We start from the raw sequence: 57,298 nt of genomic DNA, 5'->3' as shown, positions 1-57,298 counted from the left end.
AAATCGCGGGATCTGGTGGACGACGGGGTCGCCTTCACCCAGACCGCCCGCGAATTCCACGACCTGGTGGTGTCGTTCACCCCGAATGCCACGGTCCGCTATGTGGTGAGCAGCCTGGTCGCCTTGTGGTCGGCACAGGAGGAGGCCTGGGCCGAGGCGTTGACCGGCCGTGGCGAATACCCGTCGCGGGAACAGGCCCGGGCCGCGGTGCGGACCCACCAGAAAATCGTCGACGATATCGCCTCCGGCCAGGCCTCGGCCGCCGAACACATGGCGTGCGCGCATCTGGCGGCCACCCAGGCGCTGCTGCTGGACCGCTTCGACGACGGCATCGTGAACGCCTCGTCCACCATGGCCCAGCAGGCGATCCGCAGCGCCCAGGGGATCCGCCGCTGACCTACAGCCGGGCCTCGCTCGGCATATCGGTGACCGGGCCGCGTTCGAAGGACCGGATCATCGCGTCCTGGGTGAACGACGCGATCAGCCGGCCGCTCTCGGTGCTGATCTGGCCGCGGATATGCGCGGTGCCCGCGCCGACGAAGGTCGCCTCGTGGTGATAGCGCAACCAGCCGTCCCATTTCACCGGGTCGTGGAAGCTGACGGCGATACCCATCGGCGCCGTCGACAGGGTGTGGTGGGCTTGGGCGGTGCCGAGCCCGGGATGCGGGCGCAGCGCCGTCGAAATCGCGAGATGCCCGGTGAAATGAGCGAGAACGGCACGGTGCAGGTCGTCGCGACCGGGGATCTCGTCGTAGCGCAGCCAGGCGTCGACCACGGGCGGGCCCACTTCGTCGGGATCGTTGATATCGGCGCTGCCGACGATACGGACCTCGCGGCCCGGCAGCGGCAGATTATCGGCCGGCACCGCCTCGTCCGGACCGGCGACCGGCAGTCCGGCCGGTTCGTCGCGGCGGATCAGGTCGGGTTGCGGATTGTCCAGTAGCACAGTGCAACTCGTGCGAACCTTCAGCTCCTGGCGGACGGTCACGGCGGCGCCGGCGAAACTGCGTCCGGTTTTGATCGGGGTGACGGTGAAGTCCAGCGGGATATCGGGATCGGCCGCGGAGACGAACAGGGCGTGCGCGGTGCGCACGGTGCGGCCGGGCAGCGCCTTGGTGGCGGCGACAATGCTCTGCCCGAGGATCTGGCTGCCGTCGACCACCCGCCGGCTGCCGCCGTCGCTGTCACCGAGGTAGCGCGCCGGAACCACCGGGTCGGGCCGGACATCGAAGATATCGAGCATCCGATCCATCGAGGATTCCGGTTCCCCCGCGAGACCCGGTGTGTATCCCGCATTCACGCTGTGTCCATGGGGCATGAGCGGGGGCCCTGCGTGGTGACGCTGCGCTACCTCCTCCGGGCCTGACCCGCTCATGCCCGGACCCCCGTGTACCGGCCGCTGCCGATCGTCACCTGGACTACGTTCTGGTCGAATGCGATGTACCCGGCCAGCCGTGCGACGGGCGGATGTGGACGCGGATAGGTCCAGGCGATCCACGGGTGGTCGCTACCGGGCAGGGTCCAATACGAGGCATGGCCTTTGAACGGACAGACCGTATGCAGGTCGACGGCCTCGAGCAGGTCGAGATCTACCGCGTCCGGCGGGAAGTAGACCACCAGGCCGTGATCCTGTTCGTCGACCACCAGGCATTCGTCGCTGGTGGCGAGCACCCGGCCGGCGAGTGCGGCGGTGATCGTATTGGTGCGGGCGAGCAGGTCCACCCGGTAATCGGGGCGGTTCTGATACCCGGAGGGTACGGCCTCGTCGTTCATTGCTGCTCCGAACGTTGCTGCGCCGAATCTCGGCTGTCGCTGATACCGAGCCGTCCGGCGTGATCGTGACGCGCCGGACGGTTCGCCGATCTCACTGTCGCACAGGCAGGTACGCCTCGAGATCGGGGTCCGGCCGGACCCCGAACGACCGCATTGCCATGGCCAGCATCGCGTACGTACCCACCGTGAACACGATATCCATCAGCTGGTGGTCATCGAAATCAGCCGCCAGCACCCGCCAGGTGTCCTCGCCGACCTCGCCCGCTTCCCGCAGTTCGTCGGCCGCCCGCAGCAAGGCCGCTTCCACCGGCTTCCACCCCGGGGCGTCGGGGCCCGCCGCGATCCCGCGGATCTCCTCGTCGGTCAGTCCCGCGTTACCGCCGAGCACCGCGTGCTGGGCCCATTCGTAGTCACTCTCCCAGAGGTGCGCGACCCGCAGGATCAGTATTTCGCGCTGCCGCTCGGACAATGTGGTGCCGTAGAGCAGATGCCCGTTGAACGGGAGGAATGCCATGGTGAAGGCGGGATATCGGGCCAGGGTTCCGAGCAGATTGGTACCCGAACGGGTATTGGCGGGTGCCGGACCGCCGCGGTGCAGCCGGGAGCGGTAGTCGGCGAAGAACGCGCGTAATTCGTCCGACCAGTCCGCGGGTTTCAGCGGGGAAATCCGTTCCATGTCCAGCTCCTTGTCCACCGGTGTATCAGGTTCGCTCACGTATTCCGTCCCCCGTTCACGCCGATCACCTGTCCGGTGATGTATCCCGCGTCCTCACCGACCAGAAACGCACAGGTGGCGGCGATGTCCTCGGGTCGCCCGATCCGGCCGACCGGAGTATTCGCCACCTGTTTGTCGAGATCGAACACCCCGTTGTCCAGTGCACCGCGCATCATGGGCGTTTCGATGAAACCGGGTGGGATGGTGTTCACGGTGATACCGCTGCGCCCGAATTCCAGGGCCAGCACCTTGGTGAGTCCGATCATCCCGGATTTCGAGGACACATAGGCGGCCATACCGGGGACCCCACTGTGTGTACTCGACGACGAGATATTGACGATCCGGCCCCACCCGGCGGCGACCATATCGGGCAACACGACCTGACAGCAGTGGAAGGCACTGGTGAGGTTGGTCGCCAGCACCCGGTTCCAGGTGTCGAGGTCGAGTTCCAGGAAGGGACCGGAAACGGTGACGCCCGCGCAGTTCACCAGGATCGCGGGCGTTCCGAGATCGGAACGCACTTGCGCAACACCGGCTTCCACTGCGGCACGGTCGGCGACATCCACACCGCAGCCGATGGCTGTGCCGCCCGCGGCGCGGATCTTGTCCGCCGCGGTGGTCGCGGCGGCGGCGTTGATATCGAAGACGGCGACGGCGGTGCCCTCCGCGGCGAGCCGACGGCTGATGGCACCGCCGATTCCCGAAGCCCCGCCGGTGACGATCGCGGTGCGGGTCATGACTATCTCCTCACTCCTGCGTTCAGCCCGGAATATTCCGCCGGCGAACATTGCGCAGCGGACGGGTATAGGACGGGTCCGCCGGACTGCGCGACGGCACACCGTTGGCATGGATATCGGGGATATCGGCGAACGGAATCGGCATCGTCGGGGCGAGCCCGGACCATTCGATAGCATTGGTACGCAGGGCGATCCGCCACTGGCCGGCACGCCGTTCGAGACGGTCGAGATAGCGACCACCCGCGAGCCAATTGGAATCGTCACGGTTACGTGCCGCGAAGAGATAGTACGTTTCGGTATGGGCGGTATCGCCGTCGATATCGCAGGTGTGATTGAGCAGGTTGTGATGGGTCGCGTACTGTCCCGCCTCGTGCATCGCCGAGGCCCAATCGTAGAGTTCCCCCGGCCCACCGACGAAATCACCGGCCGCGATCTCGGCGTCGGCATGGAATGCCGAAAGGAACAGGGCACGATCGAATCGGTCCATTCCCCGGCTGAATCGGGTCAGGCAATCGATGATGTCCTGTCGGTCCAGGAGTAGGGCGAGCCGGGCCTGCTGGTCGGTGACGATGCTCATGCTGTCCTCGGGATATCGGTGCTGCGTGGGGTTACGAGATCGGCGACCAGATCGGGGCGCCGCGGGTATCGCGCAGCGAGGGGATTTCCCGGCCGTCGATATCGGTGAGGCCGTAGTCGCGACCCAGTTCGGCGGTGATGAAGGTGCCGCCCGAGCGTTGCATGATCGCGGGATCCACCGCGAGAGCGGTAATGATCCGGCCGGGATATTCCGGGGAACACCCGTGCGCCGGAGTGGTGGCGGCCTGACCGGAAAGCCCCGGTATCGCCGCGAGGTTCCGTTCGGCACGTTCGGTCATGGTGAGCCCCTGCCATAGGGATACCGAGGCGACACCGAACGGTTCCAGTTCCACGGCCATATCGCGGGCCATCCGGTCCACCGCGGATTTCGCCGTACCGAAGACGACACCGTAGGTATAGGCGACACCGGTGTAACCGGAAATCGCCACGATGAGACCGGATTTCCGCGACACCATCAGTGGGGCGGCATACCGGGCGGCCACGAAATTCGACCGCACCCCGATATCGACCATTTCCCAGTTCGACAGCGGTTTCTCCCAGAACGGTTCCGGATCGGTCAGATCCTCGGGTAGCGAGAACGCGTTGTTGACCAGAATGTCGAGCCGGCCCTGCTCGGCGCCGACCCGGTCGAACAGGGTGGCCACCTCGGCATCGTTGCCGTGATCCACCGGCACCGGGATACCGGTTCCGCCGCGCCGGTCGCATTCGGCGGCGGTCGCGCCGATCGTGCCGGGCAGCGGATGTGCGCCGTCGGTGACCGTCCGGCCGGTCACATAAACGGTCGCGCCCTCCTCGGCCAGTGCGAGAGCGATCCCTTTGCCGATACCGCGACTCGCGCCGGTGACCACGGCGACCCGGCCGGACAATGCACCCATCATGCCTCGCCGAAGAATTCTTCGCTGTAATCGCCGCGCGCGCGACCGATGAACCGCTGCTCCCGCAACGGCGCACCCATCACCCCCTGCGACCAGTCCACCGAAACCCCCTGGTCCTGCACCCAGTCGTACAGCATGATCCGCTGCGCGATCCGCCATCGGCCGTCGCGGCATTCGAACCGGTCCAGATAGCGGCCACCGAGTACCGAATCGCGGTGCTCGTCACCGGTATCGAGCCGGTGATAGGCGATCACCTGTGTTTCGGTGAGGGCGATCTCGCCACGCACGTCGGTCGAGGTCTGGCCCAGGAGATGCTGGGTCGACACCACTGCCGGAGATCCGGGAATCACCCAGTTCAGGTACTGGTCGAACGTGCCGTCGAAGATTCCGAAATCCACGGTGGCATCGGACCAGAACGCATCCTTCACCAAAGTCGCATCGCGGCGGTCCTCGCCCCGCGCGAGCCGGACGATACAGTCACGGATTCGCGCATGGGCCAGGATCGTCCGGACTTCGTCGGAGACGGTGTCCACGTCGCGGTCCTACGCCTCGGCGGCTTCGGGGGCATAGCCGAGGATGCCCTTGACCTCGAGGTATTCCTCGAACCCGGCTTCACCCCATTCGCGTCCGTTACCGCTCTTCTTGTAACCACCGAAGGGTGCGCCGAAGTCGAAACCGCCGTTGATACCGACCGACCCGGCACGAAGACGCCGGGCAACGGCCCGAGCCCGGTCCAGATCGCGGCCAGCAACATAGCCGGACAGTCCGTACTCGGTGTCGTTGGCGATGGCGACGGCGTCGTCGACGGTGTCGTAGCCGATGATCACCAGAACGGGTCCGAAGATTTCTTCCCGTGCGATGGTCATATCGTTGGTGACATCCACGAACACCGTGGGTTTGACGAAGTACCCCTTCTCGAGTCCGTCGGGCCGACCGGGACCGCCGGCGACGAGAGTGGCGCCCTCGTCGATCCCCTTCTGGATGAGAGCCTGGATCCGCTCGAATTGCGACCCCGCGACCACCGGACCGACCGCCACCTCGCCGGTGGGGTCACCGACAGTGATGCCCTCGGTCGCGGCCTTCGCCGCGGCCGCGGCCTCCTGCATACGAGCCGAGGGAACGAGCATGCGCGCCGGCGCGCTGCAGGTCTGGCCCGAATTGCCCATCATATCGGCAACACCCTGGCCGACATTGGTGGCGAAATCCTCGTCGTCGAGAATGATGTTGGGGCCCTTACCGCCGAGTTCCTGGGTGACCCGCTTGACCGTGACGGCGGCATTCCGGGCAATATCGATACCCGCCCGCGTGGAGCCGGTGAACGACACCATATCGACCTCGGGGTGCGAGGACAGCGGAACACCGACGCTGGGACCGTCGCCCTGCACAAGGTTGAACACGCCGGCCGGGACACCCGCGGCGGCCAGTACCTCGGCGAAGATCTGACCGGTGAACGGCGATCGCTCCGACGGTTTGAGCACCATGGTGCAGCCGGTGGCCAGCGCGGGGAAAACCTTCACCGCGATCTGGTTCATCGGCCAGTTCCACGGGGTGATCAACCCGCAGACCCCGATAGGCTCTTTGACGAAAAGGGTGGCGCCGCGCTGCTCCTCGAACCGGTAGTTCTGCAACACCTCGATCGCGGTCTGCAGGTGTCCCGCCGCAAGATCGACCTGGAACCCGCCGGCCAGTCCGGCCGGCGCGCCCATCTCCTCGGTGAGCGCCGCGGCCAGATCACCGGTGCGCTTCTGGTACTCCGCACCGATGGCGCGGAACAGGTCCAGCCGTTCGGCGACCGTGCTCTCCGCCCAGGCGGGGAACGCGATACGCGCCGCGCCGACGGCGGCGTCCACATCGGCGGCCGACCCGAGGGCGACCTTCCCGCAGACCTCTTCGGTCGCCGGGTTGATCACCTCGAAGGTCCGATCGGATGCGGCGTCGACCCATCGGCCGTCGATATAGAACTTCAGGTATTCGCGCATTTACTGCATCCCTTCCGCGTACCAGGTGCGGAACTCGTCGTAGCTCGGCATTTCCTCGGAATTGGCCTTCGGATCCACCGCTACGTGGATGACGCCGGGCTTACCGCTGGCGAAGGCACGTTTGATGGCGGGCGCGATCTCCGCGTCGGTGTCGACGTATTCGCCGTAGCAGCCGAAGCCTTCGGCCACCTTGTCGAGGCGGGTCTCTTTACTCCAGTGCACCGCGGTTTCCCGGGAGCCCTGGCCGAACGTGCGTTTGTAGACGCCGACTTCGAGACCCCACGCGTAGTCGACGGCGACCACCGTGACGAGCGGCAGATTCAGCCGCGCGGCGGTTTCCAGTTCGGCGATCTGGAACTGGAACGAGGAGTCACCGGTGATCATCAGGACGGGGCGTTTCCGGCCGTCGGCGACGGAGGCGCCCACCGCGTACGGGAGACCGGTGCCCAGGTGCCCGAAGTTCTGGTTCCAGATCACATCGTGCGGTTTGCACTGGGTGTAGGTCCAGCCGAAGATCGTGGTGGCACCGCCGTCGCGGACCAGGATCCCGTCGGCGGGGAAATCCTTGGTGGCTTCCACGATCAGGCGGGCTGGATGTACGGGCGACATTCCGGACGGCGCGGATTCGGCGAGCTCGGCCAGCCGGGTGGCGTCCTGTTCGATCCACCGGGCCAGTTCCGGGGTGGCGGTGCGCGGGGTGTCCTTCAACGCGGCGGAGAGCTGGGGCACGACAGCGCGTAGATCACCGACCAGCGGTACGTCGATGGGACGGTTGACACCGATGGCGGTGGGGTCCTGTTCGATCAGCACCCACTTCCGGATCGCTTCGTTCTCCAGCCAGTGCCGGCCCCGGCCGTAGTGGACCGGCTCGCCGAGTTCGGTGCCGATGGCCAGGCACAGATCCGATTGCACGACGGCCTCCACCGCGGACGGCGAGAAACCGTACGGGAAGGTGCGGTCCTCCAGGCCTTCGATGAAGGAGGTACCGCCCGAAGTCTGCACGACCGGGCAGGCCATGAGATCGGCGAGTTCCTTCACCGAAGCACCGGCACGGGAGGTGTGCACGCCGTGCCCGACCAGCAGCACGGGCTGCTTCGCCTGCCGGATCAACTCGGCGGCCTCGTCGATCTTGTCCTGACCGGCCGTCTGGCCGACCAGCCGGTAGCGGTGCGGCGGCAGCGCCGGTGGAACGTCGAGCTCTTCCTGGATGACATGCGAGGGGTATTCGATGTACACCGGGCCGGGTACACCGGACAGCGCCTTGCGCAGGCCCTCCCGGATGATCTCGTCGGTCTGGTCGGCGTATTCGATACTCGCCGCGTATTTCACCGAGGGTTCCAGCAGGCCGGACTGTTTCACGAACTGGATCCGGCCGCGGCGCACCCGCTGTTCGGTGATCCGCGCGCGCTGCCCGCCCAGGAAGATCACCGGCGAATTCTCCACCTTGGCGCACATCATCGCGCCGGCCATATTCGCCATACCGGGCCCGAGGGTGCCGATGCAGACGGCGGCCTTACCGGTCATCCGGGAAACCGCTTCGGCCATGAACCCGGCCGATTCCTCGTGATGCGGGGAGATCACATTCCAGCCGCGCTCGTCGGCCAGATGGAACAGGTGCACGAAATTCGGATCGGGGATACCGAAAATGGTGTTGATACCCTCGGCCTCGAAGAGGTCCAGAATTCGTTCGTAAACCTTGACCGCCATATTCACTGTCCTCCCATGGCCATTGCGAAGCTCCGGCCGATATGGTCGCTGTGGGCCGACGGGACGACCGGCAGCAGCCACGAATCGTTGGTATCGCGTATTTCGTCGATCTGTTCGCCGACGTCCTCGATCGACCACTGCGGCCGGTAGACGCCGGGGGTTTCCGCGATATAGGCCCGTGCCACCCGGCCCGCCAGCGCGACCAGCATCTCGCCGCTGATCGTGCAGGATTCGTGGGCCAGCCAGCCGACGGCCGGAGCCACCAGCTCGGGTTCCATCGGCGGATATTTCGAGGTGTCCAGCCCGTCGGCCAGGCGGGTCACCGCGGCGGGCACGATCACATTGGATTTCACCCCGTGCTCGGCGCCCTCGAGCGCGATCACATTCGACAATCCGATCACGCCGGCTTTGGCGACGGCGTAATTGGCGACGTTCTCGTTGCCGTACAGCCCGCCGATCGAGGAGGTCAGGACCACCCGGCCGTAGCCGGCCTCGCGCATCACCGGGAACGCGGCGCGGACCACGTGGAAAGCGCCGCGGAGATGCACATCGAGAACGGAATCGAAATCCTCGTAAGTCATTTCCGTCAGCGAGGCGTAGCGCACATTGCCGGCGTTGTGGATGAGGATATCGACGCGACCGTAGGTATCGAGGGCCGTATCGATAATCGCGCGGCCGCCGTCCGGAGTCGCCACGGAATCGGCGCTGGCGACCGCTTCTCCTCCGGCAGCCTGTATTTCGGCAACCACGCCACCGGCGACCCCGGCATCGATGTCGCCGCCGGGGATTCCGCCTCCCACATCATTCACGACAACTTTGGCACCACGTGCACCGAGCAGCAGAGCGTAAGCACGACCGAGCCCACGACCGGCCCCGGTGACGACGGCAACCCGGCCGTCGAACCGCTTCTCCGCACTCATTTGCCGAGCGCCAGACCCTCGAGGCGGCCGGTACCGCGCCATTCCTGCAGCAGATCTTCCAGGGCGTAGAACCCCGGCCAGTAGGGCTCACCGAGATGGGAGCGGATGTTCTGCTCACCCTCGTTGTTGTAGTACCCCGGTGTGCATTCGCGTTGGAAATTGCTGTTGTCGACGGCGGTTTCCTTGATGGTGGCGCACCACCCTTCGACCGCCTCCGGGGTCGGTTCGACGACCGTCGCGTCCCGGTTCAGCGCCTCACCGATGATGTAGGCGGCGTGGGTGGCCTGCTGATCGAACATATCGGTGGTGCTCGCGGTCACCCCGCCCTGGACGAACCCGGTGAAGAAGATATTCGGGAAACCGTTGCTGGTCAGACCGTGTAGCGTCCGGTAACCGTCCGCCCAGTGCTCGTAGAGCGACAGACCGTCACGGCCGGTGAACGGATGGATACCGTAGCGGCGGTCCAGATCGGTGGTGATCTCGAATCCGCTGGCGAAGATGATGCAATCCACCTGGTGTTCCACCCCGTCGGCGACGATGCCGTCGGCGGTGATCCGCTCGACGCCCTTGGTCTTGGATACATCGACCAGGGTGACATTCGGGCGGTTGAACGTCGGAAGGTATTCGTCGTTGAAACACGGCCGCTTGCACAGGAATCGGTAATACGGTTTGAGGGCCGCCGCGGTGGCCGGATCCTCGACGATCTCGTCCACCCGCTGCCTGACCCGCTCCATCGCCCGGTAGTCCTGGATCTCCCGGATCTCCATGAACTTCTCCGGGGTCACCTCGGCCCAGCTGTTCGTTTCGTCCAGATAGGCCTGCACATTCCGGCTGACCTCCGTCCAGCCGTCGCACACCAGATCCGGCTGACCGGGGGCGAATGCCTCGAACGCGGCAGTGTGGAAATTGCGGCGCCGCTCCAGCTGCCAGCCCGGCTGCAGCGATTTCACCCATTCCGGATCGGTGGGGACGTTACCGCGTTCGTTGATATAGGACGGGGTCCGCTGGAAGACATACAGGTGTTCGGCCGACCGGGCGATATGCGGGATGATCTGGATCCCGCTGGCACCGGTGCCGATCACCGCGACCTTCTTGTCCTCCAGACCGGTCAGGCCGCCGCTCATATCACCGCCGGTGTAGGCGTAATCCCAGCGGGCCGAATGGAACGTGTGCCCGGTGAAATCGTTGATACCGGGGATACCGGGCAGCTTCGGCTTGTTGAACGGGCCCTGCGCCATCACGACGAACCGGGCCAGGATCCGGTCATCGCGATTGGTGCCGATCTGCCAGCGCCGCAGCGCCTCGTCCCATTCCAGTGATTTCGTCATCGTCGAGAAGATCGCCTTCTCGTACAACCCGAAATGCTTCCCGATCCGCTGTGCGTGCTCGAAACATTCGTCGCCGCGGGCGTATTTCTGCGTCGGGATGTAGCCGGTTTCCTCGAGCAGCGGCAGGTAGCAGTAGGCGTCGGAATCACATTGGATGCCCGGATACCGGTTCCAGTACCAGGCGCCACCGAAATCGCCCGCCAGTTCGATGATCCGGAAATCCTCGACACCGGCCTGAATGAGCCGCGCACCCGCGGTCAGTCCGGCCCAGCCGCCGCCGAGTACCACCACGTCGACTTCCTCGGTGATGGGTTCGCGCGGGGTCACCGGAGTGTAGGGGTCGCCCTCGAAGAAGTCGGCGAACCCGTCCTCGCTGGAAACGTACTGCTGTTGACCTTCCGAGCGCAGCCGCTTATCGCGTTCGGCCAGGTACTTGGCCCGCAACGCGGCATGGTCGACCTCGGGGGTCTGCGTGGGTGCGCAGTTGTTCATTCGGAGTCCTCGGTGGTGGATCGGGCCGGCGACGCCGGGTCAGGTGAGGTCACGCGGTTCACCGGTGCCCATGTACTTGGCGAGGTTGTGATGCAGGTTGACGACACTGCGCTCGCGATACGGATTCGGTTTCGGGCCGGAGAAGCCCAGGGTCTTCATCCCCTGCTGCACGGCGGCCATATTGTCGAAGTCCTGTGGCAGGACCGTGCGCCAGCCGGGATCGTCCTGCGGCGTGTGGATCCACTCGGTCTCCGGCGCTTCCCCCTCGGGGAACAGTTCGTAGACCGCGGCCTCGAAAATGCATTTGTCCGGGTCGTAGCCGTAGGGTCGCGCGCTGTAGCAGAGCATATTGTTCACCGCCGGCCCGATCTGGAAGTTCGGGAAGATCTGCCACGCGGTGCCGGCCGCCGCGACATCGGCCGGGGTGACGGTCGGCCAGATGACCCCGCGGGCCTCGTCGGCGGCGCGCGCCGAGGCCAGCCAGTGCTGCATGACCTCCGGGGCCGGGGTGCCCTCGGGCAGTTCCTCGGTGAGCCGCCGGGCCGCCTCCACCATGGTCCAGGTGGTGTTGGTGTTGGCGTTCTCCCAGGTGAAGTTCTGCAGTTCGATGGTGGATTTGCGGGCGTCCGGCCCGTGACCCAGGCGGATCTTGCCCTGGGTCTCCTCCTGGCCCTTCGGCGCGTCGTAGCCGATATTGCTGTGTTTGCCCTGCGCCCGCGCCCAGCCCAGGAACATGCCGAAGTTCATGAACTCCGGATGGGTGTAGGGCACGTGGTAGGTCTCCATGAAGGCTTCCAGCGCGACCTTCCAGTTGCAGTCGAACACCAGCCAGCGCCGCCACCGGTACCGCATGTTCTGCAGCTGGAACGGATCGAGCAGGCCCGCGGCCGGTTCGAGGTATTCCAGCAGGGTCTCCGCCGGGTTCGGATCCAGGTTGACGAAGACCCAGCCACCCCAAGTGTCGACGTGCACATCGACCAGCCCGTCGTTGCGTTCGGTGAGCCCACAGGGCCAGTCCTCGCGTTCGGGCACGAAGGTGTTGCGGCCCTCGAGGTCGTAGCGCCAGCCGTGGAAACCACAGACGAACTGCTTCTTCTGTCCCTTGGCGTTACGTTCGCCCGGCGGGGTGTCGACCAGTTTGCGGCCGCGGTGCGCGCACACATTGTGGTACGCGCGGATCGTGTCCGCGGCGGTGCGCACAATGATGATCGAATCGTCGAGGATCTCGTAGGTGAGGTAGTCACCCACGCGGGGGATCTCCTCGACCCGCCCGACCTGCTGCCACACCTTGCGCCACAGCTTGTCGCGTTCGGCTTTCACGTAGTCGGGGCTGAGGTATGCCTCCACGCCGATCGTCATCGGCTCGGACAGCGGTTCGGTGTTCGTGGCGATATCGTCGACGGTCTCGCTCATGGCGTTCTCCCACCCCGGGTCCGGGGACAGTCGGTGTCGGTGCAATACATGTCGGTGGTCAGCGGGTGATGGCGGCGCGGAACCCGTCGTCCTCGAGGAACAGCGAGGTGTTGTCGGCGCCCAGATGAGTCCATTTCAAATTGAGTCCGCCGTCGACCAGGATCGTCTGCCCGGTGATATACGACGACAGCTGCGAGAGCAGGAACAGCACCGCTCCGGCCTGTTCCTCGGGCCGGGCGCGACGTCCCATGGCGATGGCCGTCCGGTCACGTTCGGCGTCCTGGCCCACATAGGTTCGTGAGGAGGGCGTTTCGGTGACACCGGGCGCGATCGCGTTCACCCGGATATCGCTGAGCGCCAGTTCGACCGCCATCGTGCGGGTCGCGGCGACCAGGGCGGCTTTCGCGGTGCCGTACGCGATATGGAACGGCGCGGTGTTCATACCGCTGATCGACGACAACGACACGATCGATCCGGGACGGCCTTGCGATTTGATCTCCGCGGCCACGGCCTGGCTCATGAAGAACATCGATTCGAGGTTCTGCGCGAACAACGCCCGCCAGTCCTCGCGGGTCACCCGGGTCGAGGGCATCCAGGTGGCGGGTGCGGCACCGCCGGCGATATTCACCAGGCCGTAGAGGTCTCCGTCGGCCTGCCGGGCGGCCTCCAGCACGGTGGCGACACCTTCCTCGCTGGCGGCGTCGGCTTGCACCGGAACGACTTTCAGTCCCTCGCCGGCCAGGGGTTCCACATGCTTCGCCAGGTTCTCCGCGCCCCGGCTGACCCCGAGCACGGTCGCGCCGGCCTGCGCGACCAGCCTGGTCACCGCGGTGCCGATACCGCCGCCACCCGCACCGGACACGATCACCACGCGTCCGTCGAGCCCGAAGAATTCACCTGTCATGTTTCATCCGTCCTTCCGGAACGCGAGGACACTGCCCTCGGCATCGGCGGCGATATACAGAGTCCCGTCCGGTCCCGCGGTGATTCCCGCGAACGGCCCCTGCGGACCGGAGAACGGCGGCATACCCAGCAGCGGTTTCGGGGTCACCCCGGGCGGAGCGCCCACCGGCAGATTCCAGGCGAGGACCTCGCGCGCTGTGGTCTCCAGATCGACCGAGACCAGGTTCTTGGCCCCGGAATCGACGATCAGCAGCTGCGCACCGCGGATCAGGATGCCCTGGGGTTTGTCCAGGCCGTCCACCACCGTGTCCACACCCGCGGGGGTCACCGAGACAACCCGGCCCGCACCGGATTCGGCGACGAGACAGGTACCGTCCGCCGTGAACGCGACACCGATCGGCTTGTCCAGCCCGGAGGCCAGCACATCAACCCCGCCGTCGCCGCGCACGCCGAGCACCCGGCCGGTGCCGAATTCGGTGGTGACGATGGTCCCCCCGGGCCCGACCTCGACCCCGTACAGCTGATCCAGGGGCGCCTCGGCGCCGGCCAGGAATTCGCACTCCCCCGCCGCCGGCCGCCACCGCGCGACCTGGCCGCCGGCGGTCGCGACCACGAATTCACCCGGCCCGGTGGCGGTCACACCGCGGGCGAAACCGGGATAGCCGGGGCTGAACAGCATGCCCAGGGTTTCGAGACCGTCGGGACCGACGGCGTAGAAGTAGGTGCCGTCGGCGACGAACAGGGTGCCGTCGGGTCCCACGGTCAGATCCAGCGGCCAGTTCAGGCCACCGGGCAGCGTGGTCCGGGTGGTGCCGTCGGACAGGATCTCGGTGATCTCGCCGGTGAAATTGGAGACGAACAGCCGGCCGTTCACCAGGGTGCAGTTGTCCAGACCCGGGTTGAGCTGTGCCAGGACCGCCTTCTCACCGTTGCGCGGGTTGATCCGCAGCACCTGGCCCGAGGCCACCTGGGTGGAGACGATGAATCCGTCGGCGTCGAACTTCACCGAATCCGGAACGCCGAGGTCGCCGGTCACGCGTTCCGGTTCGCCACCGTCGGGGTGGATGCGCCAGATCTCGTTCAGACCCATCACCGGGTAATACAGCAACCCGTCGGGCCCGACCTCCATGGCGTTGGGCTGTTCGATGTTCTCCAGCAGGATGCGCGGTGTGCTGCCGTCGAGTGGCAGTTCCATGAGCCGCCCGCCGGGCCGGCATTCGTTGACGAACAACCGGCCCTGATACACGGTGATGCCGTTGGCGCTGGGCAGATCCGCGCGCAGCAGCCGGGTGGTGCCGTCGGCATTGCGGGCGCTGACCCGGCCGTCCATCACTTCGGTGGCGTACAGATTGCCGTCCGGATCGAAGGCGCAATCGTCGGGCGCGATGATATCGCCGCCTTTGGCGCTGATGGTTTCGATGGCGCCGGTGTCGATATCGAGGGCGCTGATCTGGCTACCGGTCACCTGGGCGATATAGATCCGCCCGTCCGGCCCGGTCCGCAGACCGTTGGCCCCGAACAGCCGGCTCGGCGGCGTGACCCGCCGCTGACTCCAGCCCGCCGCGACCCCGATCGCCTGACCGCCCTGATAGCGAGCCTCTTGCTGCAACATTCCGACTGACTCCCAACCGACCCGGCCGATAGCGCTGATCCGCCTCGATGTCGAGGACTTGTAAGGAATCTAACGCCCTATCCAGGCAAGCGCAATAAGTATTGCAATCTTTGTAAGGATAGATGTGAGCATACGGTATCCGCATGGGCACGAGCACCTTCGGCACCGCCGCGGTTCCACCCCGGGCCGCCCACCTCGCTGATTGGAGAATACCATTCTCCATTTGGGAAATGAGTAAGTCCGACGAGATCGCGTCATGTTCGGTTTCGCAGGTCAGAGGGCCTGCCGCAACCTTCCGGCACGCCCAGACGGGCAAGCTCGCGACCCACGCTGAATCATCGACGCCACAGACAGCGCCGGCAGGTCGAACATCCCAAATTGCAGTCCCGCGATATCCCTTTCGCGCGGAGCGACCGAGGACACCTCGCCACACCCGCGGAGTTGGCCGATGATGGAGAATGATCGAAACCGAATGAAATACGGCACAGACCTCCGTAACAGCGCAGGTCAGTAAGTGTCCGCCCCGCACACACGGGGAGGACCCGCCCGGCATCGGTACATCTGGTCGATCGGGCCAGCAATTCACGATCTACAGTGGAACCATCTCGGCATGATCGGACGATCGTCGGCGAAGGAGCGCAATGTCCCGGACACTGGCCGATCTGCCGTTCGCCCGCTGGCTGGAGCCGGCCGGTGCCCTGGACGCGGACCGTGAATACGACTGCGCGCTGTTCGACGAGACGGCCCTGACCGAACCCGATCTCCGCACTACCGTGTTCGGCCAGTGCGCCTTCCGGTCGGTGACGGTCGATCGCGGTGTGGCCGGTGGGGCGCGGTTCGCCGATGTCTGGTTGCAGGGTGTCCGGTTCACCGGCACGGAGATGCCGGACAGCGCGTGGATGGACGCGGAGCTGATCGAGGGCGCATGGTCCGGGGTGGAAGCCAGCGGGGCCGAACTGCGCCGAGTGGAGTTCCACAACTGCAAACTCGATTCGGTGAACTTCCGGAACGCGCGGTTCACCAAGGTCCGGTTCGTCGATTGCGTACTGCGCCATGTCGATTTCGGGAGTGCGAAGCTGTCCGAGGTGAGTTTCCCCGGTTCTGAGATAGCGGAACTGACGGTGCGGAACGCGCAACTGAAGAAGGTCGATTTCCGTGCTGCGCACAGTATCGGCATCGCCGACGGAGTGGAGTCGTTGCGCGGTGCGCTCGTGACACCGGCCCAGTTGATGGATCTCGCCCCCACACTCGCCGCCGCGGTCGGGCTGATCGTGCAGCCCTGAGTTCAGCGGGTTCTCGCGCGGGCCGCCGTCCGCGCAAGCTCCTCGTCGGTGAGACCGCTGTCCGGGATCAATACCTGCGACAGGACGGCTCGCACCACCACCTCCGCCGCTCGGCGCGGGGCAGAGGCAAGCACACCATCGACCTCCGCCGGCGATCGGTCCTGGATCTCCTCGTAGTGGCTGTCCGCTCCCGGCCGAGCAATTCGGCGAGCCTTCGAGGGTTCGACCGCTTGCCGCGACACGCTCAGCTCGTTACCGCCTCCAGGACGGCCGTTGTGGCTTCGGCGAGGGCTTGGTTGCTGGGCGCGGCCGTGGGGTAGCCGATCGTCGAGCGACTGAAGATGACCAGGACGACCGAGGTGCCGGTGGGGCTCCACACCACGCCCGCATCGTTCACGGTGCCGAAACCGCCGGCCCCGGTCTTGTCGGCCGCCACCCAGCCGACCGGCAGCCCGGCGCGCATGCGTTCGCGCGAGGTGACGCTCGACCGCATCCATCCGGTGAGCATCCGGCGGTGGCCGGGGGACAGCGCGTTGCCGAGGATCAGCTGGTGAAAGCCGGTGGCCATGGCGGCCGCGGTGCTGGTGTCCCGGGTGTCGCCGGGGAGTCCTTCGTTGAGTTCGGGTTCCCAGCGGTCCAGCCTCGTCTCGGTATCGCCGACCGACCGCGCCAGCGCGGTCACCGCGGGCGGCCCACCGATCCGGCGCAGGATCATATTGGCGGCCGTGTTGTCGCTGCGGACGATGGCGGCTTGAGACAGGTCGTACCAGGTCAGCGTCTCGCCGGCGCGGTAGCTGGTGGTCGGCGACGCCAGCACCAGCTCGTCCCGGAGGATCGGCACGCTCTCGTTCAGGTCCACTTCGCCGCGTTCGGCGAGGCGCAGCAAGGCCGCCACCGCGTAGACCTTGAACGTCGAGCACATCGCGAACGGGTCGTCGGCGTTCCACTCGAAGGGCCGCGCACCCGTCGGGCTGTAGGCGGCGATCCCGAACATGACGTTGTGCCGCTCCTCGAGCTCGATCAGCCTGGTGCTCAGGTCGGCAATGACCGGTGCGCTGTTCGGCGTCGGTGTGGCCGGGCCGGTGTCCGAACCGCAGGCGCCGGCGGCGAACGCGGTTACGGCCAGGACCGCCACGAGCGAACGGCGTCCCACCGGGGCAGGTCGTACGAATCGGTTCGGTTTCACATCGGCAGCACACACGGGCCCCGGACCCGCCGCCAATATCCGACACTCCCGTACATCATTCGCTTTGGATATCATTGCAGGTGAATAGCCATTTCATCGGTCGATTCGGCTGCTGAATCCGCAGCTGGACAGCGCCCGGACGCGCCGCTGGTTCAATATGGCTATGGACCTGATCCGCCACCTCGGCTATTTCGTCGCCATCGCGGACGAGGGCCATTTCGGACGGGCGGCCACCGTCCTGGATATGACGCAACCGCCGCTGTCGCAAGGATTGCGACGGCTGGAGAGCCGGCTCGGGGTCGAACTCGTCCACCGGACCCGGCAGGGCGCCGTGCTCACCGCGGCCGGCCGGCAGCTGCTGCCGCGGGCCAGACTGCTGGTCGACGACGCGGAACGGCTGCTGGCCGAGGCCCAGCGCATCGCCCGGACCCGCGGCACCGTGCACTGGGGCGCGACCACCGCGCTGCCCGACCGGATCCTCACCGCCTGCGTCACCGCCCTGCGCACCGGAAACACGTGCGGCGACGCCGTTTCCACCACCGTGGCCTCGACGGTCGACCTGGTATCGGCGGTGCGGTCGGGGCTGTGCGATGTGGCGGTGATCGAACATCCGGCGCTGGTCGACGGTGTCGAAGCCCGGCCGGTGGTGAAACTACCGCGCTGGATCGTCGTCCCGGCCGAGCATCGCAGCGCGGCCAGCGAACGTCCGGTGTTCCCGATGCTCGCCGACCTCACCTATGCGGCATATCCGCGTGCCGCCAATCCCCCGGCCTCCGATACGGTCCGGGATCTGCTGCGCGAACGCGGACTGGACGCGCCGACCGTCACCATCCACGATGATCGCGCGGTGCTCGCGGCAGTCGCCGCCGGTACGAGTTTCGGTCTCACCACCACCCCGCCGTCGGATATCCCGGGGGTCGCATGGCTGCGAATGGCGCCCCAGTCGGTCGCCCTGCGCTGCCGGGTGATCCACCGGGCGGGCGCCGAGGAACACGCGAATGCCCTGGACAGCGTGCTCTACCGGGAACGGCTGCGATGACCACCGCCGAACGTATTCGTGCGGTGTTCGCCGATGCGGGGTGTACCGGACGGCTGCATGCCCGGCGCTGCGACGGCAACGACGAGGAGGTTTCGCTCGGTGGCGCCGATCGTGTGGTGACCGCGTCGGTGTACAAACTCCCACTGCTGCTGGCGTATTGCCGGGCTGTGGACGCGGGCCGTCTCGATCCGCTCGAGCGGCTCACCCTCGTTCCGGCGGAATGCACTCCCGGGCCCACCGGGATCTCCGCCCTGCACGACCCGGTCACCATGAGCCGACGCGATCTGGCGACCTCGATGATGACCGTTTCCGATAATGCCGCGGCGGATCTGCTGCTGGGTGAGGTCGGGCTCGGCCCGATACACGAGCTTCTGGAATCGCTCGGGCTCACCCGGACCCGGTTGGTGGGTGGAACAGCCGATATTCAGCGCAGCCTGGTGCAGGACACCGATACCCACAGCACCATCGAGGCCTTTGCGGCGCTCGCCGACAACGACGAGGCGTGGACCGTATCGGCCTACGACCCCGCCTATACGAGTGCCACCGCACCGGAAGAGATGACGGCTCTGCTGTCCGCGCTGTGGCGCGGCGAGGTCGTCTCGGCGGAACAAACCGAGTTCGCGCGCTCGATCATGCGCCGCCAGGTGTGGCCGCATCGCATCGCGGCCGGGTTCCCGCACCGCGGGGTGGCGGTCGCCGGGAAAACCGGAACCATCGGCATCATCCGCAACGAGGCCGCCGTGGTCGAATTCCCCGGCGAGTATCCGGTCGCGGTGGCGGTGTTCACCCGCGCCGCCCGCGCCGACCCCGCACTTCCGGCCGTCGATGCCGCCATCGCGGAGGCGGCCCGGATAGCGGTCACCGCCTTGCGCCGTGCTCTGTCGGCCGATTGATGACCGGCGCAGAATTCGATCAGAAGGCGAGTTCGCGCCAGGGGATGTCGATCGAAAACGGAAAGCCGAGGGAGATCCGCTCGGAGTCCTGCGGCGTCCACTTTCCGGCCAGCAGATAGTTGGCCGGGTACAGCGGGTGCACACCGTCCGGCAACCGGCCGTGGGTGGACTCCAGCCCGAAGGCGCGGACCACGGCGATAGCACTCTCCTCGCGGGCCAGCGTTACCTCCCAATACCAGGGGATTCCGGCCTCCGCATACCGCGACTTCTTCTCGTCCATATCCGCCTGGGTGTTCGACGGCGAGAGCACCTCACCCACCAGCAGTACGTCAGCGGCGCGGATATCCTGATACGGCGCTTCCAGGCATCGATAGGCCAGGAAATCCGGGGTGACGAAATCGGATTTTCCGTGTGCACCGAAGAAGACATTCGTCTCCAAGTCGACTCGCAGACACCGCTCCGGATCGCCGGCCATGGCTTCGCGGGCACACCGCTTCAGCGCCGCCGTCAGCGAGAAGGTGAATGCCTGGTGCTCGGCGGGGCCGCGCCGCACCCACACGACCCGCCCTTCCCAGAGCTCGATCTGGCCGGCGGTCTCCGCCGGGAGCCGCTCCAGCTCCTCCCACGTCATGTACTCGGGGAGGTCGGGCCGGGCGGCGAATGAGCGCGACATGCCCACATGGTAACCGCGATGTCCACCGGGGTGCCCCGGACTATTCCCGTGTGACCAGGAGCCTCACCCGATACTCGGAGAGGGGGATCTCGGCGCGAGCCGGCGGCCGGACCGATCGCAGCGCGATTCGGTAGCCGCCGGTGCTCACCTCGGTCGGAAAGGTGGGGTTGGAGTGCAGTTCGTGGGCCGACGACGCACCCCCGGCCGAAACCTCGGTGATCACGGTCGCGTCGCCCGCCCAGGCGCACGCCACATCGGCGGGGCATCTGCTGTCCTCGGGCACATCGCGAAACAGCACCGCCACCCTGCCTTCGTCCAGCACCGCGGTATCACCGGCCGCCAGGGTGAATTCGGTCCCCAACTCGGGCAGCGGTGCCGGTGCCGGCTCGGCCGCGGCACATCCCGGCGCGGCCAGGACAATTCCCGCGGCGACCACCCACCGGACCGGACGCACGGCGTTCATAACCGCCGATTATCGCATGGCGCACGCCGCCGACCGGCTGGTTCGGTCGCATCAGCCGACAGCCCGTGCGGTCCGGACGAGACGCCGTCCGGACCGCACGGCCCGGGATCGGATCGGCTACTTGAGCATCGAACCGCAGTCCACCGGCAGCGTGACGCCGGTGAGGTAGCGGGCCTCGTCCGAGGACAGGTACAGCACCGCGTTGCTGATATCGATCGGGTCCACCCACGGCACGGGCAGAGTGTGGAACATCTGGCAGATCGGCGCCATATCGTCGGCGGTCGGGTTCTCCAGATCGGGGCGGAACATGGCGAACGTCTTCTCGTTCATGATCATGGCGGTGCTCACATGGGTCGGGTGCACCGAATTGACCCGGATCATGTGCTGGCCGAGTTCCACCGCGAACGCCCGCATCAGACCGACGACACCGTGTTTCGCGGACACATAGTGACCGGTCTGCGGGTAGGCCTTCAGACCGCCGACCGAGCTGGTGAGCACGACCGAACCGCCGCGTCCGCCCTCCAGGATGTGCGGGACACCGGCTTTCACCGATTTCCAGACACCGCTGAGGTTGACATCGATCATGTCCTGCCAGACCTGCTCGTCGGTCTCGGCCAGGGTGTCGCCGCCGCTGGCGATACCGGCGTTGGCGACGATGATGTCGAGCCGGCCCAGTTTTCCGACGGATTCGGCGAGCGACGCCTTCAGCGCGTCGGAATCCCGGACGTCGACCTCGGCGGTGACGATCCGGCGGCCGGTCTTCTTCACCAACTCCTCGGTTTCGGCGAGATCGTCCGGGGTCGCCAGCGGGATCTCGACCGTATCGATCGGCTTACAGATATCGATGGCGATGATGTCGGCGCCTTCTTCGGCCAGCCGCACCGCATGGCTGCGGCCCTGGCCGCGCGCGGCGCCGGTGATGAAGGCGACCTTCCCTTCGACCCGTCCGGTCATGATTTCCTCTTTTCCTCGTGGCGGCAGCGCGACTGCCGGCTTGCGTTGCGGTGGCTGTGTTTTCAGGAATTGGGGGTGTAGGTGATGTGCAGATCGGTCAGGCCGCGCAGGATGAAGGTCGGCTCGAAGTTGAACACCGGGTTGTCGAGGGAGCCGTGCTTTTCCGGATCCACCCGGATATCGAGCATCCGGTCCAGAATCCGCTCCAGCGACACCCGGCCCTCGACCCGGGCCAGTGGGCTACCGGGGCAGGTGTGCACACCGCGGCCGAAGGCCATGTGCTCGCGGAAGTTCGGCCGGTTCAGGTCGAATTCGTGCGGATTCTCGAAGCGGCGGGGGTCACGGTTGGCGGCGCCGGGGCAGACCATCACCAGATCACCGGCCGAAATCGGCACATCCCCGATCTCCACCGGTTTCTTCGCCAGCCGGAAACCGCTCTTCACCGGAGCCTGCATGCGCAGGGTTTCCTCGATGAACACCGGGATCTTGCTGCGGTCGGCCCGCAGCGCATCCTGCAGGTCCGGGTGCATCACCATGAACTGCATCGCGCTGCCGAGCAGTTTGGCGGTGGTTTCCTGACCCGCGCCGAAGAGGAAGGTCGCGGTGCGCACCACATCGATGACCTCGGGCGTCGAGCCGTCCGGGTACTTCGCCTCTGCCAGCGAGGTCAGGACATCGTCCTGGGGATTCTTGCGCCGATCGGAGATCAGCTCGCTGAACAGATTGTCCAGCCACTCCAGCGGATTGATGGGCACGATCTCCTTGTCGATCGACCCCACGGTGGGGCCGCCGGCGAGGTTGATGCGCAGTTCGTCGTGATACTCCTCGGGCACGCCGAGCAGGTCGGCGATCACCAGCAGGGTGAACACCTTGGCGTAGGCACCGAGGAACTCGCAGCGGCCGTCGTCGATGAATTCGTCGAGCTGTTTATCGGCCAGTTTCCACATGAACTCCTCGTTCTCCTTCAGTCGCGAAGGAACGAGAAGCCGGTTCAGCAGTGAGCGGGCGGCGGTGTGATCCGGCGGGTCCATGGTGACCATGTGCTCCCACAGCGGCAGCTCTTTGCGGTGTTCGGCGATCTGCGCGGTGATGTCGTCGCCCTCGGGAGTGAACGGCAGCGGCGGGAACGGGCCGCCCACCGCGATGCACGAGGAGAAGGTGTCCGAGTCGCGGAGCACATCGTTGGCTTCCTCGTAGCCGGTCACCGCGTAGACGCCGTAGTTGGGTTCTTGTGTCACCGGGCATTTGGCGCGCAGATGGTCGTAGTAGGGGTGCGGATCGGGCACCAGCGCCGGGTCGGTGAAGTAGTCGACCGTATCGAAATCGGTCACGGGAACCTCCTGATATCAGCAGAGTGTTGTTGCCAACCGCGGATCACCGGTTGATACGCCTTGCGCCGGAAGACATCTCATCCGAGTGCCCCGATCCGGAGACGATCCGGGAGACCCTTGCTGAGCGGGCGCTCAGATGTGATGCTGAGCACATGCTTAGCATGTGGGGCCGGCGGACGTCAACAGTCGCAGCTCGCGGGGATACCATCCCGGTGATCCCATGACCGCAACGGCCGCGCGGATTTCCAGGAGGAGGCACGACCATGTCAACACCCCGCCGGCTCGGCGCACCCGACGCCAAGAACCGCGGTGTCCTGATGGACGCCGCCGAACAGCTCATGCTGGAACAGGGGTGGTCGACGGTGACCTCCCGGCGGATCGCCGAACACGCCGGCCTCAAACCGCAATTGGTGCACTACTACTTCCGGTCGATGGAGGACCTGTTCCTCGAACTGTTCCGCCGCCGCGCCGACGAAGGGCTCGAAGCCCTGGCGCAGGTCCTGAAATCCGACCGCCCACTGCACGCACTGTGGGCCTTCAGCACCGATGCCACCGCGGCGCGTTTCACCATGGAATACGTCGGCTTGGCCAATCATCATCCGGCCATCCGGGCCGAATTGGCGCGCTACTCCGAGCAGTTCCGCGCCGCCCAGACCGAAGCCCTGGGCCGGATGCTCGCCGGCTACGGGGTCGATACGAGCCGGTTCCCGGCGGATGTCCTGTCGGTCCTGATGACCAGCGCGGCCCGGATGGTCGTCCTCGAACAGGCACTGGGCATAACCGCCGGGCACGCCGAGACCTTCGCATTCGCCGAACGCGAGATCGGCCTGCTCGAGGACGGACAACCGGAGTAGGCGTACCTCCGCATCCGCTCCGGCCATGCGCTCCCTGCGTACCTCCGCATCCGCTCCGGCCATGCGCTCCCTGCGTACCTCCGCGTCCGCTCCGGCCATGGACGGTCTACAGGTGAGCTTCACCCGGCCGCGGAGGTCTTGACTGAGCACCTCCGGCTCACTTGCCGCGGTTCATCACCCGGTCCGCCGCGGCCCAGTGCTCGTCGGATACCCAGAGCCTGGCGAACGCGTCCACCGCCTCCTGCGGACTCACGCCGTCCACCACCCGCTTGATCTCGCTCGCCGAGGGGTTGGCCAGCGCCCGCGCGACCGCTCGCCAGCCCGCGTCGAACTCGCCGCGGGGCAGCACCCGGTCCACCAGCCCCAGGCGTTCGGCGTCGGGCGCGGTGAGGATCTCCCCCGTCCCCGCCAGCAACAGGGCCCGGCTGCGCCCGACCAGGCGGGTGAGCCGCTCGGCCCCGCCCCAGGCCGGCATGATCGCCAGCGCGACCTGATTGAACCCGATCTTGACATCGGCCGCCGCGATCCGGATATCCGCGGCCACCGCCACCTCGGCGCCACCCCCTAGCGCGTGCCCGTTGAGGGCGGCGATCACCGGACCCGGGAAGCCCGCCAGTTTGTCGCATACCTGCCGCATCCGGTTCGCCATCGCGGCGGCCTGTTCGTGGGTGCGCAGGGCGGCGAGTTCCTTGAGGTCGCCACCGGAGACGAACGCCTTGTCGCCGGCGCCGGTGATCACCAGGGCCCGCGCACCGGCGGCTCCGTCGATCGCCTTGTCCAGCTCGTCCATCGTGTCGAGGGCGATGGCATTGCGCGCATGCGGGCGGTTGATGGTGACGACGGCCAGACCGTCCGTCAGTTCGAGCTCGATCACGACTTGTTCTCCTCGACGGAAATATGATTCTCTTACATAGAGAACCATATAGTTTCCCGCTGGTTTCCGGCGCGCGGATCGGGAGTTCGAAATATGCCGAATTCAGGGCGCATGGGCGAGGGCCCTGCGTGGTCACGCTTCGCTACCGCCTCCGGGCCCGACTCGCCCATCCGCCAGGTTCCCCCGGAACTGGCCCTTCGCTATCGCGAAGCGGGCTGGTGGGCCGACGAGACCCTCGGTGAGCTCCTGGCCCGCAGCCTCGCCGCCGCCCCCGAGGCGCGGTTCGCGGTCCACTCCCGGATCCGCCCCTATTCCGGCACCTTCGCCGACGTCGAACTGATCGCGCGGCGACTGGCCGCCGGACTGCGCCGGCGCGGTGTCGGACCCGGCGATCTCGTCGTGTTCCAGCTCCCGAACTGGATGGAAGCGGCAGCGACGTACTGGGCATCGGCACTGCTGGGCACCACGGTGGTGCCCGTCGCGCATTTCTACGGCCGCAAAGAACTCGGCTACATTCTCGAGGCCGTCCGGCCCAAGGCGTTCATCACCTGCGAACGCTTCGGCCACAATGAATTCGACCCCGATCTGTGTGCCGCGGTGCCCGTGGTGGGAGTGGTCGGCCGGGATTTCGACGAACTTCTCGACCCCGAGCCCATGACCGGCGTGCTGACCACCGATCCGGACAACCCCGCGTGTATCGCCTTCACCTCGGGCACCACGAGTGCACCCAAGGGTGTAGTACACAGCCACAACACGCTCGGGTACGAAGTCCGGCAACTGGCCGGTATGTATCCCGCGGATCGGGGTGACCAACTCACCTCCGCACCGGTCGGGCATTTCATCGGCATGCTCAACGCCCTGCTCATCCCGGTGCTCGACGGCGCCCCCATCCACCTGCTCGACCTCTGGGATCCGGGATGGGTGCTCGAGCTGATGGAAACCGAGAACATCTGCGTCGGCGGCGGCGTCAGTTATTTCGTCACCAGCCTGCTCGACCACCCGGACTACAAGCCCACCCACCTCGAACAACTCCGCTACGCCGGGCTCGGCGGGGCGGCGGTACCGGCCGCGGTGAGCAGCCGGCTCGAGAACCTCGGGATCACGGTGTTCCGTTCCTACGGCAGCACCGAACACCCCTCGATCACCGGATCGATGCACACCGCACCGGCGGCGAAGCGCATGTTCACCGACGGCAACGCGCTACCGGGGGTGGAGTTCCGGCTGGGCGAGGACGGGGAGATCATCAGCCGCGGGCCGGATCTGTGCCTGGGTTACACCGATGCCGACCTCACCGCCCGCATGTTCGACGCGGACGGCTGGTACCACACCGGCGATATCGGCGTTCTCGACGCCGACGGATACCTGACCATCACCGACCGCAAATCCGACATCATCATCCGCGGCGGCGAGAACGTGAGCGCGCTCGAGGTCGAGGAGGTGCTGCTCTCCTTACCCGGGGTGGCCGAGGGCGTGGCGGTCGCCGTACCCGATCCGCGCCTGGGTGAACGCACCGCGGCGGTGGTGCGTTGCCTGCCGTCGCATCCCGAACCCGATATCGAAGCCCTCCGGGCGCATTTCGAACAGGCCGGCCTGGCCAAACAGAAGTGGCCCGAGGAACTGCACATCGTCGCGGACTTCCCGCGCACCCCCAGCGGGAAGATCCAGAAATTCGCCATCCGGCGTGACCTGGCCGCGGCACATAACGAGGCCGTTGCGACCGAACAACTATGAGAATAGGATTCTCATAAATAGCCAAGGAGGATTCCATGAGCAAAGTCGATCTGCCGTATCAGCTGTTCGACGCGGACAACCATCTCTACGAGACCAAGGAAGCGCTCACCCGGCACCTGCCCAAGGAGTACGAGGGCGCCATCCAGTACATCGAGATCAACGGCCGCACCAAGATCGCCGTACTCGGCCAGATCAGCGAGTACATTCCCAACCCCACCTTCGACGTCGTGGCCCGGCCCGGCGCCATGGAGGAGTACTTCAAGCACGGCAACCCCGAGGGGAAGAGCCGGCGCGAGATCTTCGGTAAGTCGATGAAGGCGATCGACGCCTTCCGCGATCCGATCGCCCGGCTGAAGGTCATGGACGACCTCCAGCTGGAGCGCGCGTTGATGTTCCCGACCCTGGCCAGCCTGGTCGAGGAGCGGATGCGGCATCACCCCGAACTGATCCACGCGGTGATCCACTCGCTGAACCAGTGGATGCTGGAGGACTGGGGCCAGGACGGTAGCTTCGTCCATTCCGACCGGATCTTCACCATCCCGGTGATCACCCTGCCGATCGTCGAGAAGGCGATCGAGGAGCTGAACTGGGCTGTCGTCGAGCACGGCGCCAAGGCGGTCCTGATCCGCCCGGCCCCGGTTCCCGGTTTCCGCGGTATGCGGTCGTTCGCACTGCCCGAGTTCGATCCGTTCTGGAAGCGGGTCGTCGAACTCGACGTGCTGGTCACCATGCACTCCTCGGACAGCGGCTACTCGCGGTTCGACGCCGAGTGGGAGGGCAGCGCGCTGGAGATGCTGCCGTTCAAGACCAATACCTTCGCGATGACCAACCAGTGGCGTCCCGTCACCGACGCGGTCGCGTCCTGGGTGTGCCACGGCGCGCTGTACCGCTTCCCGGACCTGAAGATCTCGGTGATCGAGAACGGTTCCGCCTGGCTCGAGCCGCTGCTGCAGCAGCTGACCGACGTCTACAAGAAGGCGCCGGAGGGCTTCGGCTTCCGCGATCCGGTGGAAGCCATCAAGCACAGCCTCTACGTCAGCCCGTTCTGGGAAGAGGATCTGCAGCGCCTGTCCGACGTCATGGGCGTCGACCACGTGCTGTTCGGCTCCGACTGGCCGCATCCCGAGGGCCTGGCCGAGCCGGCGCGCTATATCAACGAGATCAAGGATATGCCGCTGGAGAACCAGGCCAAGATCATGGGCGGCAACCTGGCGCGGCTGCTGAAGGTCTGACCGAGTCATACCCGAAGGACACTGTATGACGTGGCAGACCATTCCGCAGCTCGCCCTATCCACCGCCGACCGCTTCGGTGATGCCGAAGCGGTCGTGGACGGGGACCTGCGGTTGACCTATACGGAACTCGCGGACCGGATTCGCCGGGCCGCGGGTGCGTTCGCCGAAGCCGGTATCGGCAAAGGCGACCGGGCGGCCATCTGGGCGCCCAACTCCGCGGAATGGATCATCGCCGCCCTCGGTCTGCTGACCGCGGGCGGTGTCCTGGTCCCGGTGAACACCCGGTTCAAGGCCGAAGAGGCGGCGGATGTGATCCGCCGCAGCGGCGCCAAGGCACTGCTGGTGCAGAAGGGCTTTCTCGGTGGCGAGTATCCGGCGCCGCCGGGAGTACCCGTCTTCGACCTGAAGTCCGATTTCCTCGGCAGCGGCACGCCGTTCGAACGCGAGGTGGCGGGCACCGATATCGCCGACATCATCTACACCTCGGGGACCACCGGCCGCCCCAAGGGCGTGATGATGAACCATCTGCAGACGCTTCGGCTCTATGCGGAATGGTGCGATCTGGCCGATCTCCGCGAGGGCGATCGGTACCTGATGGTGAACCCGTTCTTCCACACCTTCGGGTTGAAGGCGGGAATCGTGGCGTCGCTGACCCGCGGCGCCACCATGCTCCCGGTACCGGTTTTCGACGTCGACAAGGTGCTCGAACTGGTGGAGACCGAGCGGATCACCATGCTGCCCGGGCCGCCGACGCTGTATCACTCGCTGCTGGAATACCGTGGCAGCCGGGATATCTCGTCGCTGCGGGCAGCGGTCACCGGGGCCGCCGATATCCCGGTCGACCTGATCCGCCGGGTCCGCGAGGAACTCCCGTTCCAGTCGATCATGACCGGTTACGGTCTCACGGAGGCCGGTACCGCCACCGCCTCCCGCCCCGGCGATACCTTCGAGCAGATCGCCACCACCGCGGGCAGCGCCTGCGACGGGATCGAACTCCGGATCGCCGAGGACAGCGAAATCCTCATCCGCGGCTACAGCGTGATGCAGGGCTACCTCGACGATCCCGAAGGTACGGCGGCCGCGGTGGATTCCGACGGCTGGTTGCACACCGGCGATCTGGGCAGCCTGGACGAGGGCGGCCGGCTGAAGGTGATCGGCCGGAAAAAGGATATGTATATCGTCGGCGGGTTCAACGCCTATCCCGCCGAGATCGAGGGGTTCCTGCTCGAACATCCGGCCGTCGCCCAGGCGGCGGTGATCGGGGTTCCCGACGAACGGCTCGGTCAGGTGGGTAAGGCGTTCGTGGTGGCGCGCTCGGAGATCGGCGAAGCCGAGCTCCTGGCCTGGTGCAAGAAACGGATGGCCGGGTACAAGGTGCCGCGGTCGGCGGTTTTCCTGGACGAGCTACCGCTCAACGCCACCGGCAAAGTGATGAAGGATCAGTTGCGCTGAAGCGCAAGAAGTCCACCGGACGGGTGGGCCGTGCCGGCATCGTGCCGAAGCGAGCTCGCCCGTCCTGGTCTTCGTTTCCCGCGGTGAATACGCGAGCGACAAATCGGGGGGCGCACTATCTCGACCTCCGAAGGGCGCACGGTGTATCGTCGGACACAAGCGAGAGTGCGATTCTCATTTACGGAGATTTTGGATCTCCCAGGTCCGGGTAGCCCCGGCGTCGACCTTGAACAGCGAGGAGTCCGGTGAATATCGACGACATGATTCTGGTGAGCATCGACGACCACGTGGTCGAGCCCCGCGATATGTTCGCCAACCACACCCCGAAGAAGTACGCCGAGTACGTGCCCAAGGTCGTCATGGACGACAACGGCATCGATCGGTGGATCTACCGGGACCGGCCGACCGGTGTCACCGGACTCAACGCGGTCGTCTCCTGGCCTCCCGAAGAATGGGGCTACGACCCCGCCGGCTACGCGGAAATGCGACCCGCCGTCTACGACATCCACGACCGGGTGCGCGATATGGACGCCAACGGTGTCCTCGGGTCCATGTGCTTCCCCACTTTCACCGGTTTCAGCGCCGGGCATCTGAGCCGCGGCGGGATGGACGAGATCACCGTCGCGATGATCTCCGCCTACAACGACTGGCATATCGAGGAATGGGCGGGCGCCTACCCGAACCGGTTCATCCCGCTGTCGATCCTGCCGCTGTGGGACCCGAAACTCGCTGTCGCCGAGATCGAACGCGTCGCCGCCAAGGGCTGCCATTCGGTGACCATGCCCGAGCTGCCGCATATCGACGGCCTGCCCAGCTATCACGATATCGACTACTGGTCCCCGGTGTTCCAGGCGCTCAGCGATAACGACACCGTCATGAACCTGCACATCGGGCAGGGATTCGGCGTGCTGAAGCTGGCGCCGGACGCACCGATCGACAATCTCATGGTGCTCGCCCCCAGCATCTCCCTCATCTCCGTCCAGGACCTGCTCTGGGGCCCGGCCTTCCGCAAGTTCCCCAAGCTGAAGGTCGCGCTGTCCGAGGGCGGCGTCGGCTGGATCCCGTTCTTCCTGGACCGCTCCGACCGGCACTACACCAACCAGCGCTGGCTGCGCCGCGACTTCGGCGGCCGGATGCCCAGCGAAGTGTTCCGGGAGCACGTCCTGGCCTGCTACGTCACCGACCCGACCTCGCTGAAGCTCCGGCACGATATCGGTATCGAGAACATCGCCTGGGAATGCGATTACCCGCATTCGGATTCCCTGTGGCCGGGCGCCCCGGAGTTCGTCCTGAACGAGCTCGAGCGGGCCGGCGCCGACGACGCCGATATCAACAAGATCACCTGGGAAAACGCCTGCCGCTTCCTGAACTGGGACCCCTTCGCGCACCAGCCCCGGGAAGAGTCGACGGTGGGCGCCCTGCGTGCCAGGGGCGCCGATGTCGACCTGTCCACCACCACCCGCCAGGAGTACGCGGACCGCTACGCGGCCAAGCACGCGAGCTGATCCCGGGCGCGGAGGGTCGACCCTCATCCGCCCTACCGCGTTCGCCGATCCCCCGGCCCCCGGACCGCACCCGGTCCGGGGGTCGGTGGCGTGATAGGCCCAGCACGATCGAACAGCCGGAAGCGCTCATCGGATACCTGGTCCGTACATCGTAAGAACCAGTTACAGTGACTGCGGATGTCAGGCGAGAAGGGAACCGGGAATGTCGATCGGCCGCACCGTGAACAGGCATATTCAGGAACTCGGCGGCGGGTTCATGTTCTCCCGGGAAGCGAGGATGTACGCGGCCGAAACCGGTATCGACGAATTCTTCGGCCCCTACACCCGCGGCCGCGGCGGTGTCCTCGGTGAGGTGGATGCCGACGTGGTCACCGCGGCGTTCGGATTCTTCCCGGAGCAGTCGATCCGCACGGCATGGGAGTCGGTGTCGCTGCCCGCCGAGAAGGCCGCGCAGCGGTACGCGCAGGCCTGTCAAGAGTTCGGCCGGCGCAAACTCGGCGGATTCGAAGAATCGGCGCGGCTCGCGGCGTTGCTGGAAACCGTTGTCGCGGCCGCTTATCCCGCCGGGCTGCCGCTGTTCGCGGGCTGGCGGGCGATGCCGCTACCCACCGACGCACCCGCCCGGGTTATGCAACTCGCCCATGTCCTGCGCGAACTGCGCGGCGGTCTGCACCTGCTCGCGGTCCGAGCGGCCGGAATCACCCCACTGCAGGCCGTGCTCATCTCCGGTTCACCGCTCAACGACGGTCCCGGCCAGGCCCGCTGGTACGGCTGGCCCGAGCCCTTCGAGGAAATTACCGATGAGCATCGCGGCGCCTGGGAACAGGCGGAGTCGGTGACCGACGACCTCATCGCCCCGGCATTCGCGGCCCTCGACCAGGCCGAAAGCGCCGACCTCGTCACATTGGTTGCCGCCGCTCACACCACGACCTTCGCCCGCTGAACCGCCGCCGGCCGAGCACCTTCCGCGGGCCGGCCGAACCGCCGCCGTCCGTGCCTCGGACGGCGGCGGACGGTGATCACACCCGATGCGCGAGCACGGGTTCACGCATTTCGTCTTCCCGCGGCTGCCGAATCGCGGCGCCATCGTGGATGTGCAGGACCGCGTCGGCAGTTTCGACGGTCGCCCGGTCGATCGGGAAGAAGCCGTGCGCGGCAGTGTGATCCGTGCGGGTGCGGGCATCCGGGATTCCGGCGGGGTCGATCAATCCTCGGGTGGGGACACGGGTCTGCAGAAATCCTTCGTAGGTATCCGGTGCGGGCTCGTGCAGGCCGAGGGACTCGTCACGGCCCAGACTGCCCATGATCCACGCGTACTCGGGCCCCACCAGCGCGTCGACGATCGCTCCGGCACTGTTCCAGACCAGGTGCATATCCCCCAGCTGCATCGAGCTCGGTTGCCGTTGCAGGTGAGCGTTGTGGGCAAAAACCAGCGTCGCGCCCCGCCCGGACTCGACTCGCCGGATATCGAGGAGGTTCTGCGCCATGAGCGCGTCCCGGGTGGCGCACATCCGGGTCCACCGGGCCTCCTGCCCGACCGGCTGCGCCGCCTGTTTGTGATACCGCAGCACACCCAGACCCGCGGTGAGGTGCGTTTCGGCCCGGAACCAGCCGGCGCGTGAAGTTTTCTCCCGCAGTTCCGGGGCGCGGGTGTAGAGCTCGGTGAGCATATCGTCGGCGAGGACCCGGGCGGTATCGGCCGCGGCGGTCGCGCCGGGTGATTGCGCCGGATCCATGACCGCCTCCGTGCGGTGCCACCGTTCGTCCGCGCCGAGCAGATCCGCCAGGTCGAGGTCGAGACCCAGGTAGTCGCGGGCGTATTCGAGATAGCGGCGCGGACTGGGCGCGCTCATCGTCTCCATCACGGCATCGAAGCCGTGGAACGCCACTCGCTGTTCCGTGGGACGGCCGGTGTTGTACTCCCGCATCCAGGCAACCAGCTGCCGGTTGGCCTCATGCTCCCCGAAGCCGTGCGAGAAGCCCTGACGCATCACCTCGTCGAGCGTGCCGATGCCCTCCTGGACATAGTCGTTGACCAGGAGGGCCGCCACCCGATCGGTCTCGAGGGCGATGGACCGGTACCCACGGCCGGACAACTCGGCGAACAGGTCGTTACGGGTCCACGCGAAGGCGGGTTCCAGATGGGTCGGTTCACCGAATGCCAGCAGGTCGACAGGGTGCATGAGGAAAGTGTCGAATTCGAAGGTCATTTCTTCAATCGTATCTTTGAAATCTCGGTTGAGACTTTTGTCGAATAGTGCGCGTAATTGTGCGGTAAAGTCTCAAACCGGTGAACACGCTGCGCCCGACCGATCTCGCCCGCGAACACGGACTCTCGACCCAGGCCGTCCGCAACTACGAGCGGGACGGGTTCCTCCCACCCGCCGAACGCACGCCCAGCGGCTACCGGGTCTACACCGAGGTACACGCAGCCGCGCTGCGGGCCTACCTCGCCCTCGTCGCGGCGTACGGGCATGCGCTGGGCGGCCGGATCATGACCGAAATCCACCACGGTGAACTCGACAATGCCCTGATCTCGATCGACCGCGGCCACCAGCAGCTACTCCGCGACCGCGAAACCCTGGACGCCGTCCGGAAAGCGACCGGTCACCTGACCGCGGCAACCAGCCCGATCACCGGCCGACCACCCGGCACCACCCGCACCGTCGGCGAACTCGCGCGCCATCTCCGCCTCACTCCGGCCACCGTGCGTAAATGGGAAGTCGCCGGCATCCTCACGCCCACCCGCGACCCGGCCACCGGATACCGCATCTACCGCGCGCCCGATATCCGAGATGCGGAGCTCGCTCACCTTCTCAGACGTGGCGGTTACGGGCTGCACCACATCGCCACCGTGGTCGAACAGATCCGCACGGCCGGCGGCACCGACGCCCTGGCCACCGCCCTCGAAGAATGGCAACGCAGACTCACCGCGCAAGGAGTCGCCATGCTCGAAGCCGCCGGCCGGCTCGGCGACTACCTGCACCACACCCGCGATCAGGCCGGGACGACACCGGATGAACACTGACGGCACCGGCCCCTCATTTGCCCCGCATGTTCCCGTGCCCCGCATGTTCCCGCCCGAGTCTCCCGCAAGGGATCCCCGGGCGTCAGGAGCGGGCGTGCACGCGACTGTCGGGCCGCCGCGTTAATCTGCCGACATGGTCAGACCCGATCCGGCGTTGCGCCGGCTACTGCGTGAGGCACAGAAGTTGCTGGAGCCCTATGGGTTTCACGGCAGTGATCCACGGTGGGTACGGGTCGAACCGGGCGGTGTCGCCGCCGTCGGGCGTACGCGCGCCTCCCGCACATGGACAGACGGGCAGCAGGTACTCCGATTCGACCTGCACCTCGCCGCCACACCGACGGCCTGGTGGGAATTCGGCAACTGGCGCAATTCCCGGCTGGGGCTGCCGGCGATACCGCTGGCGGAGGCTACCGGTCCCGACCTGATCGCACCTCGGACTCCGGCGCAGCCGTGGCTCCTGCGTTCCGCCCCGGACGGGCACGTCCTGCCAACGGATATCGACACCGTCCGAACCGAACTCCCGCGGCGGATACACGCCTACGCGCGCCGCGCACTCCACCTGGTCGAACCGGACAACTACCTCGACGAGCTCGTGGCGCAGGCCGATCCGCATATCGGCACCTGGGAGACGATCGTCGTCCTGCTGGCCGGCCACGGTCCGGGGCCGCGGCTCGACGAGGCCATACAGCACCTCTATGCCTGCTGCGCCGGACGCGAACCGTCGGAATACACCCGGGATGTCATCACGTACGCCCGAGCCGGCAGCGCCGTCCGCTGAGTTCGGCCCTGGTCCTGCAGCAGTCCCTGGCTACAGTGCGAGGCTGGCAGGCCCCGACGGCGATTGGCCGTGTAACCCTTGCGAGGTGGCCTGGTCCTGCACCTGGGTGCTGTCGGCCGTGGTTCGCATCAACTCCGACATCTCACCGAGATTGGTCTGCAACAGCGACCGGCGGCCCTCGAGGTAGCCGATGAACCGCCCGAACGCGGTCGCTGCCGCTTCTTTCCAGCCCTCGACACTGTCCGCGATGGCCTGATCGGCCTCATGCAGCACTGTGCCCGATTCGCCGAACAACGAATCGAGCCGATCGGCGGCGGCGTGCAGCGCCGGTGAATCGATCGACGTGGTATCGGGCATCACTCCCCCTTGCGCCCAAGAATCGTAAACTCGGTTACCCTAACGTCAGCAAGATCGAAGGCGCAAACTTTCCGGGGGGAACATTCCATGCTGCTACCCGATATCCGCTGGTGGAACGAATTGGCCCTCGAACAACTCGAGACCTCACTGTCACGCCGCATCACCACCATCGACGACGTGAACAAACAACTCGCCGATATTCGCAATATTCCCGGCTGGAGCGGGGACGCCGCCGATGCCGCCCAGCGCAGATTCGCCGACACCTCGAACCAGTTGACCGATGAGGCCGCCGCCCTCGGCGCCGTCCGGGCAATGACCGCCCAAGCCCGCGCAGCCGTCGCGCACCTGAAGGCGACCCTGGCCGATATCGACCGCCGTGCCGCCGAGAACGGGCTGGAAGTCTGGGACGCAGGGCACGTCACGATCGCCGACAAACCCGACGCCCCCGACTCTGCGACAGTGGAGCCACTACGCCTTGAACTGATCGACGCCGCTCGCGCCGTCATGCGCCAAGCCGACGACATCATCGCCGACGCCGCCGCCGTCCTGAACAAGGCCGCCGACGGAAAGATCGACGACGGCGGCGCCACCGACACCGCCGCAGCCGCCACCGCCGGCGAAACCCAAGGCGCACTCACTGCCCTCGCCCCACCGGAGAACGCCACCCCGGAACAGAACAACGCCTACTGGAACGCCCTCGGCGACCAGCAACGCCGCGAAGTCATCGAGCAACACCCCGAATGGATCGGCAACCGCGACGGCATCCCGTCCATGGCTCGCCACGAAGCCAACGTCAACCGCATCGACGACGAACGCGCCCGCCTGATCCTCGAACGCGACCGGCTGCAACGCGAAATAGACGAATCGACCGTCGAAAACCCGAACTACGAAACCGATCTGGCCCAGGTCCAGGCGAAACTGAAAGACCTCGACGCGCTCGAAGCCACCCTCCAGAAACACCCGCTCGACCCGGACGACCCGAATGTGGGTGCGCGGCTGTTGCTGCTGGACATGCAATCAGGAGACAAAGGCATGGCTGCCATTGCGATCGGCGACCCGGACAACGCAGCCCACATCTCAGTCACTACGCCAGGGGTGTCGACAACCATCCCGTCATTGGATGGCATGGCCGGTGAAGCGGTTGCTTTGCAACAGGAAACCGTGAAACAACTCGACGAGGCCGGGCGCTCCGACGAGCCGGTGGCTGCGATCGCGTGGCTCGGATACGAGCCGCCTCCCGAAATCGGCCCGGATGCGGCGAACGCGGCACTAGCCGAGAAGGGCGCCCCGAAACTCGCCGGCTTCTTCGCCGGCCTCGACGCCGCATCGAACCGGGAGGATCCCCACATCACCGCGCTCGGCCATTCCTACGGCTCGGTGACGACCGCGCTCGCTTTGCAGCATGCCAGTGAAGCCGGGGTGGTCGACGATGCAGTCTTCTACGGGTCGCCCGGTGTATTCGCCGACGACGAAGCCGATCTGGGGCTAGCACCGGGCCGCGCCTACGTGATGCGTGCTCACGACGATCCGATCGTCTTCGGTGACGGTTTCGGCGTATTCGGACCCGATCCGGTGACAACGAACCTGGAACAACTCTCGGTTCTCGGAGCCACCACACCCGATGGTGTCTCCCGTGAAGATTCCAACGGTCACAGCGAATATCCCCGGCCGAGCGCAAACGGTGAACTCCGCACCGCCGCCTACAACATGGCTGTCGTGATCGCCGGGCTACCCCACCTGGCGGTGCGCTGACATGGCCTGCTCACTCACGCGAATCTGTGCCGTGGTGTCCCTGACCGCGCTCCTCCTCACCGGATGCACGAGCAGTGCATACCAGCGGGAGGAGGACACACCCACCCCCGAGGAAATCGCCCACGCCGAAGCGCAGATGCGCAAACTCCCCTCCGTTGAGGAAACCCACCAACAGCTCACCCTCGTCGTCGAGCGAATCGCTGATGCCGCGGCGGCCATCGCGCCGGAACTGGTGTGGGAAAAGAAGCTCAATCGTACGCAGAGCCCGCTCGGCTGCCCGCGCGCCTACAACAAGACCGATGGCACATCGAAGACCACTGACACGCTCATCTCACCGGTTCCGATCAGCGATACAGCGTGGCCTCCCATCATCGATGAAGCCCGGCGGATCGCGGCGGAATCAGGCATCACGGTCTTCACCATCCGATTCGATGAGCCAGGCCACCACGACATAACCCTGCACTCTCCCGACCAAGGGAATCAGATCAATATCGGCACACGCGTAGCGTCGTCAATCAGAGGGCTGACCGGCTGCCGCTACAGCGCCGAAGACCTCCACTCCGCACCGCACCCCTGAACAGCGCCTGCCGCACAATGCGCCGGTCGACAACGGCCCACCACAGTCGACCTCACCATCTCCTCAAGCCACGACGACGGAATCGACCAGCTCGGTGCGCCATTCGTCGTGGTTCGATCCGATCCGGTGCCATGCTCCAACGCGCGAACGACTGGAGCCAGCGGAATAGGTTCAGATAAGGACCATTTCCGCGATCCGGCCGCCTGATCGAGCGATCAGACGGTCCCGCGATTCCATTGTGCGATCAATTCGGTAGTCATTTCGCCCACCTACGCGACCGATTCGGGTAGAGACTCGGTCGCTGTCCGAATCATGAAGACCAAAAGCAGTTATCTGACTCCACCGGTGCGGCGACGTAGCCGGTGACGCCCGGCACATCGCGCCTACCTGTCCTACCTGGCACCAGTCAACGCTGGAACCTGCCGGATGTAAGAGCCGCGACGAATCCGTCCCATTCGGCTGGGCCGAAGGCCAGGGCCGGGCCGGTTGGGTCTTTCGAGTCACGCACGCCGACCGTTCCACTGCCGAGGAACGCGACCTCCACACAGTCCCGCTGCCCCTGGCTTCTGCTGCTCTTGAACCACGGGGCCCCGGTCGAGTCTCTCATTGTTCCCGCACCTCCAACGCTTCTGATACCAGGGCTCTCGACTTCTCTTCCGAATGCGCCACCCGTCTCAGCCTATCCATGACCTGCGAATACTTGGTGACCTCGGGCACGGTCTCCACATACGTGGTCGCCAGATAGCCTTCCAAGTAGACTACCGGTGGCTGCCGCATCCGTGATGTCGGCAAGGGCGGAAGATCGAAAAAGACGAACGACCCGGCAATCACGCCGACCGGGTCCTTGGCATCTCGGCCCACGATCCGCAGTGTGACGTTCGGCCGCTGCGAAACTGCCAGCAGCTGCGACAGCTGGTCCTCGATAACGGAAGGGCCACCGATCACCGAGTGCAGCACGGATTCCGCGATCAACGCCTCGAAGTGAAGATCGGCCTTGTCCAGCAGTTCCTGTCGCCGCATGAGGACATCCAAGCTCGATTCCACCTCCTGTGATGGCATGTCCGGAAATTCTGCCCACAGCAGGGCCCGGCGGTACTCTCGGGTTTGCAGCAAACCCGGAACCAGGCCGGTCTGCCACGAAACAATCTGCGTCGCTGCCTCTTCCATGCTGACAAAGTGTTTGAAGATGCTGGGCAGCGCATGACGAGGCGCCTGCCACCACTCGATATCCGACGCGGCGAATTTCCGGATCGCCCGCGCCAGGTCGAGGATCGTGATTCTTTCCTCATCCGTGGCAGAGAACGCATTGCACAGGGCGTTCATGGCCATATCCGTGACCTTGGTCTTGAGGCCGTCTTCGAGCCGACCGTAGGTCTGCGGCGACGTCTCCGCGGCACGCGCGGCACCAGCTTGTGTCATTTCCGCCCGAAGGCGCATCTTACGCAGCTGCCGCCCCAACGCGCGGCGGGGAAGCATGGACCCACTACCCACGATATTTACCCTCGCTAACTGGATTGTCTCGATATGGAAGGCGCCGTGGTGGAAAAGTCTTCGCGCCACGGCATTTCCCCGGCGAAGGAGCAGCGGAACGCGGTGCCGGTCCTATCTACTGGAGAAGCGCCCCGCGCAGGCCGTTCTTCGACTCACCTTCGAAGAACATCGCTACCGCAACACCGAAAACTGTTGCGGGAGGGTCCGGCACCGTCCATGTGCCCCCGCCGGACCGTGTGCAGGGCGTAGGCCCAGACTAACCCGAGGAGCGGACAATGGTGTGCGATTACGGTTCTGCGATATCGACCGGGAAACCGGGCGGCAACACATGCAGGGCCCGGCGCCCGCCGCCGTGGGCACGGCGGGCAACGGGCGGCAGCGGTTCAGGCCGGGGCGAGCAGACGCGTGAGCAGACGTTTGAGCTCGTCATTCGATACCGGGTCGATCCGGAAATCGCGGTACTCGTGCCGAGCCACGTAGCGACCGTCGTCGCGGACATCGAACCAGCTCAGATACCCCGGTGGGAAGGGGCGAGCATCCCGTATCCCGCGACGGACCTCGATATGACCCGACCCGGTGCGCGGTGCTCGCAGCAACCGGCGCATCCGGTCGGGGACCTGCGGGGTGGAGCTGATCCACATACCGTCGGTTTCGCGCATCCGGTCGATATCGTCGACAAGCGGCCGACCGCGCCCTTTCGGAACCTCACCGAGTACGGAATCGACCATAAGGGGAACGATCTTGGGCGATCCCGCCCGCAGCACAACAGTATCGCCGCTCCGCGCCCCAAGTCCGGCACGCTGCACCGCGGCAACTGCCACCGCACCGTCGACGGCGGCGTACGCACGGACTGGTCCGCCCATCGAACCATGCAGCGCCACAGTCGTTTCCGGATCGGCCGCCACCCGCAGCGCGGCATCCAGATCAGGGTCGGAATCCGACGGGAAGCGCCGGTTCAACTCGGCGGCGAGCCGGTCGTAATCGGATTCCCGGCGCACCGACGACACCAAGCTCAGCGGGAACGGGTAGCGGTCCCGGCCGGTGACCTTCCAGACATGCATGAACTCATCGGAGGTGAACTCCCATCTCACCGCTGATTGCCCTCGCCCGCTGCCGGTTCCGCCGCCGCTGCATCGTCGCCGATCGTGGGCGGCACCATCGGCTGATCCGGCCCCAGCAGTTCCTCGCTGCGATCGATGATCAGATAATCAGGCGTCTGATGCTCCTGATCGTCCTCGCCTCGGCGCGCTCCGCCCGGGGACATCATCCCTGGCATACCGGACATTCCCGCGGGCCGTCCGGCCCGGGCCGCGGCGGCCGCACTGGTCGCGGCGGGAGACGGGGTTCCGGGCGCACCGGGAACATTGCGACCGGGAACCTGCGGTTGCGGTGTCCCGGGTCGGCCAGGGGTCCCGGGGGTGCTCGGGCGGCCGGGAGTTCCCGGAGTCGACGGTATTCCGGGCGCGGTGGTGGTGCCGGTGGGTGTCCCGCGCTGGGGCTCACCTGTGGTGGTGCCGGCCGGGGCGCCCGTATTCGTCGTGGCCGGTTGTGTATTCGCGGCGGTGGTGGCCGCCGGATCGCTCGTACCGGGACTATCCGGCTGTTCAACGGCCGGATCGCCGCCGGGTGCATCAGGGTTGGTGGCGCCCGGACCGGGCCCACCCGGACCGGCGGTGGTCGCGGGGCCACTGGGCCCCGGCCCGCCGGGATCATCACCCGGCGCGGATACCGCGACGAAGGTCGGGACACCATCCCCGGCAGGCTGATAGGTGGGTTTGTAGACCGAGTTCATCACGCCGATAGCGACCTGACGCTGCTCCTCCTGCTGCCGTGCGAAATCCGAGTCCGCTGCCGGGGCTGCCGCGCCCAACAGCACCGTGGTCACCTGCTCGGCCTCATCCGACATGCCTTCGGTGGATACGGTTTGCACGGGCGGTGGCGGTACCGACAGCCACACCGCTTCGGCGCCACCGGCCACCGAGCCGACCCGATACCCGATCGCCGAGACAGCGTGCTGCAGATTGTTGGCACCATCGAAGAACGTCTCGGCCGCGGTCGCTGCCGCGGTGCCGAACTCACCCTCGAACCCCTCCGACAACGCCCGGTTCAGGGCGAGCCGAGAACCGACCACCTTGGCCGACAGGCTGGTTGCGATACCGCGCCACACCTCACCGAGCGTGGTGATGGCACCGATATTCATCGCGCGCACCTTGTCGTAGATCTCCGCATGCGAAAGACCCTCGAAATGCTCCATTGCCGTGATATACGGCGGATCCTGCGAATCGTAGCTGATATCACTCTCGCTACTTGCAGCTCCATCGCGCCCCTGCTGGGCAAGGATCTGCTTTTCCTGGGCGGCGATCACTGCCTTTGTACTATCGGGCGCGAATATAGGAAGTTCCGCTTTAGGTTCGTCGCTCACAGTCAGTTCCCCTCGCCGATTTCCTGCTCGACGAGCGCGGCGGTCTTCTCGATGCCCGCACACGGGTCGGCGCCCTGGATCCGGCCATTCAGATTGAGCCGCTGGTTTACGAACACCACACCGACGGTCGTGCGGATATTCACGGTGCAGGAATCGCCCCGCCCGGGTTCCCTGCCGATGGTAGCTTCACGTCCGTTCACGGTGGTCGAACGCTGCCACGAACCGTTCTTCGTCGTCTCCTCTTCCAAACTCACGTTTCCGGACATCACCGATACATCGATCGAGTCCGATTCGAAACGACAGACCAGGAAAGTCCATTCTGCCAGGAAGTCTTCGCCTCGCTTGCGAGTTTCTGGATCGAATCCAGCCTCACGAATTGTTTCATCGCTAATCCAAGTACACGGATCGAACACCACATCCGGGCGGTCCTTATTGATATGCCGCCCTTCCTGCGCAGGTGGCTGCAGATTCGGTGCGGTAAGCGTCGGCCGAGCGGTCGTTGTGGTCTGGTCCGCGCCGGAGGTCGTCTGCGCCGATGTGGCTTCGGCGGATTCGGTACCGGTCGAACATGCCGAGACAACGATCGTTGCCAGCACTGCAATTACGCTACCGAGATACCGTGTCATTCCGGTGTTCCTTCCCCTGCCAGGGCGATCGCTTGGCGATTCATGTCATCGGCTTCCTCAAACAGTTGCCCGGCACGCAGGTAGGCCGCCGCCATCCGCAAAGCCGCCTCCTGAAGTCCGGTCAGCGCTTCCGTCAGTTTCGTGCCTTTTTTCGAGAAGCCATCCTGCAACTCGACCGCGGAATCGAACCCACCGAATCCCTCCGCCCGGCAGGTCTCGTCGGCAGTAGCGACCTCATCCTCCAAGCTCTCCGCGAACTGCACGAACACATCCGCGCACCGCTGCGCCGCCCCCGACTCCATGCGGAATGTCCCGGCCCCCGCCTGCTCCCACAGCGCGGCAGCCTGCCCCTGCCCGATATCCACCGTTTGCCCGCCCTTCCGTACTTCGCCTCACTGTATCGGACGCATCCACACCGCTCCCGGTTCCGCCTGCGGCGGCCTCATGCAGCCAAGGGCACCTGCGCGGACAGATGCCTACCGAGTTGCCGAAGCCTTCCCATCGGCGCGTTCGGCGCTGCGCACCGGACGAGAGCGGCCCGATCCCCGGACTCTGCCTCGCCGGTGCGCGTCGCCGTACCGGTCGTAAGATGATCGTGCTCAGTAGCAATGAATCGAGGGGGGGCACATGCGTATTCGGTGGTCGCGGCTTTTCGCCCGGACGAGAACCGCGGGCGATGCAGTCCGAATTCCGGGCACGGTCTCACCCAGCGGGAAGCGGAAGACCGGCTGGCTCACGTTCGCCGGCGCCGCCCTCGCGACGGTTATCGGTGCTACGGGATGCACCTCTTCTTCGACACCTGCACAGTCCGCCGATACGACCCCCTCGGCGACAACAAGCCTGTCCTACCCTGGCTTCCTCACCGCCGATCAACAGAACACGCTCGCCTACCGGGCCGAACTGAGCAGCGTGGATCCCTGCGGGTTCCTCGCTGTCGACGCGATTTCCGATATCGGGACCGCCGACTACATCGGCGCCGGAGGCGCGTACGAAACCTGCACTGCCCACTTTTCACCACCGGCAGGTCCGCAGCAGATCCGGGAGATCCTGGTCCGAATCGGCAGCTCCAGTGGAGATTACGGAACGCCCGTCGAAGGGACTCCGATCCGGCTCAGCGCAACACCCGACCTGTGCACGTCCTATATCCCGTTCGACGAGGCCCGGAAGGTGGGATTGTCCTATACCGTCACCGCCGCGGGCGAGCTCACCGCAGCCGCGACCGGCCCCCGTGAGGATCTGTGCCCCGCAGCCCGGACCGTCGCCGAGGCCGGGATGCGACTGGCCGCCACCAGGCCGCAGCGCTCGGCGTCGCCACCGTTCACCGAGAATCCCTCGTTCCCCACGCACGCCCAGGTGAACCACCCGCTGGCCACGCTCGACCCGTGCGCCGTCCTGGGCACCCTCGCCGCGGAGGCGCCGGCCCTGCATTTCTATCCCGGCCCCGTCGGCTGGGGGTGCAATTTCGGGATCGACACCGACCACACGAAAATCCACCACATCACCTACTCGTACGATTACCTGAGGAAGGCGCTGGAAACCCGGCGGTATGCCGACGATGAAACCCGGATCACCGTTGCCGGGCTCCCCGGGGTCGAAAAGCGCAGTGGCCAGTACGCCAGCATGAAGTACTGTCTGATTACCCTCGCCACCGACCCCGACGCCGCAGCGGAAGACGCCGAGGGGAACTCCTTGCAGGGACACCTGATCGGGGTTTCCACCGACGGACTCGGCTGCGACGCGGCCCGGCGCACCGCCGAAGCAATCGCCACGCTCTACAACGCACACTGCCGAACGGTTCGACCCGACTTTCCCGCGATGGGACGCTGCGGCGGTTGAGCTACGCGGCGCCCCGTGCGCGAAGGCGGTTTTCCCTGGTCGGGCCCACAGTTCTGAGGTGGCAGCTCATTTGCTGTGACCCCGCCCGGCTGTGCTGCTGCCGCGGTTCAGAATCCCCGTAGCCGATCGGGGGCCACCCGGATCGGCACCGAGTATTCGGCACGGAACTGCTCCGCGGTCATCGACAGGCCTTCCAAGCCCGTCCGGTATTTCTCGAGATAGGCCGCGATCTCGCCCGGGTCCGGGCTCAGTTCGAGGCGGGCGGTTCCGCCGAACACGACGATATCGCCGCCGGATCCGGTGCTGTTGAAGTGCAGCGCCACCCGGGGGTTCCGGGCAATATTGCGGAGCTTGGGCCGGTCCGGCTGACTGAAGATCAGGAAGGATCCCGCGTGCCAGCGGAACCAGACCGGGCTCGGCTGGGGAGTGCCGGTGGGGCCGGTGGTGGTCAGCCAGACGATTTCCTCCCGCTCCAGCCGCTCGGCCACCCGCGTACCGAATTCTGTTGTGGGGTCTAATAATTCGTTGACCTGCGGTGTTGCCATGGGCCGACCTCCAGATCGTCGGGACTTCGCCGGAACCACACCCTTGCCCGCGCGGCTGTTCCACGCAATAGCGACGACCGGGCAAAACCGTAAGCATTCGATAACAGACTAATTTATAGGTCACCTTTCCATCAAAATAGCCCATCGCGGCTCCCGCTCGTGCGAGACTCTGCCGGTTCGTCAACTCCCCTGAAAGAGGACGCCATGAGAACCCTTGCCCTCCTCGGCGCGACCACACTCGCCTTCGCCGCCGCCGGCACGATCGTCGCGCCCCAGCAGGCCACCGCCCAGCCCGCCGGATGTCACGCCTCCTACGACCCCTGCGTCCCCATCACCAGCGATGTCGACTGCGAAGGTGGCAGCGGGAACGGTCCGGCCTATACCGGACAGGTCCGAGTGATCGGACCCGACGACTACGATCTGGACCGCGACGGCAACGGATACGGCTGCGAAAACAGCTAACGGCCCGGCCGCCGGTCACCTGCGCCCACACCGCCGGCAGGCGAATATGCTCGAACTCGTGACGACACCCCGACTGGTCGAGCTGCACCTAACGGCGTTCAAATCGTTCCACGATGAAACGCTGCCGCTGAGCGGAACAACGATCCTTATCGGGCGTAACAGTGCCGGCAAATCGAATGCCTTCGACGGCCTGGACGTTCTGGCCCGGCTTGCCGAAGGCGAAGACCTCGCGGATGCCCTCGACGGACGGCGGCGCGAAGGGGGAACCGTTCGTGGCGGCTCGGCCGGTTGTCCACCACACGGCACATCGCGGTTCGCACTGGGCTGTTTGGTGGAAGTAGACAACGATCAGTACGAGTACGCGGTGACCGTCGAAGTACGACCTGATCTGCGTATCGTCGGGGAATGGCTCCACGGCCCCGGCCGGGCCGTCAAAAGCGGCAAGATCAGCTTTGGGCCGCTCGTCGAAACTCGGGAATCCGACACTCCCGGCGCCGGAATCATGGCCGAAGTACACAACGGCAAACCGGGCCCGAACACGCCGTACCGATTCCGGGATAATCGGCTGATCCTCAGTCAGATTCCGCTCGTGATCGGCAGCGCGAACCGGGCCGAGGCTTCGGTACTCGGCGGCGCGCAAGCGGTACTCCTCGCCCTCCGCGGGATCTTCCACCTGGACCCCGTGCCACACCTGATGCGCGGATACGTTCCTCATCTCGACGCGGAGCTACGGCGCACCGGCGAGAATGTCTCGGCCGCTCTGCAACGACTGCAGCGCGAAGACCCCCCGGCCTTCGACCGTGTACAAGAACTGGTGCGCTCGGTAGCGGACGACAGGGTCACGAGTATCGGATTCATCTCGTCCGAACTAGGTGATGTGATGCTCGCGCTCGACGAAACACACGGCGGCCAGACTGAGCGCACACCGGCCCGGGAGATGAGTGACGGTCTGCTCCGGTTCACCGCTGTCGCCACGGCACTGCTCTCCTCACAGCACGGTCTCGATGTGGACGCGACGGTAAGTACTCGAGCGGATACCCCCGATCACGACGATCTACAAGGCGGCGTGCTCATCGTCATCGAGGAACTGGAGAACGGCCTGCACCCATCACAGGCCAGGCGGGTGCTCGATCTGGTCCGGACGAGCAGCGAAACACCGGGCACCAGCGTGCTCGTGACAACACACAGCCCTGCCATCCTCGATGCCGCCGAAGGGGACTTGAACCGGAATGTCATTGTCTGCCACCGTGATCAGAACACCGGGTACAGCGTTTTGACCCCGCTCACTGATATCCCCGGATACGCCACGGCTCTTGCGGAAGGGTCACTGGGTGATGCGGTGGTGGCCGGGAAGCTGACCGGGGTTCCGGACGAACCGCCAGGAGACTACGACGAATTCGAGCGATTGCTGGGACTCCGCTGATGCAGTCCGTGGTATTCGTCGACACCAGCATACTGTGCAACCTCGTTCCGGTACCCGGCCGCGATCAGGACCGGGAGTATGTTCAGCAGGAGTTGAAACTTCGCCTCGCCCGGCGGGAAGAATTCATCCTGCCGATTACGACGGTGGTGGAGACCGGCAATTTCATCGCCCAACTCGACAACGGCGGATTACGTCGCAGCACCGCCCAGCGGCTGGCCGACATCCTGCGCCTGATCTGCGCGGGACGCGCCCCCTGGATTTTGCACGACGTGCCGTGGAACAGGAAGTTCCTCGAGCAACTGCTCGACGGGGCGGATACTCAGGCCGATTACGTCACACACGCTCAGAACCGGATCGGCACCGGCGATCTCTGCATTCTCACCGAACGCCACCAGTACTACCAGCGCACCGGGGTACCGGCTGCGATATGGACGCTCGACGCGGGACTCAACGCCTACTCGATACTTGGTTAGTAGTCCTGCGTCAAGCCCGGTGTACCGGAAATCCGTCCCCCCGAACCCTATTGGGTCCCCGAGGTGACCACCTACTCGACCACCGAGTACGGTGTCACCGACCCCCGGGCATCGGCAGAGCCCCGTTCCCGGCCGGACACCGGCCCGGGCGGGCTGTTTCCGGCACCAGGTGAGTTCAGAAGCCTCCGCCGCATCCGTGGGTACCGGCGAATCCGCCGCTTCCGGTATCGGTTGGGCCGCCGACCCCGAAACTGGTGTGGATACTGGTATGGCGGCCGGGACGGGGCGAATACGGGATACGATGCGGATCGCTCCAGTAGCCCGGTATGACCGTGCGCCACCAGGTGTCGAAATCCACGCCGCTCCTCCGCTCGACCTCCGCACGGTCGGCGTCATTCCAGTGCACGGCGTATCCGTTGATACGGTGAGTTTCCCGGAGCCGATCTGCGAGTGTGCAGGTGTCCAGCGACGAATCGCCGGTGTGAAAAACGTGAACCGCCCGGCCCGGCTCGTCGACCCGGTAGCTCCACACAGCGTCCGCGGCCACCGTGCGGATCCGTTCCTCCTGTAGGGCTCGCTGCTGTTCGGCCTCGCGTTGCTGCTCCTCCAGTTCACGAAGCCGCTGTTCGGTTTCTTCTCGACGTCGCTGTTCGAATTCGCGCATCGCCTCTCGCGACTCCCGGCGCCGAATCTCGAGCACCGCCCGGACCCGATCCGCGATCACCACGCGGACGGGCTCGTATTCGTCGTCGATTTGCCGCAGCCGCGCGCCGAATTCGTCGATCGACCGCCGCAATCCGGAGCGGTCCCGCCGGCGCCGGGCCGCTCGCCAACCCGATTCCCGCCGGAGCCCGGACCTGCCGTCGGGCTCAGTGACGATTCGCAACCCGCGGTCGTGCACGAGCTGCGCTTCGGCTGCCCGGAGCGCAGCCACAGCCGTCTCCCGTGCCTGCGACCACTGGGCGATCTCGCCCTCGGTCGCGGGTATCTCGAGGGACGAATAAGGAAGTTGGGTCTGCCTGCGCCAGGAGAAAACGACCCACCCGTCACCGGCTGGAGAACTCCACGCCGATCCGGGCCGCAGGTCGTAGAAGCTGAATGCTGCCGATCCCGGGGCGAAGTACCAGCGAAATGCCCTCGAATCGGGAAACTCACCGAATTCGCAGGCCAACAGGTGCGATGTCACCGTGACCATAGGGGCTCTCCCTCCACCGGGTGTCCCCACCACGATAGCGACGGAACTACCACCGCACACCCGGCGACTCGGACCGCACGCACACTGCCGGGTTGGGCGGCCTGGCTCAGCTACCGCCGAAGAACTCCTCGAGACTGCCCGCGGTCAACACCCGCTCCGTCCACACCTCGAGGTCCGCGGAACCACCCGCCTCCACCCGCTCCACCACCGAATCGGGCAGCGAACCGAACTCGAGGGCCAGCAGTCGCAGCAAGGTCCTGGCCTGACCCTTCACCTGCCCCCTGGCCTGGCCTTCTGCCCGAAGTTGCTCTGCTCCACCGCCACGTGTTCGGCCCGGAGTTGACCACCACCGGAATCACCAGCGGGTAGTACTCGGTATCGGATTCTCCGTTAGATACCTTGCTCAGATCCCCACCATATATTCGAGCACCCGCAACGGCATATGTTTATCCGGCACGCTCTGATGCTCGAGCAGCAGATGAACAAACCCGTCGCGCCCGGCCAGTTTCGTCCGGAACAGCACATCACTGTCACGATTACGCAGGTCCGGCAGCACATACGCCCCCGACGCCAGCACCATGGCATCCCAATCGATCAACGCCACCAGCCACGCCGGCAACACCGCCCGCAACTCCCCCGCGGCCGCAACAGGATCCGACATGATCCGCCGGAACAGCGAATCGTGCGGATTAGCCTGCTTCACAACCATATTCGGCAAGCTACCGGCGACTCTCCAACACGCCCACACCACCGATCACGAGACACGCCGCCACGACACAATCGCGCCACTCCGCTCTCACCTACTGCCCTCGGCCGGCACCGGACCGGAACCGATTCCGCAACCGCAGGATTCGCCCGTATCCAGCGCGACCTCCAGGCGGGCCGACTCCGCGACCTCAGACGTATCAGCGCCTTCGCCGAGCAGCCGGGCCAGGGCGGTGCGGGTGATGGCGCCGATCGGTTGCCGGACCGAGGTGAGGGTGATCTGCCCGAAATTACCTGCGGTATCGGCGTCGAAGCCGGCGATCCGGATATCGCCGGGAATCCGCAATCCGCTGTCGGTGACCGCGCGTATCGCGGCCGCGGATTGACCGCCCGTACCGATGACCATTCCCCGAGGCGGCCGGGCGGTATCCCGGAGGAAGGCGCGCACCGCGGCGTAGGTGCCCTCGGCCGTCAGATCGGTGCGGATCACCTCGTGGTCCGCACCGACGGCCGCGGCGAATCCCGCGTATCGCTGGGCAAGGGTTTCCCGGTCGCCCTGGTGCACATTGTCGTCGGTGAAACCACCGACGAACACGAGGTTCTCGCAGGCGTGCGCCAAGGCGGGACGGTACGCCGCCAGCCGGCCGGCCGCACGGTGATCGGCACCGACGATCGGGGAGTCGATCATGCCCCGGCTGTTGTGTACCCAGCCCACGGGACGCGGGCCCGATCGCCAGATCGCGACGGTTGCTGTGGCGTCGACGGCCCGACGACCAGCAGACCGTCGCTGTTCGAAGTGGACGAGCACGGGGCGATCGTCTGGTAGTGGCTGGCTGGCGACCACCTCGGCGAGTTGGGTCCTGCCGGGCCGCCTGGGGCTGCGCTGCGCAAGACGGCGGCACACGACCCCGACGATCCGTAAGGCTACCTCGAGATGAACAGCCCCCCGCTCGAAATCCTTGGGTCCGAACCGCTGGTACGCGCAGGACCCCGGGCAGCGTGGTTCAACCCGACAACGTCCTCGTCAGTTTCCCCGAGGCCATTATCGTCGCGCTGATCGACATGACCTCCGGGCCTGTCGTCTGGAAACTCGGCCGTTGCCTTTGGGTGAGCAAACGTTAGTTGTACTCCATGTCGTCGGGCAGCCTCGCCTTGCGGTGAGGCGGTCCCCGTCCGATCCACCGGAACCCGGTGGTGCGGGGTTGACGTTTCACAGCCTCCAGCGTCGCCTGCTCGCGCAGGGCCGGTCTCACGGGTGGCTCCACGTCCTGCCACCGGGCCACCCCCGGCGGGACTCTGTTCACCCGTACCGGGTTTGCCGAGTCGGGCGAGGTTGATCGCGGCGTTCAGATCACGGTCGATCTCCAGGCCGCAGTGTTCACAGGCATAGGTCCGCATCGCCAGGGTCAGGTTTGGTTTTCGCCCGCCACAGCCCGAACAGATCTTACTGGATGGATAGTATCGACCAGCCTCCACCAGGACCGAGCCGCACCATCCGGTCTTGTAGCCGAGCATCCGCCGCACCTCGGCCAAGGCGGCGTCGGCGAGTGCCCGGTTCAATCCTTTCTTCCGGTTGCCGCCCTTGCTGCGCATCCCTGATGCGTTGAGAGTCTCCACGCAGATGATTTGGTGGCGTTGGGCGAGGCGAGTGGTGGCTTTGTGCAGGACGTCACGGCGCACATTCGCGGCGTGGGCGTCGATCCGGGCGATCCGCCGCTGCGTTCGTTGCCACCGCTTCGACGGCCGTCGCTCGGTCTTCGTGGCCGGGTCGTATGGTCCCTGTCGCCGGGCGGCCCGGCGTTGCAGTGCCCGTTTACGTGGCTGCACCGCAGTCGATGCTTTCGGTGCCGGGACCCGTTCGATCTCACGCCCGTCAGGAGTGCCGACCACCAGCAGGTCTTTCACGCCGACATCGACACCCACTACCGCAGCCTGGGCGCCTATATGGGCAGGGACAGCCACTGCGTGTCGGACGATGCTCTGGAACGAACAGAACCACCGACCGGACGAGTCCTGGGACAGCGTCGCGGACAAGACGCGTGCCGTCCCAGCCTCGATGCGCCGGGCGAGTTTCCGGGTGGACTCATGCGTCCGGATCGTGCCCACACGGGGCAGCGTCACGTGGTGCCGGTCTGCCTCGACACGGATCGTGCCAGTGGTGAACCGGACACTGCGGCGGGTCCGTGCCGACTTGAACCTCGGGAACCCGACCGTCCGCCCGGCCCGCTGCCCCCGACGCGACTTCGACCACGCATCCAGCCCGCGCGCCAAGGCGTCCAAGCCGGTGTTGTAGGCCTCCTTGGAATTCTCGGACCACCACGGCGCCACCACATCCTTGCGACGGTTCCACTCCTTGCGCAGCCCCGCCAGCGACCAGTTCAGCGCAGCCGTCAACTCCGCCTCGGCGATCCCGTAGGACCGCTCCGCAGCCCGTTGAGCCATGACCGCTTTCACCAGGCCCAGCATCGTATTGTGCGCCTTGCGGGCACCACCGGCATGCGACCGAAACGCCCGCTCCTGGGCCGGTGTCGGATCCAGCGCGAACCGGTACGCCCGCGCAGTCCAACCCTCAGGGATCTCGAACCTGGCCATCACACGACCTCCGGCTCGGCATATCTGGCGGTGGTCATCGCACGCGTCGCCCGGTTCAGGGCACCGTGGTGCCCATACAACCCGGCGCGCCGAAAGGTGAGCACCTCGATCATGTCCTGCACCAGGCCATCGGTGGACTCACCGAGATAGGCACCCACCACCTTGCGGCTATGGCAGCACACGCCACTTCGAGGTGCCCGACCCCGAACCACGCCAACCCATCCCGATGTTCCACAACAACTACCCTCGCAGAAGGGTCCGACAGAATTCACCGCAACCCGGGACAGTACCCCCTTCATTCCAGACCCGATCTCGGCCACCGCTTCGCCGACCGCATATCCATGCGCGGTCGCCCACCCGGTCCGCTGCGCCACCCGGCGGTCCAAATTCTGCCGCTGATGTGCGAGACACCCTGCCCGGGGTGGACCAGCCGACCCTCACCTCGCTGGCCTACCGGGGCACAGTCGGTCCCCTTCGATTGGGTACCGGAGAACAGGCCGAGGAAGCCGGCGCGTCCCGGCGGCAGCTCGCAGAATCCGTACGCGCTTGCACCGCAAGTAATTTCAGGAAAGTATGACGACGTTGCCACCAGTGTACGAGCCACGGCCACCGTGATTCCCGCATTCACCACCCGCCAGATCCGAGACGCAGTCCCCCGCCGAGCACAAGTATCACCGCCAGATCACATACGACATTGCCCGGCTCATGGACCTCGCCCTGGTCAACCCGGCCTTCTCCACGGCCCGCAGCAGCAATCCCGCCTCGGCCTGGGACACGACCGCACCCCACGGTCCTCGACTTTCAGCGATGGACACCACGACATAGATCCGTTAACACCGCCGATAGTCATTGCTTTCGCGGCATAGAGAAGCCGGATTCCACTGCACATGCAGGAACTCGTCCGGCCGGTTCCACCGGCCGATGCCGATACACGACGGCCACAGGGTGACGAGCGTGTATCGGCATCATGAATGCGACGGTCAGGCGACCGCCCCGCTGGTTTTCAACTCGATGATGCGATCCCAGTCCCAGCCCAGTTCGAGCAGGACCTCTTCGGTCTGCGCCGCGAACTCCGGCCCCGGCCGCAGTTCCGGAGCAGTGACATCGAACTGCACCGGACTGGACACCAGCTCCAATTCCCCTGCGGGAAGGATGTATTCGTTGGAACGGATCTGGTGGTCCGCACCGACCTGGTGGGAATCCTGGACCGGCGCCCACGGGCCTTTGAGGGTCGCGAACTTCTCCGTCCATTCGGCGAGGGTCCGCTGGGCGATCGCCTCGCGCAGGATCTCCACACCGGCATCGGTATTGGCCGCGATCTGGGCCGCGTCCGCGAAACGCGGATCCTCGGCCATTTCGGGGCGGTCGATGTGGTGGCAGACATCGGCCCAGAACTTGCCGGGCTGCAGCATGACGAACGACAGGTACCGGTCGTCGGCCGTCTTGTACAGGCCGGACAGCGGATTCGACATCGCGCCGTGCGTTCCGGGCGGCGGGGCGAGCATCGGTTCACCCTGGTAGGCCGAGAGCGCCACGGTGTGGCCGAGCGACCACAGCCCGCTGCCCAGCAGCGAGACGTCCACGATCGACGGCTCCCCGGAGCGTTCCCGTTTCAGCAGCGCCGCGGCGATTCCGCCGGCCAGGTTCGTCCCGGAGATGGTGTCGCCGAAGGCGGGGCCGGGGGGCGAGATCATCCCGTCGGTACCTTCCGGGGTGATGGTGGCGGCCACGCCGCCCCGGCACCAGAAGGCTGTCATGTCGTAGCCGCCGCGATCGGATTCGACACCGCGCGGGCCGAGCGCACTCCCCCGGGCGTACACGATCTTCGGGTTCACGGCCCGGATATCGTCGACGTCGATCCCGAACTTGGTGCGCGCCGAGGGCAGGAAACTGGTGAGGAACACATCCGCGCGCTTCGCCAGTTCGTAGATGACCTCCCGGCCACCCGCCACCGACATATCGATACCGATACTGCGTTTACCGCGGTTGGCGTGCTCGATATTCGGGTTGGGATCACCCTCGACCTTGAACTTGCCGATCTGGCGCAGCCCGCGCTGCGGGTCACCGGTGACCGCGTGCTCGACCTTGATCACGTTCGCGCCCCAGTCGGCGAGCACCGCGCCCGCCGACGGCACGAACCCGTACATCGCGACTTCGAGGACGGTAATCCCTTCTAAGGGCTTGCTCATGCTGCGTCTCCTTCCGGCATGAGCGAGGGCCCTCCGTGGTTACGCTCCGCTACCGCCTCCGGGCCTGACCCGCTCATGCTGTATCGATCGGGCATGAGCGAGGGCCCTCCGTGGTTACGCTCCGCTACCGCCTCCGGGCCTGACTCGCTCATGCCACGACCTCGGCGAGGGTCTTGCGCTCCATGAACTCCTCCATGCCCACAACGCCCATCTCGCGTCCGACACCCGACTGCTTGTAGCCGCCGAAGGGGGCGTCGGGGTGGAAGTAGTTGCCGCCGTTGATGCTGAAGGTGCCGGTGCGGATACGCTTGGCGACCGCCCGGGCACGTTCGGCGTCCGCGCCGAACACACCGCCGGACAGGCCGTAGATGGAGTTGTTGGCGATCGCGACGGCGTGATCGATATCGTCGTACGGGATCAGCGCCAGGACCGGGCCGAACACCTCTTCCTGCGCGATCTCGCTGTCGGGGTCGACATTCGACAGCAGGGTGGGTTTGTAGAAGTAGCCCGGCTCCACCTTTTCGCCGCCGGTCACCAGGGTGGCGCCGGCCGCGACCGCACGCTCGACCAGGCCGTGTACCTTGTCGCGCTGGCGTTCGCTGATCAGCGGGCCCATGTAGTTCTTCGGGTCGGCGGGGTCACCGTAGGTGATGTTCGCCAGGTTCGCGGCGACCAGTTCGGCGACCTTGTCGTGATCGGCCCGCGGAACCAGCAACCGGGTGGTGATGGCGCAGCCCTGGCCGGCGTGCGAGCAGATGCTGAAGGCCGCGAACATGGCGCCGAGGTTGTAGTCGGCGTCGTCGAGCAGGATGGCCGCGGACTTGCCGCCGAGCTCGAGGAACACCTTCTTGAGGGTGTCGGCGGCCGCGGCCATGATCTTGCGGCCGACCGGGGTCGAACCGGTGAACGACACCACGTCCACATCGGGGTGCGTGGTCATCCGTTCACCGACGGCAACCTCGGAACTCGACAGGATATTGACGACACCCGCCGGAATATCGGTGTGCCGGGCGATGAGTTCGCCGAGCGCGAGGGTGATCAGCGGCGTATCGGGGGCACCCTTGAGCACAACGGTGCAACCGGCGGCCAGCGCGGGTGCAAGTTTCGCGAAGGCCAGCTGGTACGGATAGTTGTAGGCGGCGATGGCCGCGACGACCCCCGCGCCTTCCTTCTCCACCCACCGTTGGTGCTGGGCGCCGCGGATCTCGACCGGGCCGAGATCCTCGGTCCAGGTGTAGTCCTTCAGCAGGCCGGCGTAGTACTTGACGATCTCGAACGGCGTTTCGAGCTGGTTACCCTTCGTCAGGATGAAGCTCGCGCCGACCTCGGCGATCATCAGGGCGCGCAGCTCCTCCACATTGTCCTGCAGCGCCTGATAGAGCTGCTCCAGGCAGCGCGCGCGGAATTCGTGGTTCGTCGACCAGTCCGTGGTGTCGAACGCGCGGCGGGCGGCGGCGACAGCCGCGTCGACCTCGGCGATACCCGCCTCGGGCGCATGGCCGACCACCTCACCGTTCGCGGGATTGAGCGAGGCCAGGGTGCGCCCGGTCTCGATCAGCTGCCCGTCGATGAGCAGCCGTTGGGTGGCAGTCACCGCCTCTTCCTGCGTTGACATCCCGCCTCCTCGAAGTTCGTGGAAATAACATTCTCGTCTGAGGAGAATAGTACATTTGGCAAGGGTCTTCGCAGTGGCGATTCGATGAGCTGGACCGATTCGATTCACCGCCGCGAAATGCCCCGGTCGCGCGGATCCCGCAGATCTTGCGCAGCCGATCTGGACGAGAGTACGGTTCTCGTATTCGGAATGCATGTTCTTGCGCCGTGGGGCGCGAGAGAGGAGAGGCAAGCGTGAAAACCGCAGTTGTCACCGGCGGCGCCTCGGGCATCGGACTGGCCATCGCGCAGCGGCTCCGCAGCGACGGGTTCCACGTGGCGGCACTCGACCGCAACGCCTCCGCCGACGACGATTCCGCGTATCAGGCCGACGTCACGGACCCCGACAGTCTCGCCACCGCCCTGGGCACCGTCCGCGAAAAGCTGGGCCCGGTCACCGTTCTGGTGAATGCCGCCGGCGTGGACGGATTCAAACGTTTCCAGAACATCGAATTCGACGAATGGAAACGGGTCATCGAGGTCAACCTGCACGGTGTCTTCCACACCATCCAGGCAGTACTGCCGGATATGATCGAGGCCGGCTGGGGCCGGATCGTCAACATCTCCTCGTCGAGCGCGCAGTCCGGTCAGCCCTTCATGTCCCACTATGTCTCGTCCAAATCGGCGGTCAACGGGCTGACCAAATCGCTGGCGCTCGAACTCGGCCCCTCCGGTATCACCGTGAACGCCGTACCCCCGGGCTTCATCGACACCCCGATGCTGCGCCGCTCCGAAGAGCGCCGGCTGCTGGGCGGCAGTGTCGAGGACCATATTCAGCGCACCCCCGTGCGGCGCGTCGGGAAACCCGAGGACATCGCCGCCACCTGCGCTTTCCTGATCTCCGAAGAGGCCGGGTACATCACCGGCCAGATCATCGGCGTCAACGGCGGACGTAACACCTGATCAGCCCCAGGTATCCGCCGATCTCACCCGAAGGGAAGTGACAACCGTGAAGGTCCATGTCGATCAGGATCGCTGCCAGGGACATACCCTCTGCTCGATGATCGCGCCGAAAGCGTTCGAACTCAGCGAAATCGACGGCCATTCGTCGCCGGTGGACGAGAATGTAGCCCACGACCAAGAGGACCAGGTGCGCGAAGCGGTGCACTCGTGCCCCGAGCGCGCCATCTCGCTCACCGAGTGACACGAGGGGGCACCCGATGTCCGCCACCGAATCCACCGACCGCCTGAATCCCCGCTTCGACTACGACCGCTACGGACCCGGATACCGGGAGTCGTTCCAGACGATCACCGAACATATGCACCAGCACTGCCCGATCGCCTGGACCGACAACCACGACGGTTACTGGGTAGCAGCGGGTAACCGGGAAGTCTTCGAGCTCGCCCGCTGCCCGTACGTCTCCAACGATCGCGATATCGAGGGCGTACGGCGCGGGTATCAGGGCATTACGATCCCTTCCACGAATCAGGCCGCCATCCGCAACGGCATCCTGGAGATGGACGATCCCGAGCATCGCGAATTGCGTTCGGTGCTCAATCCGTATCTCTCCCCTGCCGCCGTGCAGCGGTGGATTCCGTTCGTCGACGAACTCGTGCGGGCCGCGATCGATGAGAAGATCGCGACCGGCCGGATCGATTTCGTCGACGATCTGGCCAATATCGTGCCCGCGGTACTGACCCTGGCGATGCTCGGGATACCGCTGCGGAACTGGGCGGTCTACAGCGAGCCCGCCCATGCGACGGTCTACACGCCGCCGGACTCCCCGGAGTACGAGCGGGTGCATCGGATGCACCAGGAAATGGGCCTGGACATGTACACGAATCTCGTCGAGATCCGGGAGCATCCGCGGCCGGGCCTGATCCACGCCCTGGCCACCGAGGCGACCCTCGGCGGGGAACCGCTGTCCGATATCGAGATTCTGGGTATGCTCGGGCTGCTGATCGGTGGCGGTTTCGACACCACCACCGCGCTCACCGCGCATTCACTGGAATGGCTGTCCGAGCACCCCGCGGAACGCGAAACCCTCAGCCGGGAACGGGACGTCCTCCTCGATTCCGCCACCGAGGAGTTCCTGCGCTACTTCACCCCGGCGCCCGGTGACGGCCGGACCCTCAACTCCGATGTCGAACTGGCGGGCGCCCGGTTCGCCGAAGGAGAACGGCTGTGGCTGTCCTGGGCGATGGCCAACCGGGACCCGGCGGTGTTCGACGAACCGGATTCCGTTGTGCTGGACCGGAAAGGTAATCGGCACTTCAGCTTCGGGCTCGGTATCCACCGCTGTATCGGGTCGAATGTGGCCCGTTCGGTGTACAAGCGGATGCTGCTGGCGGTGCTCGACCGGCTCCCGGATTTCCGCTGTATCCCGGAAGAGGCCGTGCACTACGAGACCATCGCGGTGATCCAGGGGATGCGTCACCTACCGGCCACGTTCACGCCGGGAGAACCGCTCGGTCCCGGACTCGACGAGACGCTGGAGAAGTTGCAGACGGTCTGCGACGAACAACGTCTCGCTGAACCGGTTACCGTCCGGAAGGACGCCGCGCAGATCTGAGGGCAACGACAACGGATTCCCGTCCCGGGGGGGGGGGGGGGGCCGGCCCCCCCCCCCCCGGGGGGGGCCCCCGGGCGCCGCCCCCCCCGGGGCGGGGGGCGCCCCCCCCGCGAGCGCGGGGGGGGGTTGGGAGAGACACCCGGGGGCCCGACGGGCCCC

At 66.1% G+C, this 57,298-nt stretch carries 59 protein-coding genes (1 of these 59 cut by a window edge); 21 read left to right on the top strand and 38 right to left on the bottom strand.

Going from position 1 to position 57,298, the window contains the following annotated elements:
* A protein-coding gene (locus tag ACIA75_RS32485) for a FadR/GntR family transcriptional regulator (protein ID WP_397110869.1) crosses the window boundary here: on the top strand, positions 1-396 show its end. Its footprint begins 411 nt before the window's first position; 396 of the gene's 807 nt are visible here — the last part of the coding sequence; the start codon falls outside the window, past its left edge; the stop codon is at positions 394-396.
* Between the two features lies 1 nt (position 397).
* Here ACIA75_RS32485 and ACIA75_RS32480 read toward each other — a convergent pair whose 3' ends face one another.
* From ACIA75_RS32480 to ACIA75_RS32415, 14 genes are all read right to left on the bottom strand, one after another.
* Entirely contained in the window at positions 398-1,300 is a 903-nt protein-coding gene (locus ACIA75_RS32480; protein WP_397110868.1) for an acyl-CoA thioesterase, read from the bottom strand.
* 71 nt (positions 1,301-1,371) lie between these two features.
* Complete coding sequence (locus tag ACIA75_RS32475) at positions 1,372-1,773, bottom strand: DUF427 domain-containing protein (protein ID WP_397110867.1); 402 nt, start codon at positions 1,771-1,773, stop codon at positions 1,372-1,374.
* 91 nt (positions 1,774-1,864) lie between these two features.
* Positions 1,865-2,488 carry a carboxymuconolactone decarboxylase family protein gene (locus tag ACIA75_RS32470; protein ID WP_397110866.1) on the bottom strand — a complete coding sequence of 208 codons (624 nt, stop codon included), beginning with the start codon at positions 2,486-2,488 and terminating at the stop codon, positions 1,865-1,867.
* Positions 2,485-3,225, bottom strand: coding sequence for an SDR family NAD(P)-dependent oxidoreductase (locus ACIA75_RS32465; RefSeq protein WP_397110865.1), 741 nt, complete (start codon positions 3,223-3,225; stop codon positions 2,485-2,487). Before ACIA75_RS32465 ends, ACIA75_RS32470 begins: the two co-directional genes overlap by 4 nt.
* A 22-nt stretch (positions 3,226-3,247) precedes the next feature.
* Positions 3,248-3,802, bottom strand: a complete 555-nt coding sequence (locus ACIA75_RS32460) for a nuclear transport factor 2 family protein (protein ID WP_397110864.1) — start codon at positions 3,800-3,802, stop codon at positions 3,248-3,250.
* A gap of 31 nt (positions 3,803-3,833) precedes the next feature.
* Complete coding sequence (locus ACIA75_RS32455) at positions 3,834-4,697, bottom strand: SDR family NAD(P)-dependent oxidoreductase (RefSeq protein ID WP_397111106.1); 864 nt, start codon at positions 4,695-4,697, stop codon at positions 3,834-3,836.
* The gene (locus ACIA75_RS32450; RefSeq protein WP_397110863.1) at positions 4,697-5,230 is read right to left on the bottom strand and encodes a nuclear transport factor 2 family protein; all 534 of its coding nucleotides are present in this window, start codon (positions 5,228-5,230) and stop codon (positions 4,697-4,699) included. Before ACIA75_RS32450 ends, ACIA75_RS32455 begins: the two co-directional genes overlap by 1 nt.
* Positions 5,231-5,239: 9 nt before the next feature.
* Positions 5,240-6,676 carry an aldehyde dehydrogenase family protein gene (locus tag ACIA75_RS32445; RefSeq protein ID WP_397110862.1) on the bottom strand — a complete coding sequence of 479 codons (1,437 nt, stop codon included), beginning with the start codon at positions 6,674-6,676 and terminating at the stop codon, positions 5,240-5,242.
* On the bottom strand, positions 6,677-8,383 hold the full coding sequence (locus tag ACIA75_RS32440) for a thiamine pyrophosphate-binding protein (RefSeq protein ID WP_397110861.1): 1,707 nt from the start codon (positions 8,381-8,383) through the stop codon (positions 6,677-6,679).
* 2 nt (positions 8,384-8,385) lie between these two features.
* Positions 8,386-9,303, bottom strand: a complete 918-nt coding sequence (locus tag ACIA75_RS32435) for an SDR family NAD(P)-dependent oxidoreductase (RefSeq protein ID WP_397110860.1) — start codon at positions 9,301-9,303, stop codon at positions 8,386-8,388.
* On the bottom strand, positions 9,300-11,123 hold the full coding sequence (locus ACIA75_RS32430; RefSeq protein WP_397110859.1) for a flavin-containing monooxygenase: 1,824 nt from the start codon (positions 11,121-11,123) through the stop codon (positions 9,300-9,302). Before ACIA75_RS32430 ends, ACIA75_RS32435 begins: the two co-directional genes overlap by 4 nt.
* Before the next feature lie 39 nt (positions 11,124-11,162).
* Entirely contained in the window at positions 11,163-12,536 is a 1,374-nt protein-coding gene (locus tag ACIA75_RS32425; protein WP_397110858.1) for an SRPBCC family protein, read from the bottom strand.
* 58 nt (positions 12,537-12,594) lie between these two features.
* A complete protein-coding gene (locus tag ACIA75_RS32420) occupies positions 12,595-13,440 on the bottom strand; it encodes an SDR family NAD(P)-dependent oxidoreductase (RefSeq protein ID WP_397110857.1) in 846 nt (281 codons plus the stop codon).
* A gap of 3 nt (positions 13,441-13,443) precedes the next feature.
* Positions 13,444-15,051, bottom strand: a complete 1,608-nt coding sequence (locus ACIA75_RS32415; protein WP_397110856.1) for an SMP-30/gluconolactonase/LRE family protein — start codon at positions 15,049-15,051, stop codon at positions 13,444-13,446.
* 641 nt (positions 15,052-15,692) lie between these two features.
* Here ACIA75_RS32415 and ACIA75_RS32410 point away from each other — a divergent pair.
* Entirely contained in the window at positions 15,693-16,334 is a 642-nt protein-coding gene (locus ACIA75_RS32410; RefSeq protein ID WP_397110855.1) for a pentapeptide repeat-containing protein, read from the top strand.
* A 2-nt stretch (positions 16,335-16,336) separates the two neighbouring features.
* Here ACIA75_RS32410 and ACIA75_RS32405 read toward each other — a convergent pair whose 3' ends face one another.
* Complete coding sequence (locus ACIA75_RS32405) at positions 16,337-16,576, bottom strand: hypothetical protein (RefSeq protein ID WP_397110854.1); 240 nt, start codon at positions 16,574-16,576, stop codon at positions 16,337-16,339.
* Positions 16,577-16,578: 2 nt separating this feature from the next.
* Positions 16,579-17,487 carry a class A beta-lactamase gene (bla, locus tag ACIA75_RS32400; RefSeq protein ID WP_397110853.1) on the bottom strand — a complete coding sequence of 303 codons (909 nt, stop codon included), beginning with the start codon at positions 17,485-17,487 and terminating at the stop codon, positions 16,579-16,581.
* A gap of 196 nt (positions 17,488-17,683) precedes the next feature.
* Here bla and ACIA75_RS32395 point away from each other — a divergent pair, with 196 nt between their 5' ends.
* Both ACIA75_RS32395 and ACIA75_RS32390 read left to right on the top strand, forming a co-directional pair.
* Positions 17,684-18,559 carry a LysR family transcriptional regulator gene (locus ACIA75_RS32395; RefSeq protein WP_397110852.1) on the top strand — a complete coding sequence of 292 codons (876 nt, stop codon included), beginning with the start codon at positions 17,684-17,686 and terminating at the stop codon, positions 18,557-18,559.
* Positions 18,556-19,452 carry a serine hydrolase gene (locus tag ACIA75_RS32390; RefSeq protein ID WP_397110851.1) on the top strand — a complete coding sequence of 299 codons (897 nt, stop codon included), beginning with the start codon at positions 18,556-18,558 and terminating at the stop codon, positions 19,450-19,452. Before ACIA75_RS32395 ends, ACIA75_RS32390 begins: the two co-directional genes overlap by 4 nt.
* Positions 19,453-19,471: 19 nt before the next feature.
* On the opposite strand, the gene ACIA75_RS32385 is transcribed toward ACIA75_RS32390, so the two are convergent.
* From ACIA75_RS32385 to ACIA75_RS32370, 4 genes are all read right to left on the bottom strand, one after another.
* The gene (locus ACIA75_RS32385) at positions 19,472-20,125 is read right to left on the bottom strand and encodes a Uma2 family endonuclease (RefSeq protein ID WP_397110850.1); all 654 of its coding nucleotides are present in this window, start codon (positions 20,123-20,125) and stop codon (positions 19,472-19,474) included.
* Between the two features lie 40 nt (positions 20,126-20,165).
* Entirely contained in the window at positions 20,166-20,588 is a 423-nt protein-coding gene (locus ACIA75_RS32380) for a hypothetical protein (protein WP_397110849.1), read from the bottom strand.
* A gap of 117 nt (positions 20,589-20,705) precedes the next feature.
* The gene (locus ACIA75_RS32375) at positions 20,706-21,542 is read right to left on the bottom strand and encodes a mycofactocin-coupled SDR family oxidoreductase (protein WP_397110848.1); all 837 of its coding nucleotides are present in this window, start codon (positions 21,540-21,542) and stop codon (positions 20,706-20,708) included.
* Between the two features lie 62 nt (positions 21,543-21,604).
* A complete protein-coding gene (locus ACIA75_RS32370) occupies positions 21,605-22,873 on the bottom strand; it encodes a cytochrome P450 (protein ID WP_397110847.1) in 1,269 nt (422 codons plus the stop codon).
* A 263-nt stretch (positions 22,874-23,136) separates the two neighbouring features.
* Between ACIA75_RS32370 and ACIA75_RS32365 the strand changes: the two genes are divergently transcribed.
* Positions 23,137-23,727, top strand: coding sequence for a TetR/AcrR family transcriptional regulator (locus tag ACIA75_RS32365; RefSeq protein WP_397110846.1), 591 nt, complete (start codon positions 23,137-23,139; stop codon positions 23,725-23,727).
* 157 nt (positions 23,728-23,884) lie between these two features.
* Here the strand turns inward: ACIA75_RS32365 and ACIA75_RS32360 are convergent, their stop codons facing one another.
* Complete coding sequence (locus ACIA75_RS32360; protein ID WP_397110845.1) at positions 23,885-24,649, bottom strand: enoyl-CoA hydratase/isomerase family protein; 765 nt, start codon at positions 24,647-24,649, stop codon at positions 23,885-23,887.
* 120 nt (positions 24,650-24,769) lie between these two features.
* On the opposite strand from ACIA75_RS32360, the gene ACIA75_RS32355 reads away from it, so the two are divergent.
* From ACIA75_RS32355 to ACIA75_RS32335, 5 genes are all read left to right on the top strand, one after another.
* Positions 24,770-26,332, top strand: coding sequence for an AMP-binding protein (locus ACIA75_RS32355; RefSeq protein WP_397111105.1), 1,563 nt, complete (start codon positions 24,770-24,772; stop codon positions 26,330-26,332).
* 35 nt (positions 26,333-26,367) lie between these two features.
* Positions 26,368-27,564 carry an amidohydrolase family protein gene (locus ACIA75_RS32350; RefSeq protein WP_397110844.1) on the top strand — a complete coding sequence of 399 codons (1,197 nt, stop codon included), beginning with the start codon at positions 26,368-26,370 and terminating at the stop codon, positions 27,562-27,564.
* 25 nt (positions 27,565-27,589) lie between these two features.
* The gene (locus ACIA75_RS32345) at positions 27,590-29,017 is read left to right on the top strand and encodes a FadD3 family acyl-CoA ligase (protein ID WP_397110843.1); all 1,428 of its coding nucleotides are present in this window, start codon (positions 27,590-27,592) and stop codon (positions 29,015-29,017) included.
* Positions 29,018-29,262: 245 nt separating this feature from the next.
* Positions 29,263-30,522 (top strand): amidohydrolase family protein, encoded by a 1,260-nt coding sequence (locus ACIA75_RS32340; protein ID WP_397110842.1) that lies wholly within the window; start codon positions 29,263-29,265, stop codon positions 30,520-30,522.
* A gap of 202 nt (positions 30,523-30,724) precedes the next feature.
* A complete protein-coding gene (locus ACIA75_RS32335; RefSeq protein ID WP_397110841.1) occupies positions 30,725-31,465 on the top strand; it encodes a hypothetical protein in 741 nt (246 codons plus the stop codon).
* Between the two features lie 76 nt (positions 31,466-31,541).
* On the opposite strand, the gene ACIA75_RS32330 is transcribed toward ACIA75_RS32335, so the two are convergent.
* Positions 31,542-32,732 (bottom strand): erythromycin esterase family protein, encoded by a 1,191-nt coding sequence (locus tag ACIA75_RS32330; protein WP_397110840.1) that lies wholly within the window; start codon positions 32,730-32,732, stop codon positions 31,542-31,544.
* 80 nt (positions 32,733-32,812) lie between these two features.
* Here ACIA75_RS32330 and ACIA75_RS32325 point away from each other — a divergent pair, with 80 nt between their 5' ends.
* Both ACIA75_RS32325 and ACIA75_RS32320 read left to right on the top strand, forming a co-directional pair.
* Complete coding sequence (locus tag ACIA75_RS32325) at positions 32,813-33,550, top strand: TioE family transcriptional regulator (RefSeq protein ID WP_397110839.1); 738 nt, start codon at positions 32,813-32,815, stop codon at positions 33,548-33,550.
* A gap of 133 nt (positions 33,551-33,683) precedes the next feature.
* Positions 33,684-34,328, top strand: coding sequence for a hypothetical protein (locus tag ACIA75_RS32320; protein ID WP_397110838.1), 645 nt, complete (start codon positions 33,684-33,686; stop codon positions 34,326-34,328).
* Positions 34,329-34,358: 30 nt separating this feature from the next.
* Here ACIA75_RS32320 and ACIA75_RS32315 read toward each other — a convergent pair whose 3' ends face one another.
* Entirely contained in the window at positions 34,359-34,685 is a 327-nt protein-coding gene (locus ACIA75_RS32315; protein WP_397110837.1) for a WXG100 family type VII secretion target, read from the bottom strand.
* Positions 34,686-34,772: 87 nt separating this feature from the next.
* Between ACIA75_RS32315 and ACIA75_RS32310 the strand changes: the two genes are divergently transcribed.
* On the top strand, positions 34,773-36,437 hold the full coding sequence (locus tag ACIA75_RS32310; protein ID WP_397110836.1) for an alpha/beta hydrolase: 1,665 nt from the start codon (positions 34,773-34,775) through the stop codon (positions 36,435-36,437).
* Positions 36,438-36,471: 34 nt separating this feature from the next.
* The gene (locus tag ACIA75_RS32305; protein ID WP_397110835.1) at positions 36,472-37,014 is read left to right on the top strand and encodes an LppA family lipoprotein; all 543 of its coding nucleotides are present in this window, start codon (positions 36,472-36,474) and stop codon (positions 37,012-37,014) included.
* 406 nt (positions 37,015-37,420) lie between these two features.
* On the opposite strand, the gene ACIA75_RS32300 is transcribed toward ACIA75_RS32305, so the two are convergent.
* The 6 genes from ACIA75_RS32300 to ACIA75_RS32275 form a co-directional block, all read right to left on the bottom strand.
* Positions 37,421-37,621, bottom strand: a complete 201-nt coding sequence (locus ACIA75_RS32300) for a DUF397 domain-containing protein (protein ID WP_397110834.1) — start codon at positions 37,619-37,621, stop codon at positions 37,421-37,423.
* Positions 37,618-38,574, bottom strand: coding sequence for a helix-turn-helix domain-containing protein (locus tag ACIA75_RS32295; protein WP_397110833.1), 957 nt, complete (start codon positions 38,572-38,574; stop codon positions 37,618-37,620). Before ACIA75_RS32295 ends, ACIA75_RS32300 begins: the two co-directional genes overlap by 4 nt.
* A 314-nt stretch (positions 38,575-38,888) precedes the next feature.
* Entirely contained in the window at positions 38,889-39,596 is a 708-nt protein-coding gene (locus ACIA75_RS32290) for an ESX secretion-associated protein EspG (RefSeq protein WP_397110832.1), read from the bottom strand.
* Positions 39,593-40,927, bottom strand: coding sequence for a hypothetical protein (locus ACIA75_RS32285; protein WP_397110831.1), 1,335 nt, complete (start codon positions 40,925-40,927; stop codon positions 39,593-39,595). Before ACIA75_RS32285 ends, ACIA75_RS32290 begins: the two co-directional genes overlap by 4 nt.
* A gap of 2 nt (positions 40,928-40,929) precedes the next feature.
* Complete coding sequence (locus ACIA75_RS32280; protein WP_397110830.1) at positions 40,930-41,523, bottom strand: DUF3558 domain-containing protein; 594 nt, start codon at positions 41,521-41,523, stop codon at positions 40,930-40,932.
* Between the two features lie 26 nt (positions 41,524-41,549).
* Positions 41,550-41,918, bottom strand: a complete 369-nt coding sequence (locus ACIA75_RS32275) for a hypothetical protein (protein ID WP_397110829.1) — start codon at positions 41,916-41,918, stop codon at positions 41,550-41,552.
* Positions 41,919-42,180: 262 nt separating this feature from the next.
* Between ACIA75_RS32275 and ACIA75_RS32270 the strand changes: the two genes are divergently transcribed.
* Positions 42,181-43,389 (top strand): hypothetical protein, encoded by a 1,209-nt coding sequence (locus ACIA75_RS32270; protein ID WP_397110828.1) that lies wholly within the window; start codon positions 42,181-42,183, stop codon positions 43,387-43,389.
* Positions 43,390-43,496: 107 nt separating this feature from the next.
* Here ACIA75_RS32270 and ACIA75_RS32265 read toward each other — a convergent pair whose 3' ends face one another.
* Entirely contained in the window at positions 43,497-43,934 is a 438-nt protein-coding gene (locus ACIA75_RS32265) for a TIGR03667 family PPOX class F420-dependent oxidoreductase (RefSeq protein WP_397110827.1), read from the bottom strand.
* A gap of 204 nt (positions 43,935-44,138) precedes the next feature.
* On the opposite strand from ACIA75_RS32265, the gene ACIA75_RS32260 reads away from it, so the two are divergent.
* Genes ACIA75_RS32260 through ACIA75_RS32250 form a run of 3 tightly spaced genes read left to right on the top strand, consistent with a single transcriptional unit; the run spans position 44,139 to position 46,292 of the window.
* Positions 44,139-44,396, top strand: a complete 258-nt coding sequence (locus ACIA75_RS32260) for a hypothetical protein (RefSeq protein WP_397110826.1) — start codon at positions 44,139-44,141, stop codon at positions 44,394-44,396.
* A 58-nt stretch (positions 44,397-44,454) separates the two neighbouring features.
* Positions 44,455-45,819: an AAA family ATPase gene (locus ACIA75_RS32255; protein WP_397110825.1), complete on the top strand. Its 1,365-nt coding sequence runs from the start codon at positions 44,455-44,457 to the stop codon at positions 45,817-45,819.
* Positions 45,819-46,292, top strand: coding sequence for a hypothetical protein (locus ACIA75_RS32250; RefSeq protein WP_397110824.1), 474 nt, complete (start codon positions 45,819-45,821; stop codon positions 46,290-46,292). The genes ACIA75_RS32255 and ACIA75_RS32250 overlap by 1 nt, the downstream gene beginning before the upstream one ends.
* Before the next feature lie 175 nt (positions 46,293-46,467).
* Here ACIA75_RS32250 and ACIA75_RS32245 read toward each other — a convergent pair whose 3' ends face one another.
* From ACIA75_RS32245 to ACIA75_RS32210, 8 genes are all read right to left on the bottom strand, one after another.
* Positions 46,468-47,487, bottom strand: coding sequence for a hypothetical protein (locus ACIA75_RS32245; protein WP_397110823.1), 1,020 nt, complete (start codon positions 47,485-47,487; stop codon positions 46,468-46,470).
* A 106-nt stretch (positions 47,488-47,593) separates the two neighbouring features.
* Positions 47,594-47,761, bottom strand: coding sequence for a hypothetical protein (locus ACIA75_RS32240; protein WP_397110822.1), 168 nt, complete (start codon positions 47,759-47,761; stop codon positions 47,594-47,596).
* 129 nt (positions 47,762-47,890) lie between these two features.
* Positions 47,891-48,196 carry an Rpn family recombination-promoting nuclease/putative transposase gene (locus ACIA75_RS32235; RefSeq protein WP_397110821.1) on the bottom strand — a complete coding sequence of 102 codons (306 nt, stop codon included), beginning with the start codon at positions 48,194-48,196 and terminating at the stop codon, positions 47,891-47,893.
* Between the two features lie 87 nt (positions 48,197-48,283).
* Positions 48,284-48,880: a substrate-binding domain-containing protein gene (locus tag ACIA75_RS32230; RefSeq protein ID WP_397110820.1), complete on the bottom strand. Its 597-nt coding sequence runs from the start codon at positions 48,878-48,880 to the stop codon at positions 48,284-48,286.
* A 236-nt stretch (positions 48,881-49,116) separates the two neighbouring features.
* Positions 49,117-50,784, bottom strand: coding sequence for an IS607 family element RNA-guided endonuclease TnpB (tnpB, locus tag ACIA75_RS32225; RefSeq protein ID WP_397110819.1), 1,668 nt, complete (start codon positions 50,782-50,784; stop codon positions 49,117-49,119).
* On the bottom strand, positions 50,784-50,942 hold the full coding sequence (locus tag ACIA75_RS32220) for a hypothetical protein (RefSeq protein ID WP_397110818.1): 159 nt from the start codon (positions 50,940-50,942) through the stop codon (positions 50,784-50,786). Before ACIA75_RS32220 ends, tnpB begins: the two co-directional genes overlap by 1 nt.
* A gap of 822 nt (positions 50,943-51,764) precedes the next feature.
* On the bottom strand, positions 51,765-52,973 hold the full coding sequence (locus tag ACIA75_RS32215; RefSeq protein ID WP_397110817.1) for a CaiB/BaiF CoA transferase family protein: 1,209 nt from the start codon (positions 52,971-52,973) through the stop codon (positions 51,765-51,767).
* 148 nt (positions 52,974-53,121) lie between these two features.
* Positions 53,122-54,588, bottom strand: a complete 1,467-nt coding sequence (locus ACIA75_RS32210) for an aldehyde dehydrogenase family protein (protein WP_397110816.1) — start codon at positions 54,586-54,588, stop codon at positions 53,122-53,124.
* A gap of 233 nt (positions 54,589-54,821) precedes the next feature.
* Between ACIA75_RS32210 and ACIA75_RS32205 the strand changes: the two genes are divergently transcribed.
* From ACIA75_RS32205 to ACIA75_RS32195, 3 genes are read left to right on the top strand one after another with little or no spacing between them, the layout of a single operon-like run.
* Positions 54,822-55,529, top strand: a complete 708-nt coding sequence (locus tag ACIA75_RS32205) for an SDR family NAD(P)-dependent oxidoreductase (protein WP_397110815.1) — start codon at positions 54,822-54,824, stop codon at positions 55,527-55,529.
* Positions 55,530-55,575: 46 nt separating this feature from the next.
* Positions 55,576-55,770 carry a ferredoxin gene (locus ACIA75_RS32200; RefSeq protein WP_357237425.1) on the top strand — a complete coding sequence of 65 codons (195 nt, stop codon included), beginning with the start codon at positions 55,576-55,578 and terminating at the stop codon, positions 55,768-55,770.
* Positions 55,771-55,786: 16 nt separating this feature from the next.
* Entirely contained in the window at positions 55,787-57,139 is a 1,353-nt protein-coding gene (locus ACIA75_RS32195; protein WP_397110814.1) for a cytochrome P450, read from the top strand.
* The last annotated feature ends 159 nt before the right edge of the window (positions 57,140-57,298 follow it).

The organism is Nocardia sp. NPDC051750 (assembly GCF_044453135.1).
Taxonomy (GTDB): Bacteria; Actinomycetota; Actinomycetes; order Mycobacteriales; family Mycobacteriaceae; genus Nocardia.
Note: the sequence above shows the minus strand (reverse complement) of the source record. Positions and strands in the feature narration are given on the sequence as shown.

Coding starts and splice junctions, on each gene's coding strand:
- tnpB (WP_397110819.1), bottom strand. CDS start 50,784: ATGGCCAGGTTCGAGATCCCTGAGGGTTGGACTGCGCGGGCGTACCGG.
- ACIA75_RS32335 (WP_397110841.1), top strand. CDS start 30,725: ATGTCGATCGGCCGCACCGTGAACAGGCATATTCAGGAACTCGGCGGC.
- ACIA75_RS32420 (WP_397110857.1), bottom strand. CDS start 13,440: ATGACAGGTGAATTCTTCGGGCTCGACGGACGCGTGGTGATCGTGTCC.
- ACIA75_RS32250 (WP_397110824.1), top strand. CDS start 45,819: ATGCAGTCCGTGGTATTCGTCGACACCAGCATACTGTGCAACCTCGTT.
- ACIA75_RS32210 (WP_397110816.1), bottom strand. CDS start 54,588: ATGTCAACGCAGGAAGAGGCGGTGACTGCCACCCAACGGCTGCTCATC.
- ACIA75_RS32385 (WP_397110850.1), bottom strand. CDS start 20,125: ATGTCGCGCTCATTCGCCGCCCGGCCCGACCTCCCCGAGTACATGACG.
- ACIA75_RS32455 (WP_397111106.1), bottom strand. CDS start 4,697: ATGGGTGCATTGTCCGGCCGGGTCGCCGTGGTCACCGGCGCGAGTCGC.
- ACIA75_RS32300 (WP_397110834.1), bottom strand. CDS start 37,621: ATGAGAGACTCGACCGGGGCCCCGTGGTTCAAGAGCAGCAGAAGCCAG.
- ACIA75_RS32350 (WP_397110844.1), top strand. CDS start 26,368: ATGAGCAAAGTCGATCTGCCGTATCAGCTGTTCGACGCGGACAACCAT.
- ACIA75_RS32380 (WP_397110849.1), bottom strand. CDS start 20,588: ATGAACGCCGTGCGTCCGGTCCGGTGGGTGGTCGCCGCGGGAATTGTC.
- ACIA75_RS32215 (WP_397110817.1), bottom strand. CDS start 52,973: ATGAGCAAGCCCTTAGAAGGGATTACCGTCCTCGAAGTCGCGATGTAC.
- ACIA75_RS32315 (WP_397110837.1), bottom strand. CDS start 34,685: ATGCCCGATACCACGTCGATCGATTCACCGGCGCTGCACGCCGCCGCC.
- ACIA75_RS32230 (WP_397110820.1), bottom strand. CDS start 48,880: ATGATCGACTCCCCGATCGTCGGTGCCGATCACCGTGCGGCCGGCCGG.
- ACIA75_RS32345 (WP_397110843.1), top strand. CDS start 27,590: ATGACGTGGCAGACCATTCCGCAGCTCGCCCTATCCACCGCCGACCGC.
- ACIA75_RS32320 (WP_397110838.1), top strand. CDS start 33,684: ATGGTCAGACCCGATCCGGCGTTGCGCCGGCTACTGCGTGAGGCACAG.
- ACIA75_RS32270 (WP_397110828.1), top strand. CDS start 42,181: ATGCGTATTCGGTGGTCGCGGCTTTTCGCCCGGACGAGAACCGCGGGC.
- ACIA75_RS32445 (WP_397110862.1), bottom strand. CDS start 6,676: ATGCGCGAATACCTGAAGTTCTATATCGACGGCCGATGGGTCGACGCC.
- ACIA75_RS32435 (WP_397110860.1), bottom strand. CDS start 9,303: ATGAGTGCGGAGAAGCGGTTCGACGGCCGGGTTGCCGTCGTCACCGGG.
- ACIA75_RS32475 (WP_397110867.1), bottom strand. CDS start 1,773: ATGAACGACGAGGCCGTACCCTCCGGGTATCAGAACCGCCCCGATTAC.
- ACIA75_RS32390 (WP_397110851.1), top strand. CDS start 18,556: ATGACCACCGCCGAACGTATTCGTGCGGTGTTCGCCGATGCGGGGTGT.
- ACIA75_RS32330 (WP_397110840.1), bottom strand. CDS start 32,732: ATGACCTTCGAATTCGACACTTTCCTCATGCACCCTGTCGACCTGCTG.
- ACIA75_RS32375 (WP_397110848.1), bottom strand. CDS start 21,542: ATGACCGGACGGGTCGAAGGGAAGGTCGCCTTCATCACCGGCGCCGCG.
- ACIA75_RS32235 (WP_397110821.1), bottom strand. CDS start 48,196: ATGGTTGTGAAGCAGGCTAATCCGCACGATTCGCTGTTCCGGCGGATC.
- ACIA75_RS32360 (WP_397110845.1), bottom strand. CDS start 24,649: ATGGTTCTCTATGTAAGAGAATCATATTTCCGTCGAGGAGAACAAGTC.
- ACIA75_RS32365 (WP_397110846.1), top strand. CDS start 23,137: ATGTCAACACCCCGCCGGCTCGGCGCACCCGACGCCAAGAACCGCGGT.
- ACIA75_RS32195 (WP_397110814.1), top strand. CDS start 55,787: ATGTCCGCCACCGAATCCACCGACCGCCTGAATCCCCGCTTCGACTAC.
- ACIA75_RS32415 (WP_397110856.1), bottom strand. CDS start 15,051: ATGTTGCAGCAAGAGGCTCGCTATCAGGGCGGTCAGGCGATCGGGGTC.
- ACIA75_RS32440 (WP_397110861.1), bottom strand. CDS start 8,383: ATGGCGGTCAAGGTTTACGAACGAATTCTGGACCTCTTCGAGGCCGAG.
- ACIA75_RS32430 (WP_397110859.1), bottom strand. CDS start 11,123: ATGAACAACTGCGCACCCACGCAGACCCCCGAGGTCGACCATGCCGCG.
- ACIA75_RS32425 (WP_397110858.1), bottom strand. CDS start 12,536: ATGAGCGAGACCGTCGACGATATCGCCACGAACACCGAACCGCTGTCC.
- ACIA75_RS32460 (WP_397110864.1), bottom strand. CDS start 3,802: ATGAGCATCGTCACCGACCAGCAGGCCCGGCTCGCCCTACTCCTGGAC.
- ACIA75_RS32245 (WP_397110823.1), bottom strand. CDS start 47,487: ATGGTCACGGTGACATCGCACCTGTTGGCCTGCGAATTCGGTGAGTTT.
- ACIA75_RS32395 (WP_397110852.1), top strand. CDS start 17,684: ATGGACCTGATCCGCCACCTCGGCTATTTCGTCGCCATCGCGGACGAG.
- ACIA75_RS32310 (WP_397110836.1), top strand. CDS start 34,773: ATGCTGCTACCCGATATCCGCTGGTGGAACGAATTGGCCCTCGAACAA.
- ACIA75_RS32265 (WP_397110827.1), bottom strand. CDS start 43,934: ATGGCAACACCGCAGGTCAACGAATTATTAGACCCCACAACAGAATTC.
- ACIA75_RS32260 (WP_397110826.1), top strand. CDS start 44,139: ATGAGAACCCTTGCCCTCCTCGGCGCGACCACACTCGCCTTCGCCGCC.
- ACIA75_RS32410 (WP_397110855.1), top strand. CDS start 15,693: ATGTCCCGGACACTGGCCGATCTGCCGTTCGCCCGCTGGCTGGAGCCG.
- ACIA75_RS32465 (WP_397110865.1), bottom strand. CDS start 3,225: ATGACCCGCACCGCGATCGTCACCGGCGGGGCTTCGGGAATCGGCGGT.